This is a genomic window from Paenibacillus sp. LT-B23 (genome assembly GCF_059417685.1).
Genome location: NZ_JBSQBM010000015.1, coordinates 57,539 through 115,209, shown reverse-complemented (window position 1 = coordinate 115,209; position 57,671 = coordinate 57,539). Strand labels below are relative to the sequence as shown.

Here is a 57,671-nt window from a genome sequence, read left to right as displayed (position 1 = left end):
ATCACCCGCTCCCATGCTGTAAAACAGACTGGATTTAGGCATATCCGCAAAGTCTCCGTACTTTTCCATACCGAGTTCATAATCTACGCCAAGAAAATCGCACAGCTTCCCAATCTCCACCGCCGGATTAGCTACAAGTTGCTCATACACAAGCGGGTATGCAAGCGGATGAGGTGTGGCAAAATAATGTGCGTAACGGAACAAACCGACCGTAATATCCGTCATTTTCATATTAAAATGCGGGCTCTCCAGCTCCTCCAGCAGATGAAAGCGTTCGCCGCGCATCTGATTAACTTTTTTGAATGAAGCCGCGATAGATAAAGGATTACGGATAAGCCACACCCTGCGGGCTGCCGGAAAAAGGCGGTCTATAAATTCCAGCACCGTATAGTAACGCGGGGATTTGTCGATAACCATATTTGCGTTAGTCCCTTCGAGCAGACCGTTATAGATTTCAAGTGCATACGATCGGGAAGCCTGCTCCAATACGTGCGTAGGAACCATACCGTTAAAAAATTGCCGGATGATTCCGGTTCCTCCATAGGGACGTGTTTGTGACTGGGGAAGATCATGCAAGCTAAGCAGGAACCACATTTCCTGCGTGGCAAACAGGCGGGAGTGATTTTGCAAAATGGTGGTCACTAGCGAGCTTCCACTTCGGGGGACACTAAGCAGGAAAACCAGTCCCTCGCCTTGCTTATCAATCAAGGAAACGCCTCCTCTAATCTGCTCAAGGCATTTTAATAGATACATTTCGTATTTAATTATAAATTTATGATACATATTGTATCTTGTCAATCCTTTTGGCGGATAAATTCTGTACACGACGCTCATGTTAATCCATAAGTACATCTACAGGTACATCATCCAGGCTGTTAATAGAAAATTTGTATAAACTGAGGCTATTAGAAGGAGCGTAGCGTTATGGGACAAGCTGTTAAAGGCATCATTACCATCGAAGGTCTGGAAATTCCTATCACCAACCCAGATAAACCCCTGTGGCCCGAAGCTGGAGTTACCAAAGCGCTGTATCTTCGCAAGCTTGCGGTGCTGGCCCCTTTTCTGCTCAAATATAGCCACAACCGTTTACTGACTGTCATCCGCTGGCCGCACGGCATTCACGGGGATTTTTTTTACCAGAAAAATGCCCCGCAGCCCCGGCCGGACTACATCAAAACCTTCCAGCATGACGGTATTGAATATATGGTGCTCGGCACACTGCCACAACTGCTATGGCTCGGCAATCAGGCGGCGCTGGAATTTCACCCATCCCTGCATCAAGCGGGCAGCACGCTGCCGTGTGAATGGATGATTGACCTTGATCCGTCCAGAGAAGTGGAGCCACGCATTATGGAAGCGGCGTCCATCGTGGGGGAGGTGCTAGCTTCGCTTGGTTTGCAATCTGTACCCAAAACGTCGGGGGCTACGGGTGTGCAAATTATCGTCCCGATCCGCACAGGCATCACCTTCGATGAGCTTCGCAGCATCGGTCTGCTGGTGGGACAGTTCGTAACCGAAAAACACCCGCATCTGTTCACACTGGAACGGTTAAAAAAGGATCGGGGAACGGCTATCTATTTTGATTATTTGCAGCATTATCAAGGAAAAACCCTGGCCGCTCCCTATACCCCGCGAGCACGCCCTGGCGCTACGGTATCCACCCCACTGACATGGGACGAGGTGCGACAAGACGTATCGCCGCTTGACTATCATTTGCTGAATATTGAGGAACGGCTAAATCAGGTGGGCGACTTGATCGCCAAAATCCCTCCCCAGCCCATCGAGGATGTTCTCAAGCATATGCGCGCCAAATAAAAAAGGGGACGAACTCCACAGCCGTAAAATCGACCGAGGAATCGTCCCCTTGCGCTAGTGTATTCCTTTTTTCTTGAAGCGTCCGCCCTTCACATCGTGAATGTTACCAATCGCCACAAAGGCATGTGGGTCCCAATCTTCAACGATGTTCTTCAGCTTCGCTTCTTCCAGACGGGTGATGACGACGAAAATGACTTTCTTGCTTTCGCCTGTAAAGCCACCCTCACCTTCCAGATAGGTTACGCCCCGTCCAAGACGGTCCGTCAGGGCATCCCCGATGTCGCGGTATTTTTCACTAATAATCCAGACCGATTTGGACTGATCCAAACCTTCGATGGTAATATCAATCATTTTCATCGCAATATAATAAGCAATCATGGAGTACAGGGCATTCGGCCAACCGAATACAAAGCCTGCGCTGCCCAGAATGAAGATGTTAACGAAAAGTACGATCTCACCGACCGAAAAAGGAGTTTTTTCACTGACGAGAATAGCTACGATCTCTGTTCCATCCAGCGAGCCGCCGGACCGGATAACGAGACCTACCCCAACGCCGAGAATGACACCGCCAAAAATAGCGCCGAGCAGTGGTTCGCCAGGGGTCAACGCATTTACACTGTGAAGTAACGTGGTTCCGATGGACATCACGATAATGCCGAATAATGTGGATAAAGCGAAGGTTTTACCGATTTGCTTGTAGCCGATAACCAAAAATGGAAGGTTCAACAGGGTCAGGAAAATGCCGAGTGGATAGCCAGTAATCTTGGAGGCCATAATTGAAATACCTGTGACCCCACCGTCGATAACGCCGTTAGGAACCAGGAATATTTCGAGGCCCACTGCCATAAGCGCTGCACCGAAAATAATCATGGCCGCACGCTGAAACAGGCGTTTTGCTTTGTTTTTAGGATTGGCTGGAATTTTGCTGATCTTGGTCAACTCTCCGGTCACATCTGTGATCTCAGACAGATTGTGGACTTCCTTGCTCACTACACTCATATATAAATCCCCCCGTTACAGTATGGTATATTGGATCGAAAAAGGGGCTGCATTTCCGCAGTCCCTTCTCCTTTACCGCGCTTGTGTTATATGAATACTATACCATAAAACTGTGATTTTGCGCAAAAAAGTTAGCAAAAAGCACATAAATCTCAATAAAGCGGGATTATATTGATAAAAACGGCGAAAACCGCCTTTAAAGGAGCGGAGAGAGCATGCGAGTCAGAATTTCAGCTGTTTTCTGTAATCGTGGACGTCTGCGGAACACCTTTAAGTCAATGTGCGAGGAGTTAGACAGGTCCTCTTCAAAATCGGCCGACAGGTGCTCCAGCGCCGAACGGGCAAAGAGTACTGCGGTCAACTCAAAATTATAGAAAAAGCTGCGCATGTCCATATTGGCGGTCCCAACCGAACCGAGCAAATCATCCACAATGACGACTTTGGCATGAATAAACCCTTTACGGTATTGATAAAATTCTACACCTGCCTCCAGAAGCTCTTGTACATAGGACAGAGACGCCAGATGCACCAGCTTTGAATCCGATTTGTATGGAATAATAATTCGCACATCTACGCCACTGACCGCCGCCAGCTTAAGCGCCTCATAAATCCCCGGATCGGGAATAAAATACGGCGTGGTAATCCAAATCCGCTTCTTGGCAACCGCCAGCGCACCAAAGCACATTTCCTGAATCGTATCCCATACCTGATCGGGACCGCTGCTCAAAATCTGTACTTCCTCATCTCCTTCACAGGTATGCGGCGGAAATAAATTCTCATCCATCAGCCGTTCCCCGGAGGCCAGCTTCCAGTCGCTCAGAAATGCATTTTGCAGAAAATAGACGCTATCTCCTTCAATCTGCAAATGCGTGTCCCGCCAAAATCCCACCTTGGGGTATTTGCCGAGGTAATCGTCACCCACATTTATGCCTCCAACAAACCCGATCAATCCGTCCACCACTACGATTTTACGGTGATTCCGGTAGTTAATCCGGCGATCCAGCGTGGCGAAAAACGGGGGCAGAAAATAATGAAACTCTACACCTGCCTCACCACAGGCACGAATAAAGGAATACGGCAAATTGTAGCTCCCCACGCCGTCCACAACGAATCGAACCCTCACCCCCTCACGCGCCTTGCGGATCATGAGCTCCTGAAACTGGGTACCGATGTCGTCCGACCGGAATATGTAAAACTCCACATGAATATGATGCTGCGCCTGTTCCATCGCTGTCAGCATCGCCTCAAAGGTCTCCTCCCCATTCGTTAGCACACGGGTGCGATTGCAGCCGGTCAACGGATTTTCCGACATGCGAATTAGCTGGTTAAACAGACGCTCCTGGTGCTTGAAATGAGGATTGTGCATTTGTTCCACATTCTCAATCACCCTCGATTGTGACCACAGGCGCTCGCGGAATTCACGGAATAGCTGTGATCCCCCTTTTCGCACCATTTTGCGCTTCTTATAGTCCTGTGCAACAAAGTAGTACACGACAAAGCCGATGAGCGGGAAGCAGAACAAAATAAATAGCCAGGCTACCGCCTTGGACGGCTTGCGAAATTCAAAGAGCAGGATCGTCCCGGTCTGAAAAATAAAAACAATTAAAACCAACAGCAACCACAGCATGTTTAAGCCTCCTTTATATATCTATGTTTTATACCAAGCTCCAATTTTTTTGACATGTTTGCCCCTTAAGCTGAATAGATAGTAACCAAGCACTATTAGGATAGGAGCGATGTCCGGAAAGGAGCGATTATGAAAAAAGGAAGCCTAAATCGCCGGATGACCTTGCTCGTCATTCGAGATGCACAGCAACCGCCCAAGCAGCTACAATGCTCTACAGCCGCTGTCATTCTCGTCCCGACCCTTGTGATCGCGTCCATCTCTACACTCGTGATCGGGCTGCAAATCCGTTCTTCCCATATCATTTCCCAAATGGAAACGAATCTTGCCGTCCAGAGCTTGCAGATGGATGTTACGGTAGCGGACAAGGATGCGGCAATCGGGCGACTGCGCCGCGAAGTCATGGATCTGACGAATCAGGCCACCAGTATTCGCGAACGCCTCCAGCGTGTAACGGAGCTGGAACAGCAAATGCAGCAATTTATCCGTAAACATGGAAAATCCTCTGCCACCAGTAGCAGCAAATCGACTATGACCCCACTTTCCTGGGATGCCTCCGGCCATACCGGGGGCGAGTTGATTACAGTTCATGAAAATACAGCCATGCTTACTCGTCAAGCTATGGATGATTTTCAGGAAATCAAATCCCTGCTGGACACGGTAGAACGCACGGTTCCCCGCTCTATTCAGCAGGCGTATGCCGTACAGCAGAACCTTGAGCAGAAGCAAGCCGCACAGTTACTCCAAACCCGCAGACTGGCGCTTGCCGAACAAGGCAAGCCTTCGGCCTGGCCTGTCAGCTCACGCCGGATGACCTCCAGCTTCGGCTATCGCAGCGATCCGTTTACGGGCAAATCGGCTTTCCACTCGGGCGTGGATATTGCCGGACAAACCGGTGATCCCGTCTATGCGGCAGGAGCGGGCACCGTGCTGGAGGCAGCTTCCAGCGGGGCACGAGGCAAGTGCATTATCATCCAGCATCCTGACGGACTCCAGTCCTGGTATATGCACCTGAGCGGTATGCAGGTGACTCCCGGGGATCGAATCCATAAAGGGCAGACCATCGGCATGCTGGGAAGTACGGGAAGAAGCACGGGGCCTCATCTTCATTTTCAGATCGTCAAGCATAGTCAGCCTGTCGATCCGTTACTGTATGTACAATAAAGGATTGGAGGAAAACAACATGTTCAAAGAATCCAAAAAAAAACTGTCCGCTCCTGCGACCGATACGCTGTTGGCTAACGGCACCAGCTTTGAAGGTACGATTGAGGCTGAGGCCAATATTCGAATTGATGGCCATTTTCAGGGCGATATCCGCAGCACTCGCGCCGTCGTGATCGGGGAATCTGCTGTCGTGCGTTCGGATATCATCGCACGGGACGTCATCCTTGCCGGCAAGGTATTCGGCAGCATCACCACAGAGGGACGACTGACGATTACGCCTACGGGCGAACTGTATGGCAAGGTAACCGCCGCCGCGCTGGTCATCTCCGAAGGCGGCGTACTGGACGGTACGAGTCAGATGATCCGAACGCAAGACGCAGAACCGTCTGCTTCAACTGACGATTCTGATCTTGAAACACAATCCGGTACTCACAAAGACAGAGATACCAGTCAAGCGACCCTGCAATCAGAAACGGGATAATTCCATTTATTCCATCCTATCCTTCATTCATTCCATCATATCCTCTACCCTGTGTTCCAAAAATAAATGATACACCTTGCGTATCACTATTTTAGCGCACATGTACAGCGGAATAACCAAAACGATACCCAAAATGCCGAGCAAGTCACCACCGACCAATAACAGTATGACGACAGTCAGCGGATGAATATCCAATTGCTTGCCAAACACAACAGGTGACAACCAATTGTCCTGAATTTGCTGGGCAGCGATCACGACGACCAGCGACCAGATCGCCATGGAAGGTGATTCAAGAAACCCGATAATGACGACGGGTATGGAAGCCGCCACAGCCCCCACGTAGGGGATAAAATTAAGAAAAATCGAAATGACCGCGAGCAGCAAGGCGTAAGGCAGACCAATAATTAGAAAGCCAAGGAACATCATAATACCCAGCGCGACATTTATCAGCACCCGACTCACGATAAAGCTGCTGAGCGCACTGTCGATATCCTCCATGACCTCCAGCGCGTCCTTGTGATATTTTTTAGGAAAGAAGTTTAGCATTTTGGGACCAAACTTGCTCCCCTCCTTCAGCATGTAATAGAGCAAAATCGGAAAGGTAGCCAAGACGATAAAAAAGTAGGATACGAACGATACCAGCTTAACCGAATAATCGGACAGAGCTGAAAAAGCCTCATTCAACGTATTCGACAGTCGTGACAGCGGATCTTCCCCTGGAGGCAACACTTGTCTCAAGGATTGATTATGCCGCCATTGGCTCAATTGATCAACCAGACTGCTAATGAGCTTCGGCGCATTTTCAAATAAATTCGTTACCTGATCACGCAACGTAGGCCATACACCCCATGAGAAAATAAACAGCAGCGCGGCAATGACCAGATAAATCAGCAAAATGGAGACGGGGCGCTTGATTTTTCTTCGTTCCATCAAATCTACCACTGGCCTCAATAAATAGTAGAAAAAAAAAGACAGCATCAACGGTATAACCAGCAGGCTGACCAGAGATACGATGGGACTGAATATAAAACTTACTTTGGTGCCCAAGTAAATGATGAGCAAGAGCATGACAATACCTGTAGTCAGGCGAAAAAAACGATTATTGGGCAGCATATCATGCAGCACCCCCTTCTGATCTGTTTCTCTCTACCTCTTTAAACGCAAAACGACCTTATTGATTGATTCTTGCTGAAAATAGGTTGCAATATACCCCGGCACGCATAATCCGTAGCGATAATTGTATAGAAACAAGCGCCAAAACAGCGCAAAAAGGACGTGCAAATGGATAGCCATTTAACACGTCCTTTTTACTGCTTTCAGAATATGGTGAAATTCTCATGTTATGAAAATCAGATCGAACCAGAGGATCGGGTTTAGGTTGAAACATCCCGTTTTACAAAAACCACCCAGGCAATCGCGATAAAAACTACATAATAGGTAGCCAGCACAGTGAGCGAAAAGGTCAAACCAGAACTTACCGTGCCCGGCGGCATTTCGAGATATTTTTTCAGGTCCATATGCGTAAACAGCACGTATTTGGTCCATTCATAACGATCTGTACTAAACAAACCGATTGAATTATAGATTGTTTTGGTGAACATCATGAACAAAGACAGGCCAATTGCCAAGGCGCTGGAACGAAAAACAGCGGACAGCATAAAAGCAAAGGCGATGGTCACGAATAGAGCGATATAGCTGTACAAGAAGTTCAGTGTTACATAAGAAATCGGATCACTGAACGGCGGAATCGAACCGGCTGGCGTATCTTTGGATAACATCAGCCAAGAGGACAGCGTAACCATCGCTATTAAAATGAACGTTCCGAGCAGACTGAACAGGATGACCGATATATATTTGGACAAAAGAATTTTGCTGCGGGTCCAAGGGCGGATAAGCAGCAGCTTGATGGTTCCCCATGTAAATTCACCCGCCACCGAATCAGCCGCTACAATGACCGTAAACGTCGTATTGAGGAAAAATGTAAACATCGCCGTCAACACGATACCATCCCACACGCTGACCTGATCGGAAACCAGGGCAATCAGCATCGGAATCACAGCCGTGATGACCGCCAGCAGCCCTAGCATAATCCACGTCCGTACACGCAAGTAAATTTTAAGATTTTCGTTATGTACCAGCTTGAAGAAGTCAGCCAATAGACCCGCCTCCCGTCACTTCCAAGAATTGATCTTCCAACGTACGGGCCACCGGACGAATCGCATATACCTTGACTCCATTTGCAGCCAGAAGGCTGTTCATGTCTGCTATCTGCTCCCGCTCCAGATGCAGCAGCAGTTGATTGCCTTCGACACGCCCTGCTCCGGCAAGCGCATAGGCTTGCTGGGGATCATTCACTTCAAAAGCAATTTCCGCCGTCTGGGCTTCTTCACCTGTGCTCTTTAGCTGCTTGATGTCAATCAGCCGTCCGCTTTGGATAATGGCGACACGGTCGCACATCAGCTCCATTTCGGACAACAAATGACTCGATACAAATACTGTAATTCCCTCGCTCCGGCTCAACTGTCGCAAATAATCCCGCAGTTCGCGGATACCCTGCGGGTCCAGACCGTTGGTCGGCTCGTCCAGCACGAGCAGCTTTGGCCGATGCAAGATCGCCTGTGCTACCCCGAGTCTCTGCCGCATTCCAAGCGAGTAGGTTTTGACTTTGTCGTGAATCCGGTTCCCGAGTCCTACCAAACGGATCGCCTCATCTATGCGCTCCCTGGTAACCCCCGATGACATTCTCGCAAAATGCTGCAAATTTTGATAGCCGGTCAGAAATTTGTACATCTCCGAATTCTCCACAATCGCACCAACGTGGGAAACGGCCTTTTCAAAATCGGTTTTGATGCTGTCTCCACAAATATGGATATCGCCTTTACTGATCGAAATCAGGCCAACCATCATACGGATGGTGGTTGTTTTTCCCGCACCGTTCGGTCCGAGGAAACCAAATACCTGCCCCGCTGGAACCTCCAGCGTCAGATCGTCCACAATCGCTTTTGAGGAAATGATTTTACTCACACCCTCCATACGTATGACGGGAAGCTGTCCTGTCGCTTGCTGCATGCTATGAAACTCCTTCCATCCGGAGTGAAGCTCTATTCTATTTTGCTGTTCATTTCCGGTTTTGGAAGTATTGTACCATATTTAACCTGTTAGAAACACCGCGTCCGATCTATTCCTTATCCTTGTATATCCAGAGCACCCGCCACTCTTCACCTTCCTGCGTCACATAACAAGGCTGTACGATATCAAAATTTCCGAACCGGGTCTTGTAATGCTGGGTAACCGTAATACGGTAAACCTTCCCCAGCTCGTCTCCACTCTGATCTGTGCGAATATCATATTCAGCCTGCGGCTCTCCCAGCTCGAATGTGAACGTATCTGTCCCCATATCCTGCATAAACACATGCGCACGCTGCTGCACATACGTGGATTTTTCGAATTTCTTCTTCATTTGCGAATGAAAAAGCTCCCAGGAGCCTCCGAAATTACCTGACTTCTCCATCGTATAGAACTCATTCAACGCTTTGACCGCCTGATCGCCTTCCCCCGTAGACATCACCCCGCGCAGACCCAGCCACAGCAGCCATAACAGCCCACATATCAATGCAAAATACAGCAGCTTGCGGACGAACGCGGAAGCCGCTCTTCTTCTGAACAGCACAAATCGCCCCTCCCCTCAGTTAGACATTCTACTGAATACTCTACAGATGTATGTGGGACAAGCCGAGTTTAGAAGAGAATAAAGGGTGACCTCCTTACAAGTCACCCGAGTGCATAAAGACCAGCCTAAGGTGATATGGCTGTGGTGAGCAAATGCTGCTCCATCAGTCCAAGGATACGCTGGCGTTCCTGATTATCCACGATGTAATAATACACTCCGTTGATTTTGGTTCCATGGCCCTTCAACTCAACCATATCCGTCTGCCGTAGGGACGGGCCGATCCGGGTCAGAAAGGTCGTCATATCGTCAAAGGTGATATCCGTGCGGATCTGCTCCCCTGCTGCCTGCAATATCGGTTTTACCTTTAGCAGTCCTTCCTTGCTGATTGCCTGTGCGAGAATTTGCTTGAGCAGCTCCCGCTGGCGGGCATTTCTCCCGAGGTCCCCACGCGGATCATCAAAACGCATCCGCGCATAGGACAACGCCTCAGTTCCGTTCAGCTTCAAGCTGCCCTGCGCAAAATGATGGCCCTCATATTGAAAATCGAGCGGATTGTTAACCGCGACTCCCCCCAAAAGGTCAACCATTTTCGCAAACCCCTCCATGTTCATTTGTACATAGTAATCCATCGGATGATTCAAGAAATGCTCTACCGTACGGATCGACATGTCCACGCCGCCGAAGGCAAAGGCATGATTGATTTTGTCCTCACGTCCTCTGCCGATCAGTTCTGTTCGCGTATCGCGCGGGATGTTGAACATCAATACAGTGCCTTCGGCGGGATTAACGGACAGGACGATCATCGTATCCGAGCGCCCCCGATCATGGGGACGCTGGTCCACGCCCAACACAAGCACGGTGAATGGCTTGAATTGGGATATGGCTGCCGGATTGGGCATACCCGAACCGTTGCCTGTAACTGCCGGGCGTGCCGCTCCGCCTGTTGTAAGGGTAGAAATCGCGGCGGGCTGCACGATACTCCGCGGATGGTACATGGCATTTGCCGCCGTTTGAACCGAATGATATACATAAGCGGTGTAAGCACCAGCACCTACCATCAATAATGCAGCGGCCCCTAATGTCATTTTCAGCCATCGTTTCATACAGAGCCTCCCCTTTACGGGTTCATTACAGACCGTTGACGATCCATATCCATATTGTTCATCTGCGGCCTGCCGACAGAATAGTATGTAAAGGCGGACTGTCTGATCTGCTCCTCACTGTACACATTGCGTCCGTCGATCATAATGGGATACTTCATAAGCTCGTTTAGCTCACGCAGCCCCACCTCACCAAATTCCTCCCACTCTGTCAGCAGACACAGCGCGTCGCATCCTTCTGCCGCTTCTCGTGCGCTATCGGCCCACGTCACTTCCGAGCTGTCCAGCAATCTGCGGAAGTTGGCGGTGGCGACCGGGTCATATGCACGTATTTGCGCTCCCGCTTCCAGAAGCGACTGCATAATATCCAGCGCTGGAGCATCTCTTACATCATCTGTATTCGGCTTGAATGCCAGCCCCCATATGCCAATCGTGGCTCCTTCCAGATCACCTAGGGCTTCTTCCAGCTTGCGTATCACATTAAAGCGCTGCCCCTGATTCACTTCCACCACCGATTTCAGCAGCTTGAATTCATAATCCACATTGCCCGCAATCTGGATCAGCGCCTGTGTATCCTTGGGAAAACAAGAGCCGCCATATCCGATGCCTGCGGACAAAAAAGAAGAACCGATCCGCTGATCCAGCCCCATGCCGTGTGCCACACGCGTAACGTCTGCGCCCACTTTTTCACAAATATTCGCAATCTCATTAATAAACGAAATTTTAGTCGCCAAAAAAGCGTTCGACGCGTACTTGATCATCTCCGCCGAACGGATATCTGTGGTCAAAATATTTGTCGTCAGCGGCTCATGCAGCGTACACAGCACAGCGGCGACATGAGGGTCGGATGCCCCGATCACGATACGGTCCGGCTGGAGTGTATCTGCTACCGCCGAGCCTTCACGTAAAAATTCAGGAACCGAAGCCACGCCAAAAGAGTAGTTTGTGCGGCTCGCGATCAGGCTGTGAATACGATCATTGGTTCCGACAGGCACCGTGCTTTTGGTGACAATCACTTTGTAGCCATTCATGGCGTCTGCCACCTCGCGTGCGGCTCCTTCAATATAGGACAAGTTCGCTTCCCCGCCCGGCAACGAAGGTGTACCCACTGCCAAAATAACAATCTCCGCTCCCTCTACCGCAGATGTGGTATCTGTTGTAAAGGTCAGTCGGCCCTGCTCGACATTATCCTGGATCAAGCCTTTTAAGCCCGGCTCATAAATCGGTACTTTTCCTTCATGAAGCTGACTAATTTTGTCCTCATTCTGGTCGACACAGACGACCGTATTCCCGAGCGCGGCAAAACAGACTCCCGATACCAGTCCGACATACCCCGCACCAATTACACATAGCTTCAAAACGGCTCCCCCTTTTACATACTGTCTCGCTGAATTACGCTTTTACCAGCTTCACTTCTCTATGCCTCTCCCTGCATGCCGATTATGATGGAGCGTCAATCGTTTGTTCCGCCGATAGGATTTGAGAAATCGGTATACATACACCGGATTGTTATAGGCGTATCTCTTCCATAACCGTTTCGGTTCGCTGATCAGGCGGTACAGCCACTCCAGCCCCAGTTTTTGTATCATTAGCGGCGGTCTGCGAACCTTTCCGGTGATATAGTCAAAGGCCGCTCCTACACCAATCATCACGCCACGGATGCGGTCTTTGTTACGATACATCCATATTTCCTGCTTCGGACAGCCCAAGCTGACGAAAATGATATGCGCACCTGACAAGTTAATGTCATGAATAATCTGTTCCTCCTCATCCGGCCGAAGCTCCCGAAATGGCGGTGAAAAGCCACCTGCGATGCGGATTCCTGGGTAGTCCTGCTCCACTCTTTCCTTCAAGCTGTCCAGCGTATCCGGCGTGCTGCCGTAAAAATAAATACTTAATCCTGTCTGCGGCGCGCGTTCGCACAACTTGAGCATCAGACTGGGGCCGTCTACCCGGTCCTGACACTCAAATCCGTACAGCTTGAGCGCCCATACCAGCGGCATACCATCCGGGGTACACAAATCTGCACGCGCGAGTGCTTCGTGGAACTCGGATTGATTTCCGGCTGTAACAATGGAATGCGTGTTGCAGATACATACATAGCTGTCCTTGCGTCCGACGGCCCACTGCTCCACCGTGTGCACTGTTTCCTGAAACGTAAGCGCCGCAATATCTGCGTCCGCAATCCTTCCGACTCTATACTGGGGCAGCTGCTTCATAATCACGCTCCTCTATCGCCTCGCTGTATATGGCCATCAGTTGCTCGTAATTCACTTCTTCTGTGTAGCGTGCAGCATATATTTCCGATACCTTCTGTCTCATGGCTGGATAGTTTTCATAGGCTGTCGCACGACGGATTACAGCACTTATATGTTCCATATCATCATGTTGAAAATGGAACCCGGTCACTCCATCCTCCACCACTTCCTCCAGTGCCCCGATTCGGCTGCACAACACCGGGGTTCCCACGGAATAGGACTCTACGATGGTCATGGGAAAGCCTTCATACCAAATGGAAGGGACCATGACATACATGGCCCGGCTCATGCAATCCAGCACCGTGTCTCCATCCTGCTTGCCGAGAAAACGAATGTCCTCCTGTGGATAAGCAGCAGCCAGTTCAGCCTTTTCCGGGCCATCCCCAATGATGACCAGTCTCAAGCCGCCCCGATCTTCCACCTGTGTCCAGGCTTGCAGCAGATTACGCACCCCTTTTTCAGCTGAGATCCGCCCCACAAACAACAAGTAACGATCATCCGGGTCATACACGGCTTCCACCTCCTTACGTTGGATAAAGTTAGGCTTTACCGCGATACGATCTGGTGGAATGCCACTTTCGGCAAATTTGTCCCTTGCAAACTTGGTCAGCGCAATATATCGGTTTACTTTGTGCTGCCATGTGCCAATCAGATCGTTGAACTTGATCATCGCCGCCACCGGAATCGTCTGTAGCTGTGAGTCCCGGTAGCACCCGTGGCGGATGGAATGCAGCAAGGTGCCGTGCAGGCATTTTTCACAAACCTCATTCCCTCGCATAAAGGTCGCCGCCGGACAAATCAGCCTGTAATTATGCAGCGTCTGGACGACCGGAATCCCTAATCGTTCACAGGCATGATAGACGGAAGGCGAAATAACCGGAAAAAAGTTATGCACATGCACCACATCCGGCTTCACCCGCAGAAGCAGCTTTTTGATTCTTTTAAACTCTGGCAGGGACCATGCCGCCTCCACTGCCAGCTTTGCCATGTTAATCAACCCTTTGCTTTGGATGCTGTCGTTATGCACATAATAGTGCTCTGTCTCAATCCCTCTGGAGCGCAGCATAGCCAATTCCTGCTCAACAACCTTGTCTTCTCCCCCGCTTTGCTGATAAAAGTTATGGATGACCAGCACCCTGCCCACCGTTTTATGGCTATGTTCACGTCGCTGGACAGGGTTGGCAGTATCCACTGGTGATGAGTTTTCAGGCTGAGGTGCCTCCCCCTGAACATGATGATGGTATAGGTTTGAAGCCTGTTCGCGCACTGGGGACCTCGTCTGTATGCTGATTTGTTTGCTCACGTGGCTGTCCCTCTTTCCTGCCCGGATTGCATAGGATGGTGCATAGGCTGCATCGGTTGTATCCGTGAGTGGCTTAGCATTTCTTCCGCAATACGATCCCACGACATACGCTCGACTGTAAGAAACGCCTGCTCCGCCATCCTTTGTCTCAGCTCAGCATTGTCCAACAATTCAGAGACTCGGCTCACCCATTCCTCCTCCGAAAAGCTACTCAGAATCACTCCGCTCACCCCGTCCTCGATCAAGGTAACCGAGCCGCCATTTACCGAAGAGATAATCGGGACGCGAAACAGCATACTTTCCAGCAGCACCATACCGAAAATATCGTAATGAGTCGGAAACAGCATCGCATCCGCTGCTCCGTAAATTTGCCACAGATGCCGCTGCTCCACTCTTGTAAAATGCAGAATACTGTCTGTCAGCCCAAGCTCATGGGCATAGGCCCAATAGCGATCCGTATCCGCTCTACGTCCATCCCCGACGATTAACAAAAGGCAACAGGGATGCTTTTGAAGTACCTTTTTGAACACGCCTAGCATAAAACGTATATTTCTCCGCTCCTCCAACACGCCGACATACAGTAGCACCGGGCGATCCCCGATCCGCCTCAGCTCATCCGCGACCTCAGGATTTTTCTCCCGGCCTTCGCTTTTGTCGTTGCCGCTGTTGTCATTGTTGAACTTTCCCTCCACTTTGCTGCGGTCCAGTCCAACCCCAAGGGTGACGACGTTGTGAAAGCCTTTATCCTCCAGATAGCGCTTGGCAAGATCAGATTTGACAAAGGTACAGCGTAAAGACTTTGTCACCTTCGGTAGTAGCAGGGTATCGTACAATCTTCGGATCAGCGCATATGTGTTATCGCGGTACGGGCCATGATACAGCACCAGCTTTTCGGGACATTTGCGGGAAAGCAGATAAGTCATGATCTGGTTGTATTCTGTGGAAATGACCAGATCATAAGCAGCCAAAAACGAATCCTTGAGGACATCCCTATAGATGCTGTTGCTGAGGAACTTCAATCCGTGGAGCCAGATGATGCGCAATGTGCAGCCTTCGTGGCGGTATACCTGCTCCAGATGGGTTTCCTTGTGGTCGTTGTAGTAGACAATGTCGCAATCGTAACCTTTACGAACGAGCGCTTTGCCCAAGCCGATTTCCTGCAAATTGTATGAGTCCCCGTTCACCTTGCTGGCAAAATTGCGAAGATACAATATTTTTTGAATCATCATTAGACTCCTGCCATTTCATATTGGGTGAGTTATGGGGCGCGGAGGGTTTAGAGACCGCTACGTGGATGGATCATTCTTCCGATCGCTGTTACCCCCGGATTTCATCTGATTGTATAGACCCTTTAAAGGGTAAAATCCGGGGGTAAAGGCGAACGCTATCGCTTCTTCAGAACGATTCCATCCACTCCGCTGCTAACCGCCGTTTCCATAAAGTCACCCTAATTTTAAAAAAGGGAACTCAGGGCATGAAGTGCCCCGCTGCGCGGGTTACGCGGGCGGATGCACGCAGCCCGTAGACTGCGCTGGTTTGTATGCTGTGCAATAGCGGTAAGCTATTGCACAGCATGGGCACTATTGCCGGGATACGTGCCCGGCGAGATGTTCGCGGCGATAGGCGAAGCTATCGCCGGGCGGCTCTTACCTTCCCCCACCCTATGGGCTGGGGGAAATTCTTTTTGGTAGCGGCGGGAAGTAGCGGAGGGTAGGATTTGAATCTGTAAAAGCGAAGCGTTCGCCTCAAAGCTTTCCGTAGGAAAGCTCGCTTCGGAAGCATACCCCTGTGGGATTCCGCCCTCTACAGGGCTTATTCAACCAGGGAATCCCGCGTCAACAGCGATCGGAAGATCAAATGCTACTCGAAGCGCCTTACACCGACAGTCGTAGCTAGGAGATCAAATCCGTCCCGAAGCGGCCTCCCCCCTCCAAACCGAACTTTCCCCCTGCCCCTGCCTTTCCTCCATCATCTGCATATTAAAATGGTCTGCTCCTTTAAGCTGGGCAGCCGCCATATCAGCCACCAAAATCGCGCTCGACTCCATCGGGACAAAGCGGTATTTATAAGCCGTAAGCCGATGGTCCGTTTTATGAAATAAAATATCCTGCGCGTAGTTGCCCCAACGATCCTTGGGCATCAGGTCAATCGTCATGCCGGCATGTGCGGAGGGCAGCAGCATATTGGAGCCGTGAATGCCGATCACTAATCGGCTGGCTGCATACACCTCGCATACTCGCAGCTCGCTTTCCCGGTCGAAGCGTGCGACACGTTCGTCGGTAATCCATGCCGGGAAGCTCCCGGTGCGACCCAATCCGGCGACCGTAAAACGATAATCCGGAAAGGATTCCCGCAGCCTGCGGAACAACCGGATGATTTTGCGGCGCTGATGATAAATCAGCGGTTTGAGCCAACGTTTGAGCTGCGGAAATTTTTGCACTGCCCGTGCGATATGATGGCTGCCGCTCCACAAGCGGTCTTCCCTCCATACGAAGGTAATGCGCGGCTCCGACTCACGACCTTCCTCATAACGCGGGACACCCGTAAACTGCTCAATATCGAACTGACTAGGGTGTGAATACGCCGGACTGACATGGACCTCATCAAAACGTACCAGTTCCTCTATCATCCGATGATGCAGCACCGGATAAAAGTTGCGGGCCTTGCTGAACGGCACATCGACTGTCCAGATTTCAGCCACACCTGCGGGAACCATCCACTCCAGCGATTTTTGCACAATAACGACGATGCCCAGTTCCGGCGATTGTTCGTATTCCCGCTGCACATTCAGCAGCTTGAGCAAAGCGTGACCATACAAATAATCAATCGTATTGACGATGATGATGCGCTTAAAGGGTTTCATTTTATGCACAGTCATGCCAACCGCCAAATCATAGGAAGGACTTAGCAACGCTTGCCGCAATGGCTCTCCGAGCCATTTTCTCGACTTCGCATCTCCCGTCAATGTATAGTTGGGCACTTCTACCCGATAGGGTGAATACGTGGCATGACCGACCCGCATATCCTCGATATATTCACGTCCACAGCCCTCACACCAAGTGCTGACACATACATGAATTCCCTGCCACAGCACCTCTCCGCCCCGTACCTTATCTCCACAATGCGGACATTGTCCCTCATGCTGAACAAACGGTTTAATGGGTATCATGATTGTTCTCTCCAACTTTCGGTACTGTAATATGAACACGCCAGAAGGTCAGGATCGACTGGATCATCCAGCCCAAATTGGCTTTGGCTTCCTTAAACAGCAAATCCAATAGAAATACAGATATCGTAAAAGACAAGATAGTCGCCACCAGCGAGCCTCGAACACCAAGTAACGGGATAAGCGCATAATTTAAAGCCACATTCGTCACTGCACCCACGATCGAGGTCAGCAGCGTATATTTGAACAAATTTTCATTCGTGATAAACAAGCCTTTGGCAACACTGAAATTGGTAAAAAACAGACGAATCGCAAACAGCGACAGCAAAGAGCCTGCCTCGGTAAATTCCCGCCCATACAGCACGACCACCACCCACTGGGACAGAAAAAACAACGGTATCGAGGTCACAAGAAAGCAGATAAACATCAGCCGATACACGTTGGACAACGTCTGTCTGTATTCGTCGCTCCCTTTCATCTTGGATCGGGTCACCACCGGGGCATAAGCCGTAGTAAGGACGACCGGAATGAAGCCCAGTACTTCAATGAGACGGAGCGCAACAGAATACTGCCCCACGGCCGCATCCCCCAGCATCTCGCCGATAATGACCTGATCGATCCGTGCCTGTACATATACAGCGGAGGATGACAAAATAAGCGGCCAACTGTGATTCATGATTCGTCGTGCTGTGGTTAGGCTGAACGTCCACTTGTGCATACGCCGTCCTTCCTTACGGAAGAAATACAGCAGAATCAGACTTCCGAGCAGAAACTCGCCATGAGCGCACAGCGCCACCACCCATATGGGGACACCGGACAGCAATAAAATGATTTTAACGGTGGAGCTGAGGACAAAGGCTGTGTTCTTGGCAATGACCGTGTATTTGGACAACATCTGCGCCCGAAACCAGTAGTCGATGATATCGAACAACTGAAACACCGAGGCCGTCGCCAGAATCAGATTGATCAACCGTACGGAACTATCCTCCGGTCTGAGCAGCGAAATGAAGGAGCAGGACAGGACAATGGCTACCAAAGTACCCACCAGCTTCAGCAGAATCGCTGTACCCAATAACTCATGCTCATCCTTGGGGTCCTTGACGAGATCGCGCACCAATATAGAATCAAAACCAAGCGTCGTGAAGATCAGAAACATCCCGAAAAAAGATTCCGCATAATTCCATTTCCCCAGTTCCTCCGGTCCGAGCACTCTCGCCATGATAATGCTGACCGCCAGTCCAAACACCATACGGATCATTTTGTCGCCGAACAGCCAAGACGTATTCACCAGCAGACTTCTGCGCGGTTTGGCGCGATTTTTGACTAATGTCATAAGCTCTACTCCATCTTGAAAAATGACCTTTCGCACGGCTTCATAGCCTGCTGTTCTGCCGATGCGACTACAATAATGTACAGCGAAGAGACCTCCCGGCAAGCGGGTGGCCCCTCCATGTCTTATACGACGACGGAAGCTTCGACCGCAGCCTGTCTTTTTACCCGCTCCAAGTCTGTATCCACCATCATATGAATGAGCTGCTCGAAGCCTACTTCCACTTGCCAGCCCAGCTTTTCCTTCGCCTTGGCGCAATCGCCGAGCAGTAAATCCACCTCTGCCGGACGGACGAACTGAGGATCAATGACGACATAATCCTCATAGTCCAGACCTACATGGGAAAAGGCAATTTGCAGCAGTTCGCGGACGGAATGCATTTCTCCCGTGGAAATGACGTAATCATCCGGTTGATCCTGCTGGAGCATCATCCACATCGCCTTAACGTAATCTCCTGCAAAACCCCAGTCCCGTAGCGAATCCAGATTCCCCATGCGCAGCTCCTGCTGCAAACCCAGCTTGATACGGGCTACAGCATCCGTCACTTTGCGTGTTACAAACTCCAGCCCACGGCGGGGCGACTCATGATTGAACAAAATGCCAGAGCATGCAAACATATCAAAGCTCTCGCGGTAGTTCACCGTGATCCAATGACCGTACACTTTGGCGACACCGTAAGGGCTGCGCGGGTAAAACGGGGTCGTTTCTGTCTGCGGCGTCTCCAGCACCTTGCCGAACATCTCACTGCTCGACGCCTGATAAAAGCGCGTATCCGGCTTGGCAATCCGTACCGCCTCCAGCATATTGGTGACGGATAGCGCTGTAATCTGCCCGGTAGCCAAGGGCTGCGGCCATGAGGCAGCAACGAAGGATTGGGCAGCCAGGTTATAGACTTCATCCGGGTCAGACTGACGCACGGCTTCGATGAGCGAGGCCAGATCGGTCATATCGCCGGAAAGCCAATGAATGTCATTCTGGATATGTGCCACATTTTCAAAGTTCGGCGTACTGGTGCGTCTGCGTACCCCGTACACCTCATAATCTTTGGACAGCAGCAACTCAGCCAGATAAGATCCGTCCTGTCCGGTAATCCCTGTGATCAGCGCTTTTTTCATTCCTATTCCTCCACCGTTTTTTTATTGTTCAACCAGATCCAGACCTTGAAATGCCTGATAGACAGACCTTAATCCCTCTTCCAGTGAAATACGCGCCGACCAGCCCAGCCCGGAAATTCGGGACACATCCACCAGCTTGCGCGGTGTGCCGTCGGGTGCGGACGTATTAAAGGTAATTTCCCCCTCATAACCGACGACTTCCTTCACCCGTTCAGCCAGCTCCCGGATGGAAATATCCTCCCCAACGCCGATGTTCACAATCTCATTTCCCTCATAGCTATTCATCAGGAACAGACAGGCTTCCGCCAAATCATCCGAATGAAGAAATTCACGGCGTGGTGTGCCGGAGCCCCATACTTCGACTGTCGGGGACTGATTTAGCTTGGCTTCGTGAAACTTACGGATGAGCGCAGGCAGCACATGGGAGGTCTGAAGATCAAAATTGTCGCCCGGACCGTACAAATTCGTAGGCATCACCGAAATAAAACGGGTTCCATATTGACGGTTATAGGACTGGCACATTTTAATCCCGGCAATTTTAGCGATTGCATAAGCCTCATTCGTTGGCTCCAGCTCACCTGTGAGCAGATATTCCTCCCGCAACGGCTGCGGGGCAAATTTGGGATAAATGCAGGTCGACCCAAGGAACAGCAGCTTGCTTACATTCGCCCGGTATGCTGCATCAATTACATTCGTCTGTATGAGCAGGTTGTCACGGATAAAATCCGCCGGATAATCGTTGTTCGCCAAAATCCCGCCAACCTTGGCTGCTGCCAAAAATACATAGTCCACCGACTCGGTTTCGAAAAAACGGTCTACCGCCTCCTTGTTGCGCAGATCCAGCTCACTGCTTGTGCGGGTGATCAGGTTACGATAGCCTGCTTTGCTCAATGCCCGAGCAATTGCAGATCCCACCAGCCCGTTGTGCCCTGCTACATATATGTTGGAATAAAGATCCATGCTTTCCCCTACCCTTCCTGTTGGAGTGAATTTAATACGCATCGTTGGAGCCCAATAGCACCCGGAACGTTTTCAGCATGATGATGATATCTGTGCGCAAACTGCGTCTGGATATGTATTCCAGATCCAGCTCTACCATCTGGTTAAAGCTCAGATGATTACGACCGCTGATCTGCCATAGGCCGGTACAGCCTGGCGTAACGGTCAGACGCAGCTTATCCCTTATCGTATAATCATGGACTTCTCTCGGTAGCGGGGGTCTGGGCCCTACCAGACTCATCTGCCCACGCAGTACATTCAGCAGTTGCGGCAGCTCGTCAATACTCGTTCTGCGGAGAAAGCGCCCAATTCGGGTGATACGCGGATCATCCCTCATTTTGAACATCGCACCCTCGATTTCATTCTCCAGCAGCAGCGCAGACAATCTGTCCTCGGCATCGGACACCATAGAACGAAATTTAATCATGCGAAACGGTCGCTCATTTTTACCAATACGAACCTGATAAAATAACGCACTTCCTCTCGGGTCCTCCAGCTTAATCAGTAAAATCACGAGCAAAAATACCGGGCACAGCACGATTAATCCAATGAACGACAGCATGATGTCCATACTTCGCTTCACGAACGGATATACGCTAAATCCTTGCCGACGTTCAAGCCCATGAGCAACCGAATACACTTCCACTGATGCACTCAAAGCTTCGGCCTCGTTCGAGTGGGAAGAAGACACTGCTCATCACCTCGATTTCCGATAAATAAGTATTATTTATTCATTGTTAAGAGAATTTTATTAACTTTCATTTCCCTCGTTGCTGCTCATGTCAGGTTGCGTTCCTCCATACCGCGTTCGGCACGAGTATTTGATCGTTTCACGTTGTTGAGCACCACGCCCAAAATACGTGCCTTTACTCTTTCCAAATTTGCCTTTGCTTTCTTAACGAGATCCTTTTTGACCTTTCCTGCCTGCACCACCAAAATCACTCCGTCACACATAGCGCTTATAATGAAGCCATCCGGAAAGGACAGCAATGGCGGCGTATCCATTAAAATCACATCATAATGCTCCTTCAGCTCAGCCAATAGAGCGTTCATTCTGCGAGAGCTGAGCATTTCGGACGGATTCGGCGGAGTCGGTCCGGCTGTAATGGCATACAGATGGTCGATCCCGGTTTCCTGAACCACATCCTGCCATAGCTGCTGGTTGGCCAGGACCCGCGTTAGACCGGTATGATTACGCAAGCCGAACATGTGGTGCAAGGAAGAGCGGCGTAAATCCATGTCCATAACCAGCACCTTTTTTCCCTCTTGCGCATACGTTACAGCCAAATTGCTAATCGTGACCGTCCTGCCTTCACCCGCCTGAGCTGACGCCACCATCATAACCTCAATCGGCTCGTCTACAGAGGAAAACTGGATGTTCGTGCGAAGCATACGGTACTCCTCCGAAACGGAAGATTGGGCATGCAGGGATGTGACGAGCTGGTTATTGATTAATCGCGGCATATTGTCCTTCACCTACCTGTTTGGGAGTTGTAGCGGAACCGTCGGAGCGTCTGTCTTCTTTTTTCATTTTCGTAATCAGGGACAAGGTAGGCAGGCCAAGTTCTTTTTCAACGTCCTCTTCATTTTTAAAGGTATCGTCCAGCACTTCCAGCAAAAACGCCAAGCCTATACCCAGCAGCAAGGAGGCGGCAAAAGCAATAAGCATCTGTATAGCGGGATTACTGTTCACAGGAACAGCCGGTTCACTCAGACTGGCTTCGCTTAGAATCGTGACGTTGTCCATTTTCATGATAGAGGGGATCTGTCGTTTGAATACTTTGGCTACCGCATTTACGGTTTTGACAGCCTTCGTATACGATAAATCGCGGATTGTTAAATCCATGACCTGCGAATCACCTGCGGTGTTTACTCTTAATTTTTGCGTCAGAACTGACGGAGTGACCTTGAGATCGGGGAAGCTGGCGACCACCTGGTCCATAATTGCCGAGGACATTATAATTTGCTTATAGGAGTTCGTTAAGGCTATATTCGTTTGGACGACACTGTAATCGACGACACCCGCCCGATCCGGCCTTGGCGTCTGGTTGATAATAAGCTTCGCCGTCGCTTCATAGACCTGAGGGGTAAAATATACATTTTTCACGCCCACGACAGCACATACCAACAATACGATACCGCCAATTAACCATATTCTTTTTCGGATCATACGAATGTACTCTTTCAACTGCACAAGACCAGTCCTCCCTGATTGACTTGTTTTCGATGCGATGACGCTTGTACTGATCCTCTGCATAGCATGACCATATAATCTATAGTAAAATGTTGTATAATAGCGCATAGAAGGTCTAGCCAGCGAATTTGCACAAGTGCTAAACCATCCGTGGCCTCCCAGGGTATATGAACGATAGCATATAGATAAAACTATAAAACAACGATACGTTATGTATCCTACATAACTAATTTATGATACAAAACGTATCTTGTCAAGCGTAAAATTGCTTTTTTTACTTTCTCAACCTTGCATTCAGGAGGAAAATCAGATGAATTATGGCACCCGCATCGCTGAATTACGGGAATATAAGGGATTAAAACAAGAGGAACTAGCGCAATCCCTCGGAATTACGCGGGCGGCTCTTTCTCACTATGAAAAAAACCGGCGCAAGCCAGATTTTGAGATACTGACCAAGCTTGCGGACATTTTCGGGGTATCCATTGATTACTTGGTAGGACGCACTAGCCATCCGGTAGCGGTATTGGATTCAGATGTGAGGGAATTTGTGGACCAGTTGGAACTGTCCGATGAAGATATCCTGCAGCGTTTTAATCTGACCATTGACGGACGAACCTTGTCTGAGGAAGAAGCCAAGCGTTTTATCGCGTTTGTCCGCATGGAACGAATGATGGAATAAAGAAGGGTGGGAGCCGGTTCACTCCTGTTTTTAGCAGTGCCGGCAACCGATATTTTACTTGCTCTTATCCTTCCGGCCCTTGGTTCCGTCCGCTTCGCTCTGTAAACATTGCGGCATCGTGATACCGCATTGAAGCAAAATATCCCGGATGTCCAAGTGGACGACAGGTTTGTCTGCTTTCCGTTCGTTGTTTCGTAGAAGAGGGCTGTCCATCCCTGATTCTGTCTCCTTGTTCATTCGGCACTAACCTCACTTTATCATTCTTGTTCACCGGAAAGAGAATCCCCACAAGCCATGTATGTATAGTTATGAGCAAAACTATTATATATGAATACGTACCTGTAATGTTGTCGTCTTATGGCGAGAAAATTAAAGGATTTCTGTGTTTTTTTCTGAAATATACGCAATGATCTGCCAAATCAGAACGATTTTCAGATAAAAAAGAACCTGTCAGGTCCTACTTTCTCCTGATAGGTTCTTTGGCATTCTATTTTCGGTTACATGTAAGGTATTCTTCGACTCTGGTCCTATTCTGCATTCTGTCCTGGTTAAGCGACCTTGGCGGCTTGGGATATCTGGGTGCCTCCGGTCGCTCTGACTTTATAGGCGTAGTGGCTCCCGGCTTTCGCCGTGTGATCTGTATACGTGTTTCCCGCTACTTCGGAGGCGATCACCTGATACGCCCCGTCTGTTCCTTCCGCACGCAGCACATCATAGGCTGATACACCTTCTGCCTGAAGCCAATCAATCTTTACCGCGCCTGCCTCCACAGAGGCGGCCTTCACCTCTGTTGGAGCCGAAGCTGCCGCCTGATCTGTACTTTTCAATTCCAGAATGTATTGCACCGACTCGCCGGGTCCCAGTTTTTCTTCAAAATCGAGATTAGGCGAAGCATTAAGTCCTGATAGGGAACGCCGTGCCTGGCTGTAGGAAGACCCGGCTCCGAAGCGCTCACCCGTGTACAAACCTGCCTTCGGCATCGTCACCCGTACGCGGATCGTCTGTGCTGTGGATTCGAAGTTCACCAGATTCACCAGCAATTTGTCCGAGGTGGCGCCACTGCCAGCCAGCGGTTTCAGTTTGGAGGTATCCACTGCACGGACATAGACCATCTTATCCTTTGTTTCCTCCGGATTCAGTACCATATAAGTCAATGGTTTCCCGTGTGTGGCATAAGCCAGACTCAAGCGTCTCATGATGTTTACACGGCTGTCCTGCCCTTGTCCGAAAGGATAAATTTCCGTATTCGCCGGATTGTGATTTTGCAGGTCAAAGCCGGTTTTAAACAGCGTGTAGTCCTTATAGAAAGCAGCATGCTGGATAAACATATCGGCAAAACCGATCTGCGAACGCATAATCCGGTCGAACGCGGCTGCTTGTGGCTGACTGGCCCCGTACTCAGGGTTGTCCCGATGCGTATCGTTCGTACCAAACTCCGTATTCAGCATCTTCTTCTCCAGCCCGTTACTTGAACCGCCGAACGTTTTCAGATTTTGAACAAAGCTGCCTCCGCCCTCTTCGTTATACGATTCGCCATAGGCATGTCCGTTGGTCAGGTCAGTGACATCCTCCAGTTGCTTACGTTGTGCCGGGTCCCGCTCCCATCCATCCGGATCACCGCATTTGAGCGTACCTCCGATTTGGTTTTTGCATGCCTTGGTTGAATATGTCGGCCAGTAGGCCCAGCCCGGCGCAACCGTTTTGAGATGCGGCGCCAATTGCTTACCTTCCGTATTCAGCCATTTGGCCACGGCCAAATTGACCGCTTTCGAGCGGTTAAACAATCCAGGTTCATTATCTACTTCGTAATATTGCAGGTATGAACCATATTTTTTTACATAATCGCGCAATTTCTGCTTGGCCGTCTCCGGCAGGGAGCCGTCTTTTTGCAGCTTGATATCGCCTGTATACAAATACAAAGCTGACGATTGCATATTGTACTGCTTCAACGTTTGGTAGTAATCTCCCACGTCTGTGCAGGCCTTGTTTACATTACTGGCACAAGTGACTCTCATGACATTGCCGCTATACGCAATTCCCAGCCATTTGAGAACATATGGTAAATGTTTAACTGCACCCTCATCATAATAAAATTCTTTATTATTGACATTCGTTCCGGTCAGTATATATTTACCGTGTATCGGCTCGGTCGCAGGTGAAGCTAACGTCTCCAAGCTCAAGTCATCCCAAGTCCACCACACATTTTTATCTTCAGCAGAGGAGCAGTATAGGCAGCGCGCTGTCTTTAGCTTGAGTACGTTAACACCGCTTTGCAATTGCTCTTTAGGTATATATAGCTCGTAATTGCTTTTGAAATTATATGCACTGCCTGTGCCGGCAACCCCAGCAATCTGAATGATACCGGACAACTGATGATTTGAAAATACAGCCATTTGAGGAACGGCTTTGCTCGCATCCAAAATCCGCACACGGAATATCATCCCGTTCGGAGGAACCTGATCCAGCTTGTACTGAAGTGACAGCTCAGGATTCGTGGACGCATTTAGACCGGGAGGAATATCTCCACTGCTGAGCAATACCAGAGCCGTTGTACTTCCTGCTACGGACATCGCTGACAATGTTCCTTTAGCAGACGACTCGGTAGAGGCCGCAGAAATATTGACATTGTCCTTACCGACTACACCCTTAAATTCTGCTGAGGAGTCATCCCGCTGACCGAGCTTCCATACCGGACTGGCCGCCGCTACTTTATCCGTCTGAAGTTCTTCACTCTTTGGAGGCGTATGAATAAACCAGGCGATCATCGCTATAGCTGCGACCCCCAGTAGCCCGGCCAATACTACTATATACCTTTGGGTCAACCATTTTTTCATCATTGTGTTCCACCCTCTCTCCTCAAAATTTTTGGCGGGGAAAGAGTATATATCAAGGAAGAAACAAAGCGTTGCCGGGAATCACCGCTTTCGCTTCATGCTGACTTTCCCACATCAGACGTGCCATTGCGTCGCCTTTTTCATCATAATATTCAACTTTCAAATCCGCTATTTTGCCTGCTTGCAAGGTAATGCTGCCCTTGCGTTCAGTCCAGCTTTGTTTGAACCAACTATCAATAATCAGCTTGCCGTCTATCCATACACGAATACCATCATCAGATATCGTGGTAAACGTATAGGTCTCACTGTATTGCGGCTTGATTTTGCCCGTCCAGCGGACCGAGAATTGATCAGCCTCCACCTTGGGATCAGGCGAGGCGGCGCGCCAGTTATAATCCAGCTTACTATCTGTGCGAACCAAAACAGCGGTGCCGTCCAGATTCATGCTGTTAAAATATTCACCCCGCAGCCCGTTCGCATAGACCATATCCGGAACGGAAGGCGGGACTGGTTTGCTTACCACTGGCGGAGCCGGAGTCGAGCCGTTTTGCCCCGTGTCCGGTACGGTCGGTGACTCCACCTCAGGTTGTTTTATCGCAGCCAACCCTTTGTTCACGTCATCCCGCGTCAAGCTCTTCGAATTATTCATATAATCCTGAATCTGATCCGTCGTGTTATTTTCGGTCAGCATCTTGCCCCAAGTCATGGAATACACCCATTTGGGCTGAGCCTGCATGACCTCGGGACTCGGCATCTCACCGTGTTCCCCAATGGCAATCGGCTTATTCCGTGCCAGTCCGAGCAGTCCTTCATAATGGCTTTGCTTAAAATCATTGTTGTAAATGTCTACAGCCAAGATATCCACCTTGTCATCCCCCGGATATTTCGGGGTATATGGGACGGTGTACGAACTAGGCGCATTCGGACTCCATACCCACAGCAGATTGTTCAGTTGATGCGTGTTTACAAAACGGTCATACATGATATTCCATAGCTGATTGAAATTGTTCTTGTTTCCCCACCAGAACCAGTCGCCGTTCATTTCGTGATAAGGTCTCCATAATACCGGAACACCCGCATCACGAAGCTGCTTTAACGATATAGCGGCCTTATCCAGATCGGCAATGAGAAGATTATACTGCGTAGTGCCTGGCGTCACATATTTATTGAACTCCGCCTGGCTTACTTTCGCCTGCACATTGGCCCAAGTCAGGGGTTTACCCGGCAGCGGTTCATGATAAGTCATCGTAACCATGCCGCCAGCTCTACTCCAACGTATAGCGCTATCGACGACATTTTTACGTTGTGCTGCCTCCGTAGTGGCGGACTGGCCGGAGATGGCTCCCATCTCGTAGCCATGTACACCAGCATATGACTTACTGATTTTTTGGACCTTGTTGCTTAATTCATCCGGGCTTTCCAAATAATCATGTTGACCTGTGACCATTTTTTTTCCCGAAATGCTGATCAAATAGTTGTATAGTTCACGGGCCTCAGCAGAAGCGTCCGAATTAACAGGCTGTAATGTGGCAGCATTCGCCACGGATAGAGATTCACCAAAACCGACGGGCAATAAAGAAAAAAGCATAACAACGGGGAGTACACTGCGTATCCATCGATACACAGGGGTAAAATAGGGGCTCACTCTCGCTCTTCCTTTCGGTAGCCAGGCTGCCATCCTTACGGAAGGCCCTTTAGCTTTGCGTACCTGCCTTTCAACAGGGCTGCGTTTATCGTGGAAGGAGTTTGGATTCCTTCTTACCCTAAGTATCGACTTTTTTTTACCAAAATTTAATAGGTCATGTTTATGAATTTACAGATTTTCGTGTATTTTCGACAGTTTGAGCTAAATAACTTCATAAATGAGTCTTTTTTTCATCTTTCAGGATTTTGCAAAATTCGATTCCAGTCGCTCCAGGGTACAATATATAGACGAATAAAATCAATTCGATCTATATATTCCTGATTACACCTCGCTTTGTGGATTTTTGCAAAATCCTCCTTTACGAAATATTTATGAAATAAACTTGTGACGGGAAATTTCATCCCAATCCATGCAAAAGCGGACAATATCCTCTTCAACCAGCTCAGAACCTGTCTGTACCTCGATCAATTCCACATCAGTCACGGCCAAAATGCTATGCTTCGTCCCTTCAGGAATGCGAACCACATCACCAGCCTTCACCTTGTGCAGCTTTTCATTCAAAATAATTTCCGCTTCACCGCTAATGATGGTCCAAATTTCACTCCGCTTGAAATGAAGTTGATAGCTGATATTTTTGCCTTGCAGCACACGGATTCGCTTAGTCAATACCTCATTGCCCTCTTCATACTTTACATAATCCACTACCCGATAATGTCCCCAACGGCGCTCTTCGTACATTGGTCGCTGATTGTGTGCTTTGAGCACTTCCTTGATGCGCGGACTTTCCGCCTTATTAGTCACAAGGATGCCATCCGGGCTGGCAGCTACGATCAGATCATTCGTTCCAATAATCGCCACGGGAATGTCCAGTTCATTGATGAGGCTCGTATTGACACAATCCTCTGTTACTACACCTCTACCCACTTGCTGATGGGACATTTCTTCCGTCAAGGTGTTCCAGGTACCCAAGTCCTTCCAGAAGCCATCATACGGAAGAACGACGATATCCTTCTCCTTCTCGACTACCGCGTAGTCAAAGCTGATTTTTTCCAGAGAAGAATATTGCTTTTGCATTTCTTCATAGTTCAGCGGCAATCCTTTGGATGCCAAGATATCAAGCAAATATCCTAATTTGAATGCAAAAACCCCGCAGTTCCATAGAGCATTGCGTTCAATCAGACGCTCCGCCTGCTCCCGGTCGGGTTTCTCTTGAAAATGGCTCACTTCACGGTAGCCTGTGCTACCTTGTGTGGCATCGTTTTTCGGTATAATGTAACCGTATTTCTCAGAAGGATAAGAAGGGACAACCCCGATTAACGCAAGCTTGCCTTCACTCTCCTGAAGGGTATGCTCCAACTGGGCGACGGTAGCAAAGAAAGCATCCTCTACATAGGGGTCTACCGGCAATATAGCAACAATTTCATCGGGCGAAACACCAACGATGGAATATAGATAGGTCGCTGTCAACGCAATGGCGGGAAAGGTATCTCTTCGTTCCGGCTCAACAATGATGCGCGTATCCTGCCCAACCTGACTCTGAATCATTTCGACCTGCGCTCTCCCTGTTGCAATGAACGAGGATTCAGACAAGCCGTTATCCCCCAGTTGTCTCCACACCCGTTGCACCATCGATTCCGAATTCCCCTCCGGACTCTCCAGCACCTTCAAAAATTGTTTGGAACGGGAATCGTTGGACAAAGGCCATAATCTTTTACCGGAACCACCAGACAAAAGTACGAGCTTCATATACTCTCCACTTCCTCTCTATAATTTGGGTAGGTGATCGGATGGGGCAAGGTTGAGTGCCCGCTACGGGATGGATTTGATCTTACGATCGCTGTTGGACCGGGATTCACTCGATTGTATAAAATCGTGTAAAGGTTTGAATCCCGGTAAGCTTATGCTTCCGATGCGAGCTTTCCTTTGGAAAGCTTTCAGGCGAGCGCTATCGCTTCTCCAGATTCAAATCCATCCCTGCGCTACTCAAATATGCATCATGCCGATCATACCGTTTATTGCAAAAAGCACGACCGGACGATTCATGTCCGGTCAGCCTGTAAAGACGCTCGCGCGCTTGCCTGCCGTGCTTGCAGGCTTCAAGTATCAGTCGGCCCTGCCACGCCCTTGCTCGGAAGGAGCAGCATAGCGTAAACACATGACAGCCCCGCAGGAGTAGCATAGCGCATTCGCACAGTAGCCTTGATCCGCAGGAGCGGCTTCACTGAGCCGCTCCTGCGGATCTGCCCTTCCTACCTCCCCCCATAAGGTGGGAGGTTAAAAATCGTGACTCCATGCGGTAAAAGCAGCGGAGCGGGCAGAATTGTTCTGAAGAAGCGTCAGCGTTTGCCTTTATCCCCGGATTTTAACCTTTGAATGTTTTATACAATCAAGAAAATCCGGGGGTAACAGCAATCGGAAGAACAATCTGCACGCGTAGCGCCTCCAACACCACCACGGTCACTTTTTTAAGCTTCCACCTTGTCTCTGTTCCACCCACTCATCCGCGGACGACCCACAGAGTAGTATTCCAGCCCGGAGCCTTGAATCTGCTCCTCAGTAAATACGTTACGACCGTCAATCAGGACTGGCTTGTGCAAAATGGAAGACAATTGTACGAGATTGACGTTCTTGAACTCTTCCCAATCGGTCAGCAGGCAGACCGCGTCGCTTCCTTCGGCGGCTTGCTGCGGGGAGGAGCACCATACAATATTCGGGTGATCCACGCGCTCCTTGAATTTTTCCATCGCAATCGGATCATACAGCTTCACAATAGCGCCTGCCTGGATCAGCGTTTCGACGATTTCCAGTGCCGGAGCCTCGCGGATATCGTCTGTATTCGGCTTGAAGGCCAAGCCCCAAATGCCAATCGGCACGCCATGCAGTTGACCCAGCGATTCGCGCAGCTTGGCTACGATCATGAAACGCTGGTCGGTGTTCACCTCGACCACCGATTTTAACAGCTTAAATTCATAGTCTACGTTGCCCGCAATTTGGATGAGCGCATTCGTGTCCTTCGGGAAGCAAGAGCCCCCGTACCCGATCCCTGCTTGCAGGAAAGAGGACCCGATTCGTTTGTCCATCCCCATACCGTCAGCCACACAAGTGACATCCGCGCCCACCTTTTCGCAAATATTGGCGATTTCGTTGATAAACGAAATTTTGGTCGCCAGAAATGCGTTTGACGCGTATTTGATCATCTCAGCACTGCGGATATCCGTTACATAAATTTTATCCGTGAACACCTGATGCAGCGAAACCATCGTTTCACGTAGCCCCGTGTTGTCCAAACCGATAATGATGCGATCTGGATGGAGTGTATCATTGATTGCAGAGCCTTCTCTCAGAAATTCCGGAGCGGATACAATATCGAAGGACAAACTCGTATGACGGGCCAGCACGTCCTTGATCTTTTCGTTCGTTCCAACAGGCACCGTGCTCTTGGTCATTATAATTTTATACCCGTTCATGGCCTTCCCGACATCAGCAGCAGCCTGCTCAATGTAGGACAGATTCGCTTCACCGTTAGCCAGAGACGGTGTACCCACCGCCAAAATAACGATATCCGAGCGGCGAACCGCGTCAGCCAAATCCGATGTAAACTGCAAACGACCTGCTTCCAGATTTAACGCGATCAATTCCTCAATGCCAGGTTCATAAATAGGAGATTCCGCCCGGTTCAGCATGTCGATTTTGTACTGCTCCAGATCGACACAAATCACCTCATTACCTTTATGTGCAAAACACACGCCCGAGACGAGTCCAACGTATCCAGTACCGATTACAGCCAGCTTCATTCCGTTCATCCTCCTTTTAGAAAGTTCACATAGGCTTGCTCTACATACTTTTTGAAATGATCCTTGAACGTATCTTCATCAAATTTGCGTGCATGGCTAATGATACCGTCCACATCCCATGCATGCTGCTCGACCTTGGCGACCGCCTCCAGCACATCCTCTACCTGATGTCTGCGGAAAAATACACCATTCACATTAGGGACAATGGTATCCAGCGCTCCCCCGCCCTGATAAGCGATAACAGGCCGTCCGGCTGCATTCGCCTCCAGAGGCGTGATACCGAAGTCCTCTTCCCCCGGAAAAACGAGCGCCCGACATTCTGCCATTAGCTTATTGACCTCTTCGTCTTCAAGTCTGCCAAGAAACTCAATGTTCGGGGAGGCCATGCCTTCCAGTCTTTTACGATCCGGTCCTTCACCAACAATGCGCAGCTTGAGACCATTGCGCTTGAATGCCTCAATCGCCAGGTCAACGCGCTTGTAGGACACTAACCGGGATACGATTAGGTAATAGTCACCGATGCTTGCAGCACGTTGGAAACGGGATGTATTAACAGGAGGGAAAATGACATCCGACTCCCGTTGGTAATAGTGCAGAATTCTCCGTTGGACGACCGAAGAGTTGGCGACAAATTGGTTTACGTTGCGAGAAGTTTTGGCATCCCATGTTTTCAACCGATTCATGTAAAGCTTTAGCATGCTTTTGAGCAGGTTGGATTTGGACTGCCGGGCCATATATGTATCATAATCCCAGGCAAACCGCATCGGTGTGTGACAATAACAAATGTGAAATGTATGTTTAGGTACCTGGATGCTTTTCATAAATGCGCTGCTGGAGCTTAAAACAATGTCGAAATCCCTAAAATCAAAATCACGGATAGCGATGGGGTACAGCGGCAGCACTCCTTTGAAATTGGCCTTCACTCCCGGGATGTTTTGTAGCCAGGTGGCTCTAATATCTGCATCCTTCAAGTTGTTCGACAGGCGGTCGTCGCTGAACACCGTTGTGAAGATTGGAGCCTCCGGATACATATCGTGGAATACCTCTACCACCCTTTCCGCTCCGCCCATTTGGATTAAGTAATCGTGTGCTATCGCTATTTTCATCTGAATCATCCTTTAACGCGAATGTCGGTCAGACTCCTGCCAACAAACCCTTATAGTAATGAACTATATCCTTAACCGTGTTCTCGATAACAAAATGCTTCTTGACCCGTTCCATCCCTTTATCGCCCATTTGCTGACGTTCCTGTGGATGCTCCAGCATCCAGCGGATGGCTTCTTCCAGCTTGGCTGGATCACCCGGTTCAATAAGCAACCCGGTTTCGTTCGGTACGACAGTTTCCCTGGGTCCGCCCTCATTCGAAGCAATCACCGGCAGACCTGCGGCCATGCCTTCAATAATGACCTGCCCGAACGGCTCCGGTGTGATGGAGGTGTGAATCAACAGATCACAGCGCTGCATCAGGCCCTGAATGTCATCGACGTGTCCAAGTAAATTGACGTTGTCTAATCCGTATTCGCGCATTGTGGATTCCAGACGGCGTTTATATTCCTCTTCGCCGAACAGCGCATCCCCAGCCAGCCAAAATTTCACACGCTTATCCGGTAAAAAAGTGCGTGCCGCTTCCAGTAAAATATGCTGCCCCTTCCACTCTGCCAGTCTGCCGACCAATACAACGTTAAACGAGTCATCGTCACGTGAATTTGCGGTCACATCACGAGCCGTAATCGCTTTGGCAAATGCCGAGTAGACGACGAGTGTCTTTTTGTCCGGGGGCAGCTCCAGCGCACTTAGCGTGGACTTGGAGTTGGCAATGACGCCGTTAGGCAAAAAGCGGGACATCAGCCGAATGCCTTTGGCGACAATCGGCTTCAGGTACGGCGGGCCGATATGGTCACGAATGTGCCAGATCAACGGCACCTTCGCTGACTTTGCGGCTACTGCGCCGTAGAACGCCGACTTGAGCGAGTTTGTGTGAACACACACGACCTTTTCCTCGCGCAGCAAAGGCGCAAGCTTTTTCCCATAAGCCAACAACCGGTAGGCTGCCGCAGGCGCACCCAGATTGACGGCATTTCGCCCCCGATTACGGATAGAATCATCCAGCGGAACGATACGAACATCAATGTCACGTTGCCGGAGGCGATCTGCCAAATCACCTTCCTCCGCCAAAATGACGAGCGGATCGATATGTTCCCCGATGTTCGTCAGTATGTTATACAAAGCGACTTCGCCGCCGCTCCATCTTGCCGTGTGGTCAATATAAGCTATTCTCAGCATTTTGCCGCCGCCTTTCTGTCAAGGGCCTGCCGGAACACATCTTCCACCTGCTCCGCCACATGCCCCCACGTATATTTGCTCAGGACATGGTCCCTGCATTCCCGAGCGTCAGGAAGGGCTTTGCGGTTATCCAGCACACGCAGCAGTCCTTCCGCAATGGCTTCGCTGTCTGTTCCCCGGAACAACAGCTCCGGACGGAATCCACTTAAAATTTCCTTGTTGCCGCCTACAGGAGTCGCCATCACCGGCAGCCCCGAGGCCATCGCCTCCACTGTAATCAGACCGAAGCCCTCCAGTGCCTGAGTCGGCACTACGAACATATTCGATGCCTGATGATACAGGGGGAGTTCCTCATCGGATACATATCCGAGCAATCTTACATGGTTGTGAAGATTGTATTCTGCCACCTTGGAGGCCAGTTCCTCCATCAGAGGTCCCTTCCCTCCGATCAGCAGCAGATGATCAGGATGACGCTCGGTGACCCGCCGCCATGCTTCCAGCAGTTGCAGCAGTCCCATTCGGTTAACAAGACGACGGACGGTCAGCACAATCGTCGCATTCTGTGGCAAATTCAGCCGTTCCCGCACCGTCCTCCGATCCTCTGCCGGATGGAATCTCTCTACATTCGCTGCACCGGGAATGATATGGATTTTGCTGAGTGGAACCTTATAATGCTCATGCAAAATATCCCGAAAGGTTTCGCTCAGCACTACAAATTTGTCCGCCAGACCATAAGCCTTCATTTCAATAGATTTGGCCAATGTTGTTTTCAGCAGATGCTTGAGGCCTTGCCCTTCAATCTTCATTTCCTCCGTCCATGGGCCGTGGAAGGTGGTGACTACCGGAATTCCCCTTTTTTTCGCCTCCAGCGCCGGGCCGACACCATAGGGGGCAAAATGGGAGTACAGCACATCTATCGGCTGCTTGTCGAACAGCGTTGCTGCATATTTTTGCATCAACTCTCGACGCTTCCAGATGGATTGCTGCTTGCTGCCAATCGAATGAATTCGGATACTGTCAGGCACTTGCGGCTTCTCATCGCTGCAGATTAAAGCATCCAGCGTATTTTGTTCCGCCAACTGCTCACAGATGGATTTGAAGTATGTGTTTAAACCGCCGGGCTGCAAGGACGGCCAGCTAAGCCCAGTTGCTGCAATGCGAAATCCGTTATTGTACGACATAGCTGGTTTCTCCTTTCTGCTCGGTCTGTTCGTCTTCCACAATCTCTATTTTTTTACGTCGCTTCGTCAGCTCATAATGCTTGAAGCAGACTAGAAACTCATACATCACCCAGAAGACCGCTACTGCAAAACCTGCCAATCCCTTGCGGTATAAGCCTTGGACAAAATACTTCTGCACAAAGCGGGCTGGAGGCCGCAACAACAATCTGGTAATCCGAAAGGATCTGCCTTTGTTAAATGCCGTCTCCGCTTCGAGGTCCGTGTACTTGTTAAAACGGGTCATATGATCACTAATGCTGCGGAAGCCGTAGTGCCATAACACACCCTCCAGATTAACGATTTGGGAAGAAGCTACATCCGGCATTTCATGGACCAGACTATTCGTAATGCCGTAAATACGCCGATTGTACAGACGAACCAAATACTCGCCTTTGTTCATCCATTTGCCCAGAAAATCACCAATTCGAAACACAGAGTATGCTTTGGCCGGATCATGGAGCGTTTCCTTGATCTTCAACAAATCTCCAAGAAGCTCCGCATCTACCACCTCGTCCGTATCGATCAGGAAAATCCAATCAAATTCAGCTTTTTCAACACCAAACATGCGCTGCTTCGCATAACCGGGCCACGGGTTGGAAAACACCCGACAGCCCAATGATTCAGCTACCTGAATCGTATTGTCCTTGCTCCCTCCGTCAATGACGACGATATCGTCCGCAAAGGGCTTGCAGGATTTGATGGCGGCTGTGATTCGAGTGCCATCATCCTGAGCGATAATAACTACGGATATCCGGTTGTCCGCGGGAACGCTAGACATGTGGTTCATTAGGGGGTGCCTCCTTCTTTATCTAACCGTTAACTGGCTTTTTCCGGATGTAGTGTGACATCGTTGATCGGAGCCATTGAATATCTTGTTTGGAAATAAGCAGTCTCGGAATTTTCATTTTCAGAACGAATTTAACATTGCATAAAATGAAAACGAACCGTAGAATCCCCGAAGACAGCATTGCTATCCCTGCACCCGTCAAGCCATACTTCGGAACGAGTATAGACAACAATGGTACGACGAGCGCCAATCCGACACCCTGTAGGATGGTAACCAGCTTGGGCTTACCCAGCGCCATGAATTGCTGTGCCAGCACCATGGTTCCTCCGCTGATCGCGACCTCAAGCACCAGTAATCGGAACACCGTAAGCGCTTGTTTAAACTCCTGACCATATAGCAATGTAAATACGAACGGAGCAATCAGCATCAGCATCATGGCAGCCAGAATCGTCGCTGTTGAAGTCACTCGAAACGCCCGGAATGTTATTGCAACCGCGTCCTCCTTGTTTAACCCAGAGGCTTTGGGAAAGAGCACGACGATAATCGAGGTTGAAAATACATTCACCATCCGGGCCAAGCTGACCGCTACCGCATATAAACCGAGATCAGCCGGTCTGAGCAGACCCGCAATCAGGATCTGATCAATGTAAGTAGAAACCTGCCCCATGAGATCGTTGCCGTATGAACCCATGCCGTAGGTAAAGAGATTTTTGAATTGCGTCCAGCTGTTCTTCACCTTCGGTTTGTACAGCCGAACCATTCGAATCGTGACACCGATATAAATCGGCAAGCCTGGCAGCAAATAGGCCAAGGCTGAGGTGTACGGATTCATATGACCCGTCAGGATCAGGATCGCCAGACCCAGCAGCGTACTTAGCGGCACCAGATACCGGAACAAATTGTACTGCTTGTATTCCGACCGGACCTGAAGCAATGCATTATTGATCTGCGAGATCGCGATAAGCGGACACATCATCATGGAGCATTGCGCGAACAGTATGACCGATGAAGAAAAGGAGCGCAGCCAATAAGGAATCAGGAACACGCCGATAAGTGTCGCCAAGCCCCCGAACATCGTCGCCAGTAGCAAGGCGAGGCCGTACAGCTTGCCTGTTTCCTCCGGGTTCCTTTTCGCATTGTAAATCAACGCGGACGGGACACCGAAGCTCATGCAGAAGGCGAGAAATTGGGACCAGTTCACCATCGCGGTCTGTTCCCCGCGTCCGGTAGGACCCAGGAATCGGGCCGTCAGCACGCCAGTCAGCATGTTCACGACGAGAATCAGCATGCTGAATATCATCGTTTTGACTGCTGCCGAGCTGCTATCCTTGCTTTTGGCAAAGCGAACCACCGTGGACCATAGTGTCCGAACAGGTGCGGATAATGTTTGTAAGTTTTGCACAGCCTTTACCTTCTTTCCACGATGACATCTTTCGCCCACAGTCCTATTCCGATCATCATCCAGATCAAATAGCCGCGCATACCGGGAAAACCGTTATCCGATATGAGACTGGCTACAGCTCCGGCCCACGTAGCCAACGCCAGTCTGATATAAGGCTGGCTGCAATCTCGCTCGGCAATGCGGACGAGAAGGCGCTTGACGATAACGAACAGACCACCGAAGAAAAAGAATGCTCCGAAAATACCGAAGGTGAGGAAAATAGCAATATAGCCATTATCCATAATCCCAAGTTCACCGAGATCGCCGCCATTATCAAGCTTGGTGCCAATTCCTACGCTCCCGATCCCCTGCCCCACCGGGTTACCGACAATGGCAGGAAGCATCGTATGCAGCAAATCCAGGCGTTCATTGTACGAATGATCCTGTTGAATATCCGTCAACGTTTGCATGCGGGCCACCAGACCTTCTGCTCCCGGCAGCTTCGGAACAATGATGTAGAGAAGGAGACCCACGACAGCAAGTTGAATCAAGGTTTTCCACTTGCCCTTAGAGGATGAAGTGAGAATATAAGCCAGCAGCATAACGAATGCAATCAGCCAGGCCGAACGTACCAGCGTGATCAAAAGACAAACGACCGTCAGCAGGACTCCGATCCATCCCAATGTGCCGCGCCACCGTTTTTCCATCAGCATGGGTACGAGCGCCATTGCCAGGAAAATAGCGCAGGGACCAGGCGAGTTCATAGAAGAGAAAACTCTGATTTGGAGTGGCTCTGGTATACCGATAGAATTCATCTCTACGTTATTCATCCAAAACGCATCCCAAGGAGGGACTGTCAAATACTGAATAATGCCGTAAATCGCCACGAGAACGGCAATGTTAGCATAGGAATACAGCAGACGATCCAGTTCCTTCGCTTTCATGGGCTTAATCGCAAGATAAGGCAGCAGTAGCAAAGGAATCACATAGTTGGCTAAATCATAGGCAAAAACGATTCCATTTTTGAACAACCCGACCACACTTCCGTAGGCCAGTTCAATCCCAAAAAACACAGCAATCCGGGTCAATGGCTTTTCCGCCTGATGAATGCCACGCAGCACGGGAATAATCAACATGCTGCTTACCAGCAGAGGTGCCAAGCTCAACAAGGACACCGAGTGATATGTTCCCTCCATCCAGTCCACAATGCGCCGGATTTCCGGTCCTACTGCCCACACCGTGAGTGTGTACGGAATCAGCATCCGCGATTGGATGATCGCCAGCAAAAAGGCCGGAAAAACGAGTGCCAGCAATATGGCTCCCTGCTGGCTCATGGTGGGATTCATCTTGGCGCTGACAAATCCGATGGCGAGTGGCAGCATACAAGCCAGCACTCCCATGCCGATCATGCCGATTCCACGCCGATTTCCTAACCAAACGGAAACCTGCTGATCTGCCAGCCGAGTCATATTTCTCACCCCTGACCTCCCTTCACCCGGTTCCGCTTGAACATTTCCTTAAACAGCAGAACGAGAAACTGGGAATCCTCAATCAAGTATCTTTTCCACAAACGCTTAGGCTCCTGAGACAACCGCCAAAACCATTCAAATCCCGTCTTCTGCATCAGCTCCGGTGCACGTTTCACATTTCCCGACAGAAAATCAAACGTAGCTCCTACCCCTATCGAAATCGGAGCGCGATATGTCTCGTAATATCTGTAAATCCATTTTTCCTGTTTAGGTGCGCCTACACCGACAAAAACGATGTCCGGGCGAGCCTCTTGCAGTAATTGGACAATGTGTCTGTTCTCTTCCTCATTTTTCTCAAAGCCATAGGAAGGAGAGTAGCACCCCACCACATTCATGTTCGGGTACGATTCCTGAAGATTGAGCATGGCCTTCTCGGGAATACCGTCCGCCGCCCCCAGAAAAAATAACCGATAGCCTCGATCCTCAAAAGCCTCCCCCAGCCGGGTGAACAGATCGGAGCCTGACACCTTTTGCTTGAGGGGCTTTTTCAGCAACTTGGACGCCCAAATAATGGGCATTCCATCGGCCACCACAGCTCCCGCATCGGAATATACCTTGCGGAATTCATCATCCTTGCGAAGCTTGATCACATGATCGACATTACAGGTCAAAATGTAGGAATGACGCTGATGCACAATAGAAGTATCTATAAATTCGAGTAGATCGTTAAAATCATAATTATCAAAGTTGACATCGAACATGTTCACTCTGCTCATCGTATCACTTCTCTTTGCGAAAATCGGTTTGCGTAGATGTCTGGTATAAAGCATTCAAATACCAGCAAAATGGAATAATCATCTGAACCGTCGACAACGTGTTATCTGAAAACGAATAAATCAGAAAGCCCGCAATCAAGCTTGCAAAATAAGGTTTGATTGGCTTGGCAAGCGACCGGTAAATGAGAACGAACACGACCAGCAATGAAAGCATCAATAATCCGCAGCCGATATATCCCGTGTCAAAATAAAAGCGTATATACTCGTTATGCGGCACGACAAAGCCTTTGAATAACGTCCCGTCGTTCGCAACCGTCACCGCGCCAAGACCCCTGCCTGACCACGGATAATCCTGTACTCTGTTCAAGAAATATTCCCATGCCTCCGAGCGTCCCGACAGGTCAATTCCCGTATCGGTCTCCCGCTCGAAGGAGCGTTTTTTTAAATTGTTCCATTGCAGGGCCACCGCCCCCAGAGCAATCAAAAACGATCCGGCCAGCGGTAGCAAATAATTGACTTTTCCCTTGAGATACTGCCGGGCGATATCGAACAGATACACAGCAAACATTAGCAGCAATGCCAGAATCGGCCCACGTGTGCCAGTGGCAATCAGAACCAAAAAGTTCAGCGCCAGCACCGTATAATAAAAAGCAGCTTGCTGCGGCTTGCGTTTGACCTCAATCAGCGAGACGGCAATCCCGAGAAAGGAGAGCATCGCCAGATGCGGCGGGATGTTCGCTCCCTGTACTCTCACAGCTCCCGTAAATTCCACATCGGTAAACGAATGCAGCCCTACGACCTGTAAACCAAGTCCAACGACCACACTAATGATCGGCAGCAAGCTGATCAGCCGGATATGCTTTTCGGCCACATCCTTCTTCCACTGGATTAGTAGAAAAAAGAAGGGCAACGATAGTCCGACGAAAGCTTTTACTGCAATCGAGGTCGTCAGCGTAGGCAGCCATGCTGAAAATCCAAATGTAATTCCCAGCATGATCACCAATGCCCAGATCGGATAGCTAAACTTGAAGCGTATGCCGTAAACGAGCATGCATGGCACCAGCAGGGCCAAAATGCCCAATTTGTACAATGACAAAATCTCGATGCCGAATACGCCACCCTGATACAGCGAATCCACCGATACCGCCGTGCTCAGCAGAACTGCATAGCTGATGCGCTCCGGATGATGGATAGAAACGGCCAGCAGAAGCAGTAAGCATACCGCCGCAATGCTGGCCACGGGCTGATAAGTAGCCGCAATTCCTACAGCAAGAGCGCCCAGAAGAAAAATGAAAACATGCTGTATTGTGTTTATTCTCGAAGTCCAAGGATAGTTGCTCATGTTCAATCTTTCACCCCGCAGCTGACTCGCTTTTCCGGTTGCGCAGCGTATCCAGGGTTCCCCGTATACTTTCAAATCTGCACCGGTTCAACAGCTTCCTGCCCTCAGTACGTGCCAGCAGGGAGTCCATCGTGTTGTATAACCATTTGGCTGCTGTCTTCGCCATCAGCATTACGTTACCGCGCAGACCTACGGCCTGAACAGCGTGAGACATGCCCTGACAGTAGTAACGGTTCATGATCCATTCCTTCGTCAACCGTGCAGCCGGAACAAAATGCTTCACAGCCATGTGAGGATGATACATGATCGTTCCGCCATTTTTACGAATCTGCTCGAATACCCACGATTCTTCACCAGATAAGAGGATGTCTCCCTTTCTTCCCAAATGAAGCGGGAACATCACGGCAGCAAAGGCCGTTTTGCGCATGGCCATATTCGCTCCGAACGGATTCAGTCCCGCCGGATATTCACGGATGGCTTTTCCCAAGTCAATAATCGTGTAGGGCAACTCAAGCGGTCCTGTCAGCCAGCCCGGTCGTTCCGTTTCAAACAATGGATCTATCTTCCCGCCCATGGCCGTCAGCTCGGGATTGTTCCCAAAGGTCGACATAATCGTTTGCAGCCATGTAACACACGGGATCGCATCATCATCCAGAAAAGCAATGACTTCTGCCCTCGATAACGTAATGCCCGCATTACGAGCAGCTGATAATCCTTGCTCGCGCTCATAATGATACCGGAGATGAATATCCTGACCGTGTGCGGCACTAAATCTTTTGATCGTCGCCGCCGTATGATCTGTGGAGCGATTATCGACCACAATGATCTCAGCCAGCGCAAGGTCGTTCAGCTCCAGCAGGGACATTAGCGTTTTTTCCAGCAGGTCCGCCCGGTTATAGGTGCAAATAACGACGGACACTGCGGGACATCGCTTGAATGCATCCATCAGTAAGCATCCTTGGAGAACAGCATTTTAATGCCTGTTTTCATGATGATTTTCAGATCGAGCCACGTATTCCGAACATGAATATACTTCAAATCCATTTGCACCATTTCTTCGAAGCCTACGCTGTTACGTGCGCTCACCTGCCAGTAGCCGGTACATCCCGGTGTGACAATCAGGCGTTGCTTGTCATAATCGGAGTATTGTTCAACCTCGCTCGGCAATGGCGGACGCGGACCCACTAACGTCATGTCTCCGACCAGCACATTCCACAGCTGCGGAATCTCATCAATACTCGTCTTGCGCAAAAAACTGCCAATCTTCGTAATCCGCGGATCGTTTTTAATTTTGAACATGGCGCCGCTCACTTCATTCAGTGCCATCAAATCCTTTTTCAGCTCCTCAGCATTGGACACCATCGAACGGAATTTATACATGTTGAATAGCTTCTCATTCTTGCCCACCCGAATTTGCTTGAAAAACACGCTTCCCTTCGGATCCTCGAGCTTGATCAAAACACCCACCACGATAAAAAGCGGCAGTAATACGATCAAACCCACGAAAGACAGTAACATGTCAAGCAATCGCTTGGTTACCAGGTAAGACGTTTTATCCTGAATTTGTGTATTTCCGTATGGCATGTAAAACGCTTTACCTGACATGACAGCCTCGCCGTCCTCCGGTAAATTTTCCATGCTCATGCTGACGTACCCCCTCTCAACCTGCCGTGGTTGCTTTCTCGGTCTTTTTCAGCCACTCGTGCATGGCTTCAATAACCGGATACTTCAAATCATCGCTAGCGAGTGCAAATTCAAGTGTGGTCAAAATATAACCGAGACGCTCGCCCACGTCATAACGTGTTCCTTCAAAGTCATAGGCGTACACGCGCTCGCTTTGATTCAGCTTTTGGATGGCGTCGGTCAACTGAATTTCGCCGCCCGCTCCTTTTTCCTGAAGATCGAGATATTTGAAAATTTTCGGTGAGAATACATAACGGCCCATAATAGCCAGATCGGAAGGAGCAGTGCCCGGAGCCGGTTTTTCTATAAAATTGTTTACCCGGTACAGGCGTCCGTCCTGTTGATCCGGTTCAATGATGCCGTAGCGGTTTGTGAACTCCTGCGGTACCCGTTGTACACCAATGACGGAATTTTGAGTTTCCTCATACTGATCCATCAACTGACGCAAGCAAGGCTTCTGTCCTGTTACGATATCATCGCCCAACAGTACGCCGAACGGCTCGTCCCCGATAAAGCGTCTTGCGCACCATACCGCATGTCCCAGACCTTTGGGTTCTTTCTGGCGAATGTAGTGAATTTCTACTCCCGAAGAACGCTGTACCTCTTCCAGAAGCTTCAGCTTGCCGTCCTCCAGCAGTTTCGATTCCAGCTCAAATGCGTTGTCAAAGTGATCCTCAATAGCACGCTTGCCTTTGCCCGTTACAATAATAATGTCCTCAATACCGGAAGCAATTGCTTCTTCCACGATATATTGAATCGTGGGCTTATTGATAATCGGAAGCATTTCCTTAGGCATTGCTTTGGTCGCAGGAAGGAAGCGCGTACCCAACCCCGCTGCTGGAATAATGGCCTTTTTCACTCTTTTCGTCATCGCACTCATTCTCCTTGCTTCATCGAATTTTGGTGTTGCTTACTTCACCTGATTCATCACAATTCCAACCAGTGTCGCACCGGCCTGATCCATGAGCTGCTTTGTTTTGCGTAAGTCTTCCCGTTTGGTTCGGGCATGTCTGGCGACGAGAATCACACCATCCGTCATGCTTGCGACCAGGCGGGCATCCGTATAATTCAGCGCCGGAGCCGAGTCGAGCAATATGATGTCATATTCGCGTTTTAGCCCTTCCAGCAGCTCCACCATGCGTTCACTGCCGAGCAAGTCAGCCGCGTTATACAAGGTGTCTCCGCCGGGAATAACAGACAGCTCCGGCACGCCATGCCTGACGATGGACTTGGAAGAAGCTCCACCGCGCAAATAAGCCGATAAACCTCCGGTATTCTCCAATCCGAATATCTCGTGCAACGCTGGTGTATGGAGATTGCAATCCACCAGAGCCACCTTCTTGCCTTCTTGTGCAAAGGAAACGCCGATGTTGGCGAGCAGCGTTGTTTTGCCTGCTCCGCTCTCTGGCGAGGTCAGCAGCAGAACCGTCCCGCGGTCCGTCTGCCTGATGACCTGCTGCCGGATGTATGTACGGAGGGATCGGAATGATTCCGATACATACGATGAAGGATTGCTTTCTGTAATCAACATGTCATTCAATCGCAGCATATTTACGCTCCCCTACCCGTTCTTTGGAATTTCCGGCTGCGCCGTCGATGTCCTTCTTGCGAATGACAGGGATCGATGCAATCACCGGAATACCGATGTCCGCATCTGCCTCTTTTTCCGTGCGCAGCGTACCGTTGATGCTTTCCAGAAACACAATCGTGCCCAGCGCAATCATCAGCGATACGAGAAAGCTAATCGCAATATTCATGAGCGGATTCCCATTGGTGGGGTCAGGATTGGCCCGCGGGTCCGCCTCATTCAAAATTTTCACATTATTCAATTCCATCAGCCCCGGAACCGTCTGCACGAATTTCTGGGTTACCGCGTTAACAATAGCGGCGGCCTGTGAATAACTCCCTGCCTCAAACGTCAAGCCGATGACCTGACTTTTATCCGAGGTTTTGACCTGTAGCTTTTCTGCCAGCTTTTGCTGCGTCAAGCCGAATTCAGGATGGGCCGTTACGACAGCCTCCATAATTTTGGGTGAAGTGAGAATTTGCTTGTAGCTTTCCACCAAATTAAGACTTGTGTTGACGTCGTTCAGATTGTTGCTCCCCTGCTTACCGGAAATATGATTAACCAGCAGCTGACTTGAGGCGGAATAGACCGGCTTCACGACATTGTCGCTCACAAAGTAAGTCGTTACACATGAGAGAATGACAAAAATCGCAATCAGCCACAATCTTTTTTTGATCAGGACCAGATAATCCAAAATGGTTTTCTCCACAAAAATCCTCCCTCCCATACAATTTTTCTTCTTATTTTAAGTATGATCTAATTGTACCAAGCTCTTGTGGGAACGACATGGAACCGGACGGCACTTTCTCCATCACTACAGGGGGAGGGGATTGTATACTTTTGGCTACGGCATGGTATACTTTTGTACCAGCCTTTGTCGATTATGGAAAAATAAATAGAAAAAAGCCTCAAAACCACCGAAGCTGGTGATTTTGAGACTTCTTCTGCTACTCGCTATATAAACTGAACTGGAAAGTTACATTGGTCCCATTCCCCAGTCGGACAGTGCTTTCCATCGCCATTGCCTTCAGCGCATCAAACGCTAGATGTTCTTGGCTCGTACTTCGCCAGACCAATCGCATTGGCATACAACGCTGCCTGCGTACGATCCGCCAGCCGCAGCTTGGCCAAAATCTGACTGACATGCTTTTTGACCGTAAATTCGCTGATGAATAACCGGGATGCAATCTCGCGGTTGCAGGCTCCCTGTCCCAGCTCGACCAATACTTCCTTTTCCTTAGGTGTCAGGTCGTCTGTCAGATTGCCCGCATCCTCCCGCAGCTTGTTCTCCAGAATAGCAGGATCATAATATTTGCGTCCTTTGTTGACAAGATGAATCGCGTAAATTAGTTCCTCAGGCAAAGCCTCCTTGAGTACGTAGCCGTCCACAGAAGCTTCCTCTGCTTTCAGGAAGTCTTCCCGTGTGGCCGAGGATGTCAGCAAAATAAATTTGCTTCTGAACCCGCGTCCGCGTGCTATTTTGATAATATCCAGGCCCGATTCGTCAGCAAGCTTCAAATCCAGTAGCACCAGATCCGGGTCGGTTTCCTCGATTACCGCAAGTGCTTCCTGTTGGTTCTGGGCCTCTCCCGCAAACTGAACATTGGGCTGCATGGATATAACCGCAGCGAGTCCTTTCCGTACTAAAGGATGATCATCGACAATGACAATTTTCATGATTCGGCCTCCTGTCTACAGTTCAGGATTTGCATAATCCCTATGTATCCGATTGTTACCGCAGATTTTGTATTGCAGGATGTTCACACATCTTTATCAGCATTTTGCATAATTCCATTCTCAACGCTCGAAAGTACACTATATAGACGAACTAAACCGTTTCGATCTATATAGTGCTGATTTGAAATCGCTCTTGGGATTTATGCAAAATGCTCTTATTCATAAGCATTTACTGGAATGGACAATCGGATCTGTGTTCCCTCTCCGATTCGACTTGAAATATCAAATTCACCTCCCATTGATTGAGCTAAATATTCCATATTCATCATGCCCAGGCCACTGCCTGCACTGACCGCCTCACCTCCTGCTACCATTCTCGCCGTCTCGAACCCTACTCCGTCGTCATGAATAGACAGTCTAATCACCTGGGGCGTCAATTTTAACTTCACATCAACCCGCTTGGCCAACCCATGCCGGATTGCGTTACCTGCCGCTTCGGATATGATACGGAACAAAGCCTTTTGATACAAGTACGGCAGTGAAAAATGATCCCCATGAATATCAAAGTCAATCTGTACATGATTCAGCTTGGACAGCGTATGCAGATGGCTTTTCACCGTTCCTAACCAAGTTGGCCCCCCGCTCTTTTTCGAGCTTAGGCTATGAATGGCCCCTTTCAGCTCCCTGACTGCCTGGTTGGCAGATTGCTGAATCAGCTCAATTTGTTCCTCCACCTGCTCCTTGGGCTGATCATGCCATGTCTGCCGAAGTGAATGCGTCGCGTATACAATGCCAAAAAGACTTTGTGATACATTATCATGCATTTCATTCGCAATCCGGTTCTGCTCGTTCGTCACAATCAACTGATTTTCGATTCGCTCCAGCTCGTAGCGCTCCAAGAATACGGCGCTCAGCTCAGCCAGGAATATTAGTTGTTGTACAAGCCAGCGTCTTCCCGTCAAACTTTGATCAGGGCCCAGCTTAAGACCGATGGTCGCTACAAAACGAGTCGTCATCGGTACCGTGATCATGAGAAAATCGCCCCATTCTGGCAGATGCCTGAAAAACGGCTCCCGCTCTTCCCTGAATTCCTCACGGTAATTCCCCAGCTCCTCGAATAGCTGCTCCTCTTCCTCCACCGTCCAACCTGTCTGACTGCTCTCCGGCGCATCCTCCTCCTGACTGTCCAACCAGAAAAACGCGCGGCTCTGCTTTGTCAGCTTAACCGTGTAGTCCGAGATGACCTGCCCCAGATTCAATGCCTCGTTGTGGCTAGTCGTCTCCATGATGTGGTAAATCGACTTAATATGTTCCATCGTCTCATTAGCTTGCTCCTTCGCCATCTTCAACTCATTCTTCATGACACCGATCACCTGCATGGCCATCGTGGTCACAATCAGCACCAGAAATAAATTCGCATTTTGTAACACCATATCCCACAAAAAATATTGACCTGGTGTAAAAAAGATATAACAAAATGTGAGTACCAAGCCGATATAAGAAAGAAGGAGCGTCCAACTGTACCTCATAGAAAGGTGAGCACAAGCCACCAACATAGGGGTAATCACATACCATTTGAACGGACTGTCCATCCCTCCTGTCGGGAGCAGCAATAAAATGATCCCTGCGGTTTCCAGAGCAATGCTGCATTTCAAAACCATATCATGAAGTCTGTACTTGCGGTAAATCCACGTAAATAATGTAACAGATAAAAATAGAAACACAATGAGTAATAACTTCTGCCACACATTTAATCTGGATGGTTCGAACAGAAAAACAAGCGACGTTAAAGATAGTGATACATACCGGTACAAAAAAATCATTTTGTCTTCTGCTGACTTCTTCAACTTCATCCTGTCACCCTATTCTGTGTTTTGAAGGGACGATGGGCATATTAGATTTGTTTGTGTACTCTAAAAAAATCATAACCAATCCAAAAATAAATAACAAGACATAAACTCTAACGTAAACGGTTACATTCCAAAAAATTTGGTACTTTTTATAACATATTTACCGTTTCAGGAAAACATTTTGGGGGTAATGTCAGAAACTATAACGTTTGTCAAGGATATAAATTACATTTTCAGAAAACTAAAAAAAAGGACTTGCTGGTACCACCGTGATCATAACAGCGGTATTCAGCCTGTCCTTTTTTCAGTGAATTTGGTGCGGGGCTACATTAGCCCCCGGCACGCGCCAATTCACGCATATTGGCTTCAAATGCAGCCAGCAGAGCCTCATCCCCGCTCAAACCGGTTGCCTCTTCTTTTTGTATCTGTTCAACCATACGCTTGTAATCCTTCGGAATCACCCGTACAAACTGCTGAATCGCATCCTGCCAGTCATCCAAAATACGTTGTCCCGCTTCACTGCCTGTGTACGTGACATGGCGCTGAATCAAACCGCGCAGATCCGCTGCTTCCGTAGGATCTTCCACACCTTCCAGCAACACCATCTCCAGGTTACAACGGCTTAGGAACGTTCCCTGAGGGTCATAGACGTATGCAATACCTCCAGACATCCCTGCTCCGAAATTCCGTCCGGTTTCGCCCAGTACAGCTACACGTCCGCCTGTCATATACTCACAGCCATGATCGCCGACACCCTCGACAACGATACGTGCGCCAGAGTTCCGGACGGCAAAGCGTTCCCCTGCAATTCCGCTAATATAAGCTTCCCCGCTGGTCGCTCCATACAAAGCCGTATTTCCGATAATAATGTTCTCTTCCGCCTTAAAGGTCGCTTTGTGAGATTTCTTCACAATAACCTTACCACCGGATAGCCCTTTACCTACATAGTCATTGCTATCGCCTTCAACGCTCAGCGTGATACCTTTCGGAATAAATGCCCCGAAGCTCTGACCTGCTGATCCTATGAAGTTAAAACGAATCGTATCCTCAGGCAGCCCCGTCGCTCCGTACTTACGGGTAACCTCGCTGCCCAGAATCGTACCTACGGCCCGATTCACGTTCGTTATAGGCAAGGTAGCCTCTACAGCTGTTCCGTTCTCCAGCGCCCCGGTAGCCATCGGTACGAGCTTCTGCATATCAAGCGTTTCTTCCAGACCGTGGTTTTGGCGTTGTACGCGGTAACGTACACTGCCGTCTTCCAGCTCAGGAACATGCAGCAGCAAGCTCAGATCGACGCCTTTCTTCTTCCAGTGCGAGTCGGCGTTCACGGTATCCAGACAATCCGTGCGTCCGATCATTTCCTGAATCGTGCGGAAGCCCAGCTCGGCCATAATTTCGCGGACATCTTCTGCGATGAAACGCATAAAATTCACCACATGGGCAGGATCACCCATATAATTTTTGCGCAGCTCCGGATTCTGCGTAGCTACACCAACCGGACAGGTGTCCATTTGGCATACCCGCATCATAATACAGCCCAACGCCACAAGCGGCGCTGTAGAGAAGCCATATTCTTCTGCACCCAGCAGGGCAGCTACCACCAGATCACGGCCGGACAGCATCTTGCCGTCTGTCTCCAGCACTACACGGTCGCGCAGGTTGTTCAGCATCAGCGTCTGATGCGTCTCGGCCAGACCCAGCTCCCAAGGCATACCTGCATGGCGGATAGAGCCTTGCGGAGAAGCACCTGTACCGCCGTCATAGCCGCTGACCAGAATAATGTCAGCACGGCCTTTAGCCACTCCTGTAGCAATCGTGCCCACGCCTACCTCCGACACCAGCTTCACGTTAATGTCAGCACGCGGATTGGCGTTTTTGAGATCGTAGATCAGCTCTGCCAAATCCTCGATAGAATAAATATCGTGATGCGGCGGCGGCGAAATCAGTCCCACGCCCGGCGTAGAACCACGCACCTCAGCAACCCAAGGATACACCTTGCGTCCTGGCAGTTGTCCGCCTTCGCCCGGCTTCGCGCCTTGCGCCATTTTAATCTGAATTTCGTCGGCGTTCACCAAATAATTCGACGTTACACCAAATCGGCCTGATGCCACCTGCTTGATCGAGCTGCGACGGGAATCGCCATTGGCATCCGGTATAAAACGTGCAGGGTTTTCTCCACCTTCACCAGTATTGCTCTTGCCGCCGATACGGTTCATCGCAATCGCCATATCCTCATGCGCTTCCTGACTGATCGAGCCGAAGGACATAGCTCCCGTCTTAAAACGACGCATAATCGATGCAGCAGATTCCACTTCATCCAGTGGCACAGGTTCACCCACGGACTTCAACTGAAGCATGGAGCGGATCGTCAAATGCTGTTCAGTTTCACCCTGCACCAGCTTGGCGTATTTCTTGTACAGCTTGTAGTCTCCCGAGCGAACCGACTGCTGGAGCAAATGCACCGTTTGCGGATTAAACAAATGCTCTTCTCCATCGTTACGCCATTGATATTCGCCGCCTGAATCCAACACTTTATCGTTGCCGTCCTTGTCGGTAAAAGCCCGGTTGTGGTGAGCCAGCGCTTCCACCGTGACTTCCTCCAGACCGATACCGCCAATGCGGGAAGGCGTCCAGGTGAAGTAGCGATCAACAAAATCTTGTTTGAGACCTACGGCCTCAAAAATCTGTGCTCCACGGTACGACTGAATCGTGGAAATACCCATTTTGGACAATATTTTAACTACACCCTTGGTAGCAGCTTTAATATAATTTTTAATTGCTTTTTCGTGCGAAATTCCGCGCAGCAAGCCCTGTTGAATCATGACATCCAGCGTTTCGAAAGCCAGATACGGATTAACCGCACTCACGCCGTAGCCAAGCAGCACCGCATAATGATGAATATCTCTCGGCTCTCCGGACTCCAGCAAAATACTTACACGTGTGCGTGTACCCTGCTTGATTAAGTGATGATGCAGGCTCGAAACAGCCAGCAACGCCGGAATGGCCGCATTCTCAGCATCCACGCCACGGTCGGACAGAATCAGGATGTTATGACCCTTGTCAATGACACGGTCAGCAGCCTCAAACAGTCCTTCGAGTGCCTTACGCAGTCCTTCTGCGCCTTCCTTCGCTTCAAAGAAGATCGGAATCGTCATCGACTTGAAGCCTGGACGGTGGACGTGACGAATTTTAGCAAATTCCTCATTCGACAACACCGGTGAATCCAAACGAATCTGACGACAGCTTTCGGGTTCCGGATGCAGCAAATTGCGCTCAGGTCCAATCGTAGTTGCCGTGGACGTTACGATCTCTTCCCGAATGGCATCAATCGGCGGATTCGTGACTTGAGCAAACATCTGTTTAAAATAGTTGTACAAACGTTGTGGACGGTCAGACAGCACCGCCAATGGAGCATCATATCCCATAGAGCCAATCGGTTCCGCACCTGTGAGCGCCATCGGCTCCAAAATCTTACGCAGTTCTTCAAACGTATAGCCAAAAGCCAACTGAAGCTGGTTCACATTCTCATGCTTCGGCTCCGGCTGCTCCAATGCTTCCGGCAATTCATCCAGATTGACCAGATGCTCATCCAGCCATTCCTGGTAAGGTTCCTCGGAAGCAATACGTTCCTTCAACTCTTCGTCAGAAATGATGCGGCCCTCCTGGGTATCGACCAGCAGCATCCGTCCCGGACGGAGACGATCCTTGTAGAGTACATTTTCAGGAGCAATATCCAGTACACCCGCTTCTGAAGACAGGGCGATCAGGTCATCCTTGGTCACATAGTAACGCGCAGGACGCAGGCCATTACGATCCAGAATTGCCCCGATCTGCACACCATCCGTAAACGCCATCGCAGCCGGTCCATCCCAAGGCTCCATCATCGTGCTGTGATACTCATAAAATGCCCGCTTCTTCGGGTCCATCGTCTCATGCTTGTTCCAAGGCTCTGGCACCATCATCATGGCTACATGAGGAAGGGAACGTCCACTCAGATACAGGAATTCCAATGTATTATCAAACATGGCTGTATCGGAACCATCCGGGTTAATAACCGGTTTTACCTTGCCGATATCTTCGCCAAACGCTTCACTTTCAAACTGGGCCTGACGTGCATGCATCCAGTTCACGTTGCCGCGCATCGTATTAATTTCACCGTTGTGAATCATAAAACGATAAGGATGCGCACGATCCCAGCTCGGGAACGTGTTCGTACTGAAGCGGGAATGAATCAGCGCGATCGCCGATGTCACCCGCTCATCCTGTAAATCCAGATAAAATTGTCCTACCTGCTCGGTTGTAAGCATTCCTTTGTATACAACCTTACGGCATGACAAACTCGGGATATAAAACGACTCACGGTTCTGGTCTTCTTCGTTATAGCGAATGGCAAGCTCCGCCCGTTTGCGAATAACATACAGTTTCCGTTCAAAGTCCAGTTCTTCCTTCAAATCGCTGCTGCGACCGATGAACACCTGACGTACGCCCGGTTTGGCCGCTTTCGCCGATTTGCCCAGCATTTCGTCATAAGTCGGAACATCACGGAAGCCCAGACAGTTCTGACCCTCATCTACGATAATATCTCTCAGCTTCTGCTCATGAACTTCACGAACCTTCGGATCATTGGATACAAAAAGCATACCCACGCCGTAATGTCCCGCCTTTGGCAGCTTGAAGCCCAGTCGCTCCGCTTCCTCTTGGAAAAACAGATGCGGCACCTGAATCATGATCCCCGCTCCGTCACCGGAGTTCGGTTCACTTCCCTGACCGCCCCGATGCTCCATATTTACGAGCATGGTCAAAGCCTGACTTACGATATCGTGCGATGGTTTTCCCTTGATGTGGGCAACAAAGCCCATGCCGCAGGCGTCTTTTTCGAATTGGGGATCATATAATCCCTGTTTGGGTGGTAAACCTGTCTGTCTCATGGAACGCAACCTTTCTGTTATAAAGTCATGCTGGCCTGAAATACAGGCGGCCGAATAGAAGACAGTGGCAACAAGAGGTAACTCAAAGAACAACTACGAGGATTGGGGGACAAAGCATGTGACGTATTCAAGGCGGTACGGTCCGCCGAATGCGAATACTTTTCAATAATTATGCAATAGCTTGACTTGAAAAACACGTCGGATCTACTGATGAATCTAATTAGTTCTATTATTTTATCATTGACCTACCATGTTAGCAATTCAAAGTTTTTATGATTGTGATAATAAATCTTTTACATTACAGCTTCAACGTAGCATGCAAAAACATACCATTTTTATGTATAAATATTCATTTTAAAAAATCCAGCCTTTCCCATTCCCGAAGGAACAGAAAAGGCTGACAGAGGATATCTATTGAACATTCTGGCGCTCCGACATTTGCTCGCAATTTGGCAATGCAGGTTAAAATTCGAGGCTTTCACCGGGATTCAGGGCTTTCCCCTCAATCCCTTCCTTGTGCAGACGGTCACAGAAGGCGTTCCCGTCCTGCTCAATGCCCGGAAAGGTATTGTAATGCACCGGTATCACCCGACTTGCCCGCAGCCATTTGGCTGCCAGCAGCGCATCCTCCGGTCCCATGGTATAACCGTCACCTATCGGTAATACCGCAGCATCTATTGAGTTAGTTTCCCCAATGAGACGCATATCGCCAAACAGGGCGGTATCGCCAGCATGGAAAAATGTTTTGCCTCCTATGGTCAATAAAATGCCCGCAGGCTCACCCATATATATCGTTTGTCCATCCACATTTAAAGAGGAACTGTGGAACGCAAGCGTGAATTTTACATGGAAGCCGTCAAATTGGTGACCACCGCCAAGGTTCATACCGTGAGCCTTGGCTCCCTGAGATGAACAATAGTCAGCCAATTCCGCCACCGCAATCACCGGGCAATCGTTGCGCTTGGCAATTTCAACAGCATCTCCAAAATGATCGGCATGACCATGCGTCAACAGCACTGCATCCACCTGAATGTCCTCAGCTTTCACTGCTGATTTAGGATTTCCAGTCAAAAAAGGATCAATGATAATCCGTTTGCCCTCTTCCTCCACCAGCACCACTGAATGTCCGTAATATGTGATTTTCATATCATCTGCCACCTCCATAGTCACTTTCAAAACTTAGGTACCTTTCCTTTACCCATTATACCTCTTTTTGCATACAAGCTTCACCTGTACACGAAAATATACGTTCACAAAGCTGAACCCTGTTGTTTAGAAAGGGCTGTTATTTGTAGAAGGCTGCCTTTATTTATAAAAGGTATGATGTCCGATTGTTTTCACCTTGGTACGCGAATGATGTACCGTAAGATCCTGAGCCAACGTCAGCGACAGGAAAAAACAGGTATTATCAGGCACGGCTTTATGGCCGTTCAACGCAGCCGTAACCGCACGAATGCTGTCCTGGTTGGGCTGAACACGACGAAGACGCCCGTTCGCGACCGGACTAAATTGCGCTTTTTGATAAATCACTGCCTGAATCGTATCGGGAAATGGGGCTGACCGCAGCCGGTTTAAGACAACGTTGGCAACTGCCACTTTGCCTTCGTACGGTTCGCCTTCTGCTTCTGCCATGACTATTTTTTGTAGCAGGAGCAGTTCTTTAGCGGAGACATGATAGCTCCAGGTAGACAACGCCTTGTCATCCTGAGAGAGCATTTGTGTCTTCGTAAAGTAGATGGTTGTAGGAGGGGTAAGAATTGCGGACTTGCTATGCTGGACTTCAGGCTTTTTCACGCCGGTTGCAACATTGCTCTGGGCTTGTCCCGCCTGCTTCATCTGGGAAGCGGGTAACGGAGTCGGCATGATTTGTTTCCAGCTCGGCTGCCCATGAGCCTCGGCAAAGATGGGACTTGTCCTGTTTGACCCGTTATGGGTCCCCATCCTGTCCCCGTGTGTAGGAGCCAAAGAGTTCCCTGACCAGCTCAGAGATTGCATAGGTGCATTTTTATGATTTTTTTGTGTTTGTTGAACCTCAGCGTAGAGGCCTACCCCCAATATACAAACAAGCAGCACACTCAAAAGAGGTGCAAACCAACGATGTTCTTTAACGATTTCCATAATGTTCCTCCCGTGAACTTTAGGCACATTCCTCAGATATGTAACCCAAAATGCGCCTTTTGAATAACGCTGAAACACTATATCACTAAAATCGCTGATAGATCAAGGGTTTCAACTTAATAATGGGATTATTTTAATTATTTGGTACATCGGTTTTTGCCCCATTCGGGTCGCGTACAAAACAAATTCTTCCACTTCCCACGGCTCGCCTATCCGGTTATCGGACTGAAAAATAGACGCCGGAACAGGCTCCTGCCCTGTATATGAACGTGCTACTGTGATATGGGGTCGGTAAGACCGTTCCTCCGGCTTAAAACCAAGCGGTTCGGTAGCCTGAACTATGGATTGGTGGAGCTGGTTCAAACAATCCTTCTGCCCCGTAACTCCCCTCCATAGCACACGCGGAAATCCATCTCGCCCAAAAGTCCCCGGTTCGCCAATGCCGAGAGTGAACGGGGGATGTGCAGCGGCTGCCTGAAATAAGGCCTGTTCCAGTTCCGGTATATCCTTGGTCGCCACATCCCCCAGAAACTGAAGTGTTACGTGATAATCCCTGAAATCGGTCCATTTGCGAAAAGAAAGCTCGTTAATATCCTGTTCCACCCAGCGCCGTAACTCCTCCTTATGCTCGCTCGGGAGAGCAATCGCGGTAAAAAGTCTTTGTGTCTGTGCTGTATGCGAAACTATCGGCTTTGATCCGTTCATCGTCATCGTCTTCCTTTCATAAAGAGCTACAGTCATTCGTTGTTATCTATAGTGACACAGCAAGCTCGTTTTTACCCTTATTTATGCAATCTTTTCACCAATCTGTTATCCTTGAAAGGATGATTCAGCAGAATATATTGGAAGCTCCAAAGAATCAAAAGCCGAGGAGGTAATGAATTATGGGAAACATCATCAGTTTACACCAGCTTACCGCAGAGCAAGAAAAGCAGGTTCGTGCAGCAGCCCCGGGCTATGAGCTGGTCATTGGCAAAGCCCAAGAGCTGAATCCTGAACAGATCCGACAGGCCGAGGTCATTTTAGGCTGGTCCAAGCATATTGTCGAAGCGGCTTTGCATCCCGACAGCAAGCTGAAATGGATACAGACCTGGTCGGCGGGCATTGATAAGCTGCCACTTGCAGAGCTGGAAAAGCGTCATATTTTACTCACCAATACAAGCGGCGTTCATGCCGTTCCAATTACGGAGCAAATCTTCGGGATGCTGCTGTCGCATACACGGTATTTACAGCAAGCAGTTCTCTTGCAAAGTCAGAAAACATGGCAGCCACCGGAAGGCGACCTGACGGAATTACGTGGTAAAACACTGCTGATTACGGGCGTGGGCGAAATCGGTCGTGAAACGGCCCGGATCGCAGAAGCCTTCGGCATGCGGGTGATCGGAGTTCGGCGTTCCGGCAAGGATGCCCCTCATGTGAAGCGCATGTACACAAATGAGCAATTACATGAAGCGTTGGGAGAGGCGGATATCGTGGTAAATATTCTGCCATTCACCGAGGAAACCCGTCACTTCTTTGATGAAAAGGCATTTGCAGCCATGCGTAAGGGAGCTTTCTTCATTAATGTAGGTCGTGGCAGCACTGTCCATACGGATGCACTTGTGCGCTCTCTGGAGCAAAAGCATATTGCCTTTGCCGGACTGGATGTTTTCGAGGAAGAACCGCTACCCGCGTCACATCCACTGTGGAGTCTGGAGAATGTCCTGATTACGCCGCATATTGCAGGCGACACGGACCGTTACGCTGAACGGGCGGTAGATATTTTCCTCACCAATTTGAAAGCCTATGCTGCCGATCAGGAACTGCCGCTGAACTTGGTTAACTACAAAACTCAGTATTAACAAACTATTCACAGATCCATATTTCCCGGCTCATACCTGTCTTGTGTATGCGGCATTGCTCCGTGAGGGTCCAGCCTGACTCGGACAGCAATGCTGACATCGGCTCCGTGCTTACGACTACCGCTCGTGCGGCCAAGCGCCTCAGGCTGCGCAGCATCTGCTTTTGTTCATCGGCAGGGAGCACGGAGCACAGGTTATAGGGCATATCCAATATCGCTGCATCATAGGTTCCCTCCAGCAGATTCATATCTCCCAGTTTCACCCGATCCTCTTCATATCCAAAATGACGCAAATTCACGCGTGCCCCACGTACCGCCAGCGGATTAATATCACAACCGTGAATATCTTTTCCCATGCTCAGTGCTTCAATCATTACATTACCCATGCCACAGCACGGGTCCAGCAACTTCAATCGGCCCGCATCTATATCCTGTGCTGCTATGTCATGCACTGCTAAATTCACAAGCGCTTTGGCTACCAGCACTGGTAGTCCGGTGGAGTAGTTTTGCGGCTTATGACGGCGCTCCAGCCATGATCTGTCGCTGTACATGCACTTGCCGAGCAGCCACCGCTCTCCTA

The 57,671-nt window shown here is 49.5% G+C and carries 51 protein-coding genes and 1 riboswitch (2 of these 52 running past the window's edge); of the genes, 7 read left to right on the top strand and 44 right to left on the bottom strand.

Annotated elements, in window-relative coordinates; genetic code table 11:
- A protein-coding gene (locus tag ACWXW9_RS19210) for a sulfotransferase family protein (protein ID WP_494930704.1) crosses the window boundary here: on the bottom strand, positions 1-708 show its 5' portion. 561 nt of this gene lie to the left of the window's left edge; only the first 708 of its 1,269 coding nucleotides appear in the window; it begins with the start codon at positions 706-708; its stop codon lies beyond the left edge, outside the window.
- A 216-nt stretch (positions 709-924) separates the two neighbouring features.
- On the opposite strand from ACWXW9_RS19210, the gene ligD reads away from it, so the two are divergent.
- Entirely contained in the window at positions 925-1,815 is an 891-nt protein-coding gene (gene ligD / locus ACWXW9_RS19205) for a non-homologous end-joining DNA ligase (protein ID WP_494930703.1), read from the top strand.
- A gap of 54 nt (positions 1,816-1,869) precedes the next feature.
- Here the strand turns inward: ligD and ACWXW9_RS19200 are convergent, their stop codons facing one another.
- Positions 1,870-2,814: a YitT family protein gene (locus ACWXW9_RS19200; RefSeq protein ID WP_082067108.1), complete on the bottom strand. Its 945-nt coding sequence runs from the start codon at positions 2,812-2,814 to the stop codon at positions 1,870-1,872.
- A 196-nt stretch (positions 2,815-3,010) separates the two neighbouring features.
- Complete coding sequence (gene cls / locus ACWXW9_RS19195) at positions 3,011-4,441, bottom strand: cardiolipin synthase (RefSeq protein ID WP_494930702.1); 1,431 nt, start codon at positions 4,439-4,441, stop codon at positions 3,011-3,013.
- A gap of 129 nt (positions 4,442-4,570) precedes the next feature.
- Between cls and ACWXW9_RS19190 the strand changes: the two genes are divergently transcribed.
- Together ACWXW9_RS19190 and ACWXW9_RS19185 are read left to right on the top strand one after the other, a co-directional pair.
- On the top strand, positions 4,571-5,602 hold the full coding sequence (locus ACWXW9_RS19190; RefSeq protein WP_494930701.1) for a M23 family metallopeptidase: 1,032 nt from the start codon (positions 4,571-4,573) through the stop codon (positions 5,600-5,602).
- Positions 5,603-5,621: 19 nt separating this feature from the next.
- On the top strand, positions 5,622-6,083 hold the full coding sequence (locus ACWXW9_RS19185) for a bactofilin family protein (RefSeq protein ID WP_494930700.1): 462 nt from the start codon (positions 5,622-5,624) through the stop codon (positions 6,081-6,083).
- 27 nt (positions 6,084-6,110) lie between these two features.
- Here ACWXW9_RS19185 and ACWXW9_RS19180 read toward each other — a convergent pair whose 3' ends face one another.
- The 9 genes from ACWXW9_RS19180 to ACWXW9_RS19140 form a co-directional block, all read right to left on the bottom strand.
- Entirely contained in the window at positions 6,111-7,196 is a 1,086-nt protein-coding gene (locus ACWXW9_RS19180; RefSeq protein WP_494930699.1) for an AI-2E family transporter, read from the bottom strand.
- 260 nt (positions 7,197-7,456) lie between these two features.
- Positions 7,457-8,239 carry an ABC transporter permease gene (locus tag ACWXW9_RS19175; protein WP_494930698.1) on the bottom strand — a complete coding sequence of 261 codons (783 nt, stop codon included), beginning with the start codon at positions 8,237-8,239 and terminating at the stop codon, positions 7,457-7,459.
- A complete protein-coding gene (locus ACWXW9_RS19170) occupies positions 8,232-9,152 on the bottom strand; it encodes an ABC transporter ATP-binding protein (protein ID WP_494930697.1) in 921 nt (306 codons plus the stop codon). Before ACWXW9_RS19170 ends, ACWXW9_RS19175 begins: the two co-directional genes overlap by 8 nt.
- A gap of 109 nt (positions 9,153-9,261) precedes the next feature.
- Positions 9,262-9,753, bottom strand: a complete 492-nt coding sequence (locus ACWXW9_RS19165) for a hypothetical protein (RefSeq protein WP_494930696.1) — start codon at positions 9,751-9,753, stop codon at positions 9,262-9,264.
- 125 nt (positions 9,754-9,878) lie between these two features.
- Positions 9,879-10,856 (bottom strand): LCP family glycopolymer transferase, encoded by a 978-nt coding sequence (locus ACWXW9_RS19160; RefSeq protein ID WP_494930695.1) that lies wholly within the window; start codon positions 10,854-10,856, stop codon positions 9,879-9,881.
- A gap of 14 nt (positions 10,857-10,870) precedes the next feature.
- Positions 10,871-12,211, bottom strand: coding sequence for a UDP-glucose dehydrogenase family protein (locus ACWXW9_RS19155; RefSeq protein ID WP_494930694.1), 1,341 nt, complete (start codon positions 12,209-12,211; stop codon positions 10,871-10,873).
- 51 nt (positions 12,212-12,262) lie between these two features.
- Entirely contained in the window at positions 12,263-13,072 is an 810-nt protein-coding gene (locus ACWXW9_RS19150) for a WecB/TagA/CpsF family glycosyltransferase (protein ID WP_494930693.1), read from the bottom strand.
- Positions 13,050-14,303: a glycosyltransferase gene (locus tag ACWXW9_RS19145; protein ID WP_494930691.1), complete on the bottom strand. Its 1,254-nt coding sequence runs from the start codon at positions 14,301-14,303 to the stop codon at positions 13,050-13,052. Before ACWXW9_RS19145 ends, ACWXW9_RS19150 begins: the two co-directional genes overlap by 23 nt.
- Before the next feature lie 107 nt (positions 14,304-14,410).
- Positions 14,411-15,640: a glycosyltransferase family 4 protein gene (locus ACWXW9_RS19140; protein ID WP_494930736.1), complete on the bottom strand. Its 1,230-nt coding sequence runs from the start codon at positions 15,638-15,640 to the stop codon at positions 14,411-14,413.
- A 314-nt stretch (positions 15,641-15,954) separates the two neighbouring features.
- Here ACWXW9_RS19140 and ACWXW9_RS19135 point away from each other — a divergent pair, with 314 nt between their 5' ends.
- Complete coding sequence (locus ACWXW9_RS19135) at positions 15,955-16,128, top strand: hypothetical protein (RefSeq protein ID WP_494930690.1); 174 nt, start codon at positions 15,955-15,957, stop codon at positions 16,126-16,128.
- A 186-nt stretch (positions 16,129-16,314) separates the two neighbouring features.
- On the opposite strand, the gene ACWXW9_RS19130 is transcribed toward ACWXW9_RS19135, so the two are convergent.
- The 7 genes from ACWXW9_RS19130 to ACWXW9_RS19100 all read right to left on the bottom strand — a co-directional run bounded on the left by ACWXW9_RS19130 (position 16,315) and on the right by ACWXW9_RS19100 (position 23,218).
- Positions 16,315-17,583, bottom strand: a complete 1,269-nt coding sequence (locus ACWXW9_RS19130; protein WP_494930689.1) for a hypothetical protein — start codon at positions 17,581-17,583, stop codon at positions 16,315-16,317.
- Positions 17,570-18,913: a flippase gene (locus ACWXW9_RS19125; protein WP_494930735.1), complete on the bottom strand. Its 1,344-nt coding sequence runs from the start codon at positions 18,911-18,913 to the stop codon at positions 17,570-17,572. The genes ACWXW9_RS19130 and ACWXW9_RS19125 overlap by 14 nt, the downstream gene beginning before the upstream one ends.
- Before the next feature lie 122 nt (positions 18,914-19,035).
- On the bottom strand, positions 19,036-20,025 hold the full coding sequence (gene gmd, locus ACWXW9_RS19120) for a GDP-mannose 4,6-dehydratase (protein ID WP_431090039.1): 990 nt from the start codon (positions 20,023-20,025) through the stop codon (positions 19,036-19,038).
- Between the two features lie 21 nt (positions 20,026-20,046).
- Positions 20,047-20,985 carry a GDP-L-fucose synthase gene (gene fcl / locus ACWXW9_RS19115; RefSeq protein WP_431090040.1) on the bottom strand — a complete coding sequence of 313 codons (939 nt, stop codon included), beginning with the start codon at positions 20,983-20,985 and terminating at the stop codon, positions 20,047-20,049.
- Between the two features lie 31 nt (positions 20,986-21,016).
- The gene (locus ACWXW9_RS19110; RefSeq protein WP_494930688.1) at positions 21,017-21,715 is read right to left on the bottom strand and encodes a sugar transferase; all 699 of its coding nucleotides are present in this window, start codon (positions 21,713-21,715) and stop codon (positions 21,017-21,019) included.
- Between the two features lie 86 nt (positions 21,716-21,801).
- Positions 21,802-22,488, bottom strand: a complete 687-nt coding sequence (locus tag ACWXW9_RS19105) for a CpsD/CapB family tyrosine-protein kinase (protein ID WP_494930687.1) — start codon at positions 22,486-22,488, stop codon at positions 21,802-21,804.
- Positions 22,469-23,218 carry a YveK family protein gene (locus ACWXW9_RS19100; RefSeq protein ID WP_494930686.1) on the bottom strand — a complete coding sequence of 250 codons (750 nt, stop codon included), beginning with the start codon at positions 23,216-23,218 and terminating at the stop codon, positions 22,469-22,471. Before ACWXW9_RS19100 ends, ACWXW9_RS19105 begins: the two co-directional genes overlap by 20 nt.
- A gap of 310 nt (positions 23,219-23,528) precedes the next feature.
- Between ACWXW9_RS19100 and ACWXW9_RS19095 the strand changes: the two genes are divergently transcribed.
- Complete coding sequence (locus tag ACWXW9_RS19095) at positions 23,529-23,897, top strand: helix-turn-helix domain-containing protein (protein ID WP_134910809.1); 369 nt, start codon at positions 23,529-23,531, stop codon at positions 23,895-23,897.
- Between the two features lie 54 nt (positions 23,898-23,951).
- On the opposite strand, the gene ACWXW9_RS19090 is transcribed toward ACWXW9_RS19095, so the two are convergent.
- The 4 genes from ACWXW9_RS19090 to ACWXW9_RS19075 form a co-directional block, all read right to left on the bottom strand.
- Positions 23,952-24,134, bottom strand: coding sequence for a hypothetical protein (locus ACWXW9_RS19090; protein WP_494930685.1), 183 nt, complete (start codon positions 24,132-24,134; stop codon positions 23,952-23,954).
- Positions 24,135-24,445: 311 nt separating this feature from the next.
- Positions 24,446-26,734, bottom strand: a complete 2,289-nt coding sequence (locus ACWXW9_RS19085) for a hypothetical protein (protein ID WP_494930684.1) — start codon at positions 26,732-26,734, stop codon at positions 24,446-24,448.
- A 49-nt stretch (positions 26,735-26,783) separates the two neighbouring features.
- A complete protein-coding gene (locus tag ACWXW9_RS19080) occupies positions 26,784-28,409 on the bottom strand; it encodes a glycosyl hydrolase (RefSeq protein ID WP_494930683.1) in 1,626 nt (541 codons plus the stop codon).
- Positions 28,390-28,470, bottom strand: a riboswitch (cyclic di-GMP riboswitch). (Overlaps the previous gene by 20 nt.)
- Positions 28,471-28,745: 275 nt before the next feature.
- Complete coding sequence (locus ACWXW9_RS19075; protein ID WP_149094461.1) at positions 28,746-30,122, bottom strand: sugar phosphate nucleotidyltransferase; 1,377 nt, start codon at positions 30,120-30,122, stop codon at positions 28,746-28,748.
- Between the two features lie 250 nt (positions 30,123-30,372).
- Between ACWXW9_RS19075 and ACWXW9_RS19070 the strand changes: the two genes are divergently transcribed.
- A complete protein-coding gene (locus ACWXW9_RS19070) occupies positions 30,373-30,522 on the top strand; it encodes a hypothetical protein (protein ID WP_494930682.1) in 150 nt (49 codons plus the stop codon).
- Positions 30,523-30,841: 319 nt separating this feature from the next.
- Here ACWXW9_RS19070 and ACWXW9_RS19065 read toward each other — a convergent pair whose 3' ends face one another.
- The 20 genes from ACWXW9_RS19065 to thpR form a co-directional block, all read right to left on the bottom strand.
- Positions 30,842-32,170, bottom strand: coding sequence for a UDP-glucose dehydrogenase family protein (locus ACWXW9_RS19065; protein WP_494930681.1), 1,329 nt, complete (start codon positions 32,168-32,170; stop codon positions 30,842-30,844).
- A gap of 5 nt (positions 32,171-32,175) precedes the next feature.
- Positions 32,176-33,276, bottom strand: coding sequence for a glycosyltransferase (locus ACWXW9_RS19060; RefSeq protein ID WP_494930680.1), 1,101 nt, complete (start codon positions 33,274-33,276; stop codon positions 32,176-32,178).
- A gap of 28 nt (positions 33,277-33,304) precedes the next feature.
- Positions 33,305-34,453: a glycosyltransferase family 4 protein gene (locus ACWXW9_RS19055; protein ID WP_134910815.1), complete on the bottom strand. Its 1,149-nt coding sequence runs from the start codon at positions 34,451-34,453 to the stop codon at positions 33,305-33,307.
- A complete protein-coding gene (locus ACWXW9_RS19050; RefSeq protein ID WP_494930679.1) occupies positions 34,447-35,634 on the bottom strand; it encodes a glycosyltransferase family 4 protein in 1,188 nt (395 codons plus the stop codon). Before ACWXW9_RS19050 ends, ACWXW9_RS19055 begins: the two co-directional genes overlap by 7 nt.
- Positions 35,621-36,460 (bottom strand): glycosyltransferase family 2 protein, encoded by an 840-nt coding sequence (locus ACWXW9_RS19045; protein WP_192510262.1) that lies wholly within the window; start codon positions 36,458-36,460, stop codon positions 35,621-35,623. Before ACWXW9_RS19045 ends, ACWXW9_RS19050 begins: the two co-directional genes overlap by 14 nt.
- A gap of 22 nt (positions 36,461-36,482) precedes the next feature.
- On the bottom strand, positions 36,483-37,862 hold the full coding sequence (locus ACWXW9_RS19040; protein WP_494930678.1) for a lipopolysaccharide biosynthesis protein: 1,380 nt from the start codon (positions 37,860-37,862) through the stop codon (positions 36,483-36,485).
- Between the two features lie 5 nt (positions 37,863-37,867).
- The gene (locus ACWXW9_RS19035) at positions 37,868-39,310 is read right to left on the bottom strand and encodes an O-antigen ligase family protein (protein ID WP_494930734.1); all 1,443 of its coding nucleotides are present in this window, start codon (positions 39,308-39,310) and stop codon (positions 37,868-37,870) included.
- Positions 39,311-39,315: 5 nt separating this feature from the next.
- Positions 39,316-40,086, bottom strand: coding sequence for a WecB/TagA/CpsF family glycosyltransferase (locus ACWXW9_RS19030; RefSeq protein ID WP_494930677.1), 771 nt, complete (start codon positions 40,084-40,086; stop codon positions 39,316-39,318).
- A gap of 4 nt (positions 40,087-40,090) precedes the next feature.
- Positions 40,091-41,428: an O-antigen ligase family protein gene (locus ACWXW9_RS19025; RefSeq protein WP_494930676.1), complete on the bottom strand. Its 1,338-nt coding sequence runs from the start codon at positions 41,426-41,428 to the stop codon at positions 40,091-40,093.
- Between the two features lie 10 nt (positions 41,429-41,438).
- Positions 41,439-42,374 (bottom strand): glycosyltransferase, encoded by a 936-nt coding sequence (locus ACWXW9_RS19020; RefSeq protein ID WP_494930675.1) that lies wholly within the window; start codon positions 42,372-42,374, stop codon positions 41,439-41,441.
- On the bottom strand, positions 42,374-43,072 hold the full coding sequence (locus ACWXW9_RS19015; RefSeq protein ID WP_494930674.1) for a sugar transferase: 699 nt from the start codon (positions 43,070-43,072) through the stop codon (positions 42,374-42,376). The genes ACWXW9_RS19020 and ACWXW9_RS19015 overlap by 1 nt, the downstream gene beginning before the upstream one ends.
- 16 nt (positions 43,073-43,088) lie before the next feature.
- The gene (gene galU / locus ACWXW9_RS19010) at positions 43,089-43,982 is read right to left on the bottom strand and encodes a UTP--glucose-1-phosphate uridylyltransferase GalU (protein WP_014280252.1); all 894 of its coding nucleotides are present in this window, start codon (positions 43,980-43,982) and stop codon (positions 43,089-43,091) included.
- A 39-nt stretch (positions 43,983-44,021) separates the two neighbouring features.
- Positions 44,022-44,660 carry a CpsD/CapB family tyrosine-protein kinase gene (locus ACWXW9_RS19005; RefSeq protein ID WP_494930673.1) on the bottom strand — a complete coding sequence of 213 codons (639 nt, stop codon included), beginning with the start codon at positions 44,658-44,660 and terminating at the stop codon, positions 44,022-44,024.
- A complete protein-coding gene (locus tag ACWXW9_RS19000; protein WP_494930672.1) occupies positions 44,644-45,387 on the bottom strand; it encodes a YveK family protein in 744 nt (247 codons plus the stop codon). Before ACWXW9_RS19000 ends, ACWXW9_RS19005 begins: the two co-directional genes overlap by 17 nt.
- Positions 45,388-45,713: 326 nt before the next feature.
- Positions 45,714-46,355, bottom strand: coding sequence for a response regulator (locus tag ACWXW9_RS18995; protein WP_494930671.1), 642 nt, complete (start codon positions 46,353-46,355; stop codon positions 45,714-45,716).
- A gap of 215 nt (positions 46,356-46,570) precedes the next feature.
- Positions 46,571-48,208 carry a sensor histidine kinase gene (locus ACWXW9_RS18990; RefSeq protein WP_494930670.1) on the bottom strand — a complete coding sequence of 546 codons (1,638 nt, stop codon included), beginning with the start codon at positions 48,206-48,208 and terminating at the stop codon, positions 46,571-46,573.
- Between the two features lie 326 nt (positions 48,209-48,534).
- On the bottom strand, positions 48,535-53,133 hold the full coding sequence (gene gltB, locus ACWXW9_RS18985; protein ID WP_494930669.1) for a glutamate synthase large subunit: 4,599 nt from the start codon (positions 53,131-53,133) through the stop codon (positions 48,535-48,537).
- Positions 53,134-53,595: 462 nt separating this feature from the next.
- The gene (locus tag ACWXW9_RS18980) at positions 53,596-54,279 is read right to left on the bottom strand and encodes a metal-dependent hydrolase (RefSeq protein ID WP_494930668.1); all 684 of its coding nucleotides are present in this window, start codon (positions 54,277-54,279) and stop codon (positions 53,596-53,598) included.
- Between the two features lie 159 nt (positions 54,280-54,438).
- The gene (locus ACWXW9_RS18975; RefSeq protein ID WP_494930667.1) at positions 54,439-55,251 is read right to left on the bottom strand and encodes a cell wall hydrolase; all 813 of its coding nucleotides are present in this window, start codon (positions 55,249-55,251) and stop codon (positions 54,439-54,441) included.
- Between the two features lie 111 nt (positions 55,252-55,362).
- Positions 55,363-55,956, bottom strand: a complete 594-nt coding sequence (thpR, locus tag ACWXW9_RS18970; RefSeq protein WP_494930666.1) for an RNA 2',3'-cyclic phosphodiesterase — start codon at positions 55,954-55,956, stop codon at positions 55,363-55,365.
- A gap of 179 nt (positions 55,957-56,135) precedes the next feature.
- Between thpR and ACWXW9_RS18965 the strand changes: the two genes are divergently transcribed.
- Positions 56,136-57,092 carry a D-2-hydroxyacid dehydrogenase gene (locus ACWXW9_RS18965; protein ID WP_494930665.1) on the top strand — a complete coding sequence of 319 codons (957 nt, stop codon included), beginning with the start codon at positions 56,136-56,138 and terminating at the stop codon, positions 57,090-57,092.
- A 4-nt stretch (positions 57,093-57,096) separates the two neighbouring features.
- Here ACWXW9_RS18965 and ACWXW9_RS18960 read toward each other — a convergent pair whose 3' ends face one another.
- A protein-coding gene (locus ACWXW9_RS18960; RefSeq protein ID WP_494930664.1) for a THUMP domain-containing class I SAM-dependent methyltransferase crosses the window boundary here: on the bottom strand, positions 57,097-57,671 show its 3' portion. It continues 415 nt past the right edge of the window; 575 of the gene's 990 nt are visible here — the last part of the coding sequence; its start codon lies off the right edge, out of view; its stop codon occupies positions 57,097-57,099.

Excerpts from the sequence above, each read along its gene's own strand:
- fcl (WP_431090040.1), bottom strand. The coding sequence starts at position 20,985 with ATGGATCTTTATTCCAACATATATGTAGCAGGGCACAACGGGCTGGTG.
- ACWXW9_RS18990 (WP_494930670.1), bottom strand. The coding sequence starts at position 48,208 with ATGAAGTTGAAGAAGTCAGCAGAAGACAAAATGATTTTTTTGTACCGG.
- ACWXW9_RS19075 (WP_149094461.1), bottom strand. The coding sequence starts at position 30,122 with ATGAAGCTCGTACTTTTGTCTGGTGGTTCCGGTAAAAGATTATGGCCT.
- galU (WP_014280252.1), bottom strand. The coding sequence starts at position 43,982 with ATGACGAAAAGAGTGAAAAAGGCCATTATTCCAGCAGCGGGGTTGGGT.
- ACWXW9_RS19020 (WP_494930675.1), bottom strand. The coding sequence starts at position 42,374 with ATGGATGCATTCAAGCGATGTCCCGCAGTGTCCGTCGTTATTTGCACC.
- ACWXW9_RS18995 (WP_494930671.1), bottom strand. The coding sequence starts at position 46,355 with ATGAAAATTGTCATTGTCGATGATCATCCTTTAGTACGGAAAGGACTC.
- ACWXW9_RS19080 (WP_494930683.1), bottom strand. The coding sequence starts at position 28,409 with ATGGCAGCCTGGCTACCGAAAGGAAGAGCGAGAGTGAGCCCCTATTTT.
- ACWXW9_RS19065 (WP_494930681.1), bottom strand. The coding sequence starts at position 32,170 with ATGAAGCTGGCTGTAATCGGTACTGGATACGTTGGACTCGTCTCGGGC.
- ACWXW9_RS19035 (WP_494930734.1), bottom strand. The coding sequence starts at position 39,310 with ATGACTCGGCTGGCAGATCAGCAGGTTTCCGTTTGGTTAGGAAATCGG.
- ACWXW9_RS18975 (WP_494930667.1), bottom strand. The coding sequence starts at position 55,251 with ATGGAAATCGTTAAAGAACATCGTTGGTTTGCACCTCTTTTGAGTGTG.
- ACWXW9_RS19045 (WP_192510262.1), bottom strand. The coding sequence starts at position 36,460 with ATGAACCACATGTCTAGCGTTCCCGCGGACAACCGGATATCCGTAGTT.
- ligD (WP_494930703.1), top strand. The coding sequence starts at position 925 with ATGGGACAAGCTGTTAAAGGCATCATTACCATCGAAGGTCTGGAAATT.
- ACWXW9_RS19005 (WP_494930673.1), bottom strand. The coding sequence starts at position 44,660 with ATGCTGCGATTGAATGACATGTTGATTACAGAAAGCAATCCTTCATCG.
- ACWXW9_RS19060 (WP_494930680.1), bottom strand. The coding sequence starts at position 33,276 with ATGAAAATAGCGATAGCACACGATTACTTAATCCAAATGGGCGGAGCG.
- ACWXW9_RS19095 (WP_134910809.1), top strand. The coding sequence starts at position 23,529 with ATGAATTATGGCACCCGCATCGCTGAATTACGGGAATATAAGGGATTA.
- ACWXW9_RS19200 (WP_082067108.1), bottom strand. The coding sequence starts at position 2,814 with ATGAGTGTAGTGAGCAAGGAAGTCCACAATCTGTCTGAGATCACAGAT.
- ACWXW9_RS19180 (WP_494930699.1), bottom strand. The coding sequence starts at position 7,196 with ATGCTGCCCAATAATCGTTTTTTTCGCCTGACTACAGGTATTGTCATG.
- ACWXW9_RS18965 (WP_494930665.1), top strand. The coding sequence starts at position 56,136 with ATGGGAAACATCATCAGTTTACACCAGCTTACCGCAGAGCAAGAAAAG.
- ACWXW9_RS19050 (WP_494930679.1), bottom strand. The coding sequence starts at position 35,634 with ATGTCGTACAATAACGGATTTCGCATTGCAGCAACTGGGCTTAGCTGG.
- ACWXW9_RS19085 (WP_494930684.1), bottom strand. The coding sequence starts at position 26,734 with ATGATGAAAAAATGGTTGACCCAAAGGTATATAGTAGTATTGGCCGGG.
- ACWXW9_RS19170 (WP_494930697.1), bottom strand. The coding sequence starts at position 9,152 with ATGCAGCAAGCGACAGGACAGCTTCCCGTCATACGTATGGAGGGTGTG.
- thpR (WP_494930666.1), bottom strand. The coding sequence starts at position 55,956 with ATGAACGGATCAAAGCCGATAGTTTCGCATACAGCACAGACACAAAGA.
- ACWXW9_RS19190 (WP_494930701.1), top strand. The coding sequence starts at position 4,571 with ATGAAAAAAGGAAGCCTAAATCGCCGGATGACCTTGCTCGTCATTCGA.
- ACWXW9_RS19015 (WP_494930674.1), bottom strand. The coding sequence starts at position 43,072 with ATGAGCATGGAAAATTTACCGGAGGACGGCGAGGCTGTCATGTCAGGT.
- ACWXW9_RS19125 (WP_494930735.1), bottom strand. The coding sequence starts at position 18,913 with ATGACATTAGTCAAAAATCGCGCCAAACCGCGCAGAAGTCTGCTGGTG.
- gltB (WP_494930669.1), bottom strand. The coding sequence starts at position 53,133 with ATGAGACAGACAGGTTTACCACCCAAACAGGGATTATATGATCCCCAA.
- ACWXW9_RS19185 (WP_494930700.1), top strand. The coding sequence starts at position 5,622 with ATGTTCAAAGAATCCAAAAAAAAACTGTCCGCTCCTGCGACCGATACG.
- ACWXW9_RS18980 (WP_494930668.1), bottom strand. The coding sequence starts at position 54,279 with ATGAAAATCACATATTACGGACATTCAGTGGTGCTGGTGGAGGAAGAG.
- cls (WP_494930702.1), bottom strand. The coding sequence starts at position 4,441 with ATGCTGTGGTTGCTGTTGGTTTTAATTGTTTTTATTTTTCAGACCGGG.
- ACWXW9_RS19025 (WP_494930676.1), bottom strand. The coding sequence starts at position 41,428 with ATGAGCAACTATCCTTGGACTTCGAGAATAAACACAATACAGCATGTT.
- gmd (WP_431090039.1), bottom strand. The coding sequence starts at position 20,025 with ATGAAAAAAGCGCTGATCACAGGGATTACCGGACAGGACGGATCTTAT.
- ACWXW9_RS19070 (WP_494930682.1), top strand. The coding sequence starts at position 30,373 with ATGCCGATCATACCGTTTATTGCAAAAAGCACGACCGGACGATTCATG.
- ACWXW9_RS19130 (WP_494930689.1), bottom strand. The coding sequence starts at position 17,583 with ATGATACCCATTAAACCGTTTGTTCAGCATGAGGGACAATGTCCGCAT.
- ACWXW9_RS19090 (WP_494930685.1), bottom strand. The coding sequence starts at position 24,134 with ATGAACAAGGAGACAGAATCAGGGATGGACAGCCCTCTTCTACGAAAC.
- ACWXW9_RS19150 (WP_494930693.1), bottom strand. The coding sequence starts at position 13,072 with ATGAAGCAGCTGCCCCAGTATAGAGTCGGAAGGATTGCGGACGCAGAT.
- ACWXW9_RS19135 (WP_494930690.1), top strand. The coding sequence starts at position 15,955 with ATGCTGTGCAATAGCGGTAAGCTATTGCACAGCATGGGCACTATTGCC.
- ACWXW9_RS19030 (WP_494930677.1), bottom strand. The coding sequence starts at position 40,086 with ATGAGCAGAGTGAACATGTTCGATGTCAACTTTGATAATTATGATTTT.
- ACWXW9_RS19105 (WP_494930687.1), bottom strand. The coding sequence starts at position 22,488 with ATGCCGCGATTAATCAATAACCAGCTCGTCACATCCCTGCATGCCCAA.
- ACWXW9_RS19140 (WP_494930736.1), bottom strand. The coding sequence starts at position 15,640 with ATGATTCAAAAAATATTGTATCTTCGCAATTTTGCCAGCAAGGTGAAC.
- ACWXW9_RS19160 (WP_494930695.1), bottom strand. The coding sequence starts at position 10,856 with ATGAAACGATGGCTGAAAATGACATTAGGGGCCGCTGCATTATTGATG.
- ACWXW9_RS19055 (WP_134910815.1), bottom strand. The coding sequence starts at position 34,453 with ATGCTGAGAATAGCTTATATTGACCACACGGCAAGATGGAGCGGCGGC.